A 57,671-nucleotide genomic window follows, 5' to 3' on the forward strand; every position below is an offset into this window, starting at 1 on the left:
TATTACCCCTACAAACTAAAAGAACCCTCTTTTTTCCCAAAATCTACCTAACCTCCTAAACAATCTACTTGAAAGTCAAAACCATTATACCAGAAATGGTAAGAAGCATACCCAAGATGTTTTTTATCGAAAGGCTCTCCATCCCTAACATAAGGCTTATAAGGACACCAAAAAGAGGAGATGTAAAAGCTATGGGGAGAACCTTCCCAATATTACCTGTCTTTAATGCAGTGTAAAACATCGCTATTCCCAATGCTCCAGCAAGAAGTCCTCCGCCAAAGGCAACAAGTAAAAATGGCTTTAAGCCAGCCCTAAATGCAGTTTGAATATTAGGCCAGGCAAGAAAAAGCAAAATTATGAGGGAAATAGATGTTCTCATAGCTGCACCCACAAATGGAGGGATATTTCCAAGAGCAAGCCCCTTCTTCTCAAAGAAGCTACCTATTCCCCAACAAGCTGCCGCAAGTAGAGCGAAAAGTTCAGCTTTCATCTTGCTCCCTCCTTCAAATTAAGCTAAAGCTCTCTTTAATTATATCAGATACCCTTTCTCAATTCCCAAAGATATGCGGTTTTAATTATATCTTTAATATCAGTAAACTCAGGGGCCCATCCCAAGACCTTTCTGGCTTTTGAGGCATCTGCAATGAGCACCGGAGGATCTCCAGGTCTTCTATCTCCTATTACAAACCTAACCTTACGCCCGGTAACTTCCTCAACAGCCCTTATAACCTCCTTAACTGAAAAACCCCTTCCTATACCCAAATTAAAAACATCGGAATTCCCACCGTTGAAAAGATACTCTAAAGCCAATATATGAGCCTTAGCTAAATCGCTAACGTGAATATAGTCTCTAATGCACGTTCCATCAGGTGTATTATAATCATCACCGAAAATCTCAAGATGCTCTACCTTACCTAATGCCACCTTCAAAGTTATTGGTATTAGACGCGTTTCACGTTCATGCCACTCTCCCAATTCCCCTTCAGGGTCAGCCCCAGCTGCATTGAAATACCTTAAGCTAACATATTTAAGACCATAAGCTAACTCAAAATCCTTTAAAGCATACTCTACGATTAATTTAGATCTACCATAGGGGTTTATCGGATCCGTAGGATGCTTTTCATCTATCGGTATCCTCAAGGGATTCCCATAAACTGCACAAGTTGAGGAAAAAATAAAATATTTAACGTTACTTTCTATCGCTTTTTTAAGCAAAATTAACGTATTATTAACATTATTTATGTAATATTTAATAGGCTCACTTACTGACTCGCCTACATCAGCAAAAGCAGAAAAATGCATAATAGCTTTTACCCTATAATTTTTAAAAATCAACCCAAGCAAAGCCTCATCGCCTATATCGCCAAGGATAAACTTCCCCCACTTAACAAAGCCTTCCCTTCCATTAACAAGGTTATCGACAACTATCGTCTTATATCCCTTTAGATTTAAAAGCTTATTCACATGAGAACCTATATATCCGGCTCCACCAGTAACAAGCACATATTCATCCATCTTAACCATCATCCCTTTCATTAATACTGATTTCGATTACCGCTATCCCTCAAATTCTGAATACCCGAATAGCTTCAAGTTAATATAAAATCTTTGACACCTTATAACCTCCAGTAAATAAACCCCTCTCTTTGAGCATCCTCTTTCTCAAAAACTCCTTTCACATCTATCAATATAGGTGGCTCCGTTAAAACTCCCTTCAGATAGCTTAAGCTGAGATTTTCTAAAAACTCCCTATGTTTCACTGCTAAAATCACAGCCTCATAGGGGCTAAAGCCTTCTATATCTTCTATTAAATCTATACCATATTCCTCCGAAACTTCTTCCTTCTTGGCAACCGGATCGTATACGAAAACCTTAATAGAGTAACTTCTTAACTCCTCAATCATATCAAAAACCTTGCTGTTTCTAATATCTGGCACGTTTTCCTTGAAGGTAATACCAAGAACAAGAGCTTTAGCATCTTTTACCGGCTTATTAGCGTTAATAATCAGCTTAACGATCTCATGAGCTATATATCTAGGGATGCTTTCATTAACTCTCCTTCCAGATAGAATCAGCTCAGGCATATGGCCAGCCTCTAAAGCCTTATAAGCTAGGTAATAGGGATCTACAGGAATACAATGTCCCCCAACTAGTCCTGGCTCAAATTTTATAAAGTTCCATTTCGTCTCCGCCGCTTTCAAAACCTCCCTAGTATCCAAGTTCAGCTTATGAAATATTAAAGCTAACTCATTTATCAAGGCTATGTTTATATCCCTTTGAATGTTCTCTATTACCTTTGCAGCTTCAGCCGTCCTTATACTACTAGCCTTATAAACGCCAGCCAAACAAACCTTAGAGTAAACTTGGGATATTAACTCTAAGGTTTCTTGAGTATCACCAGCTACAACTTTTATAACCTTATCCAAGCCATGATTTTTATCACCTGGGTTAACTCTCTCTGGGGAATATCCAACCCAAAAGTCTCGCTTCCAAACCATTTTGCTTTCCTTTTCCAATATAGGTATACATATCTCTTCTGTAGCCCCAGGAAATACCGTAGACTCATAGACAATCACGCTTCCCTTTTGCAAATTTTTACCAACGATGGTAGAGGCCCCTCTTAAAAAAGCTAGATCTGGGTTTTTCAACTTATCAACTGGGGTAGGTACAGCTACTATTATAAACTTACAACCCTTGATAATCTCAGGATCAGAGGAAAAAAATACCTTTGCCTTCCTTAACTCCTCCTCGCTTACCTCAAAAGAGCTATCAATACCCCTCTTTAACTCCTCTATCCTCTTCTTATTGATATCAAACCCTACTACATTAAAATGCCTCGAAAAGCTCACAGCTAAAGGTAGTCCCACATATCCAAGCCCAACCACACAAATCTTTTCACTTCCAGAAAGCAAATCCTCAATCTTTAACATCATAAGTAATCCCCCAAGATCTCCTGCCACTTTTTAGCTATTACCTTTATATCAAAATCCTTTGCCCTTTCCTTACCTTTCTGAGAATAACCCTTCCTTAAACCTTCATCAAGTAAAAGCTTCTTAACTACATCAACCCACATCCTCTCTTTATCATCCAAAGGCTCACTAGCACCCTTAAAACTACCATCAAAAACAGGCATCAAAACACCATAATCCGCAAACTCAGGAACCTCAGTCTGATACTCAAAATCCGTATCAGGTGCCAAAACCTCCCTAGGACCACTCCTACAATCAGAAGATATAACAGGAACACCACAAGCTAAAGCCTCAACCAAAACATTAGGAAGCCCTTCCCATAAAGAAGGAAAAAGAAAAAGAGCAGAGTTAGAAACAAACTTAAACGGATTCCTATGAAAACCTAAAAAGTAAACATCAAAGCCAGAAGAAAGCTCATCCCTATCCCAAAGATAGGTCCTTAAATTAAGCTCCTCAGAAAGCTTAACTAAATAACCCTTTAACTCCCCATCACCTAAAATAACAAGCTTAAGATCAGGAAAATCACACTTCAAAGCCTTAAATATCCTCAACAAATACCACTGACCCTTAGCTTTAGTAAGCCTTCCTACTGTTATAAGCACAGGATAACTAAAAATACCACAATGCTCACCCAAATCCTCCCTAACACCTAAAGAGATCTCATCAAAATAAATAGGATTGTAGATTACCTTAATTTTATAAGGATCGATATTATAATTCTTAACCATGTCCCACTTAACAGATTCAGATGCCGCTACCAAGACATCAGCCTTATTGTAAATAAGCTTAAAAGCCAATTTATACAGAGCCACAACAACCTTTTTTGTCAAGCCTTGTCCCCAAAAGGGGCTATTTAAAATATCCAAAGTATAATTAGAACGAAAAGAAACAAATATCCTTTCTTCTGGAAACTTTGTCAGTAAATTATACAAATTTGCTGGCTCAAGCAAGCTAATGGTCAAATTTGGCTTCAGCTTTTTCTTTATCTTTCTTATTCTGTATATTCTAAAGGGTAAATTGAGAAACTTCTTAAACAGGCTTTGAGAAGCTGGGCTATTTATGCAAAAAACCTTCTCCTCAGGCATAGGATAGTCTATTAGGTTTTCAAAGGTAATAAAGCCATCGAAACCTAACGCCTTAAACAAATTTACAGCAACTCGCTCTGCCCCACCCCTACCAAGATGAGGAATAAGAATAAGCTTAGTCATAAGATAATGCCTCCTTCACAATATATCTTAATCAACATATCCCTGAAAATATAAACAGGGTCCTTCATCCTTTAAAGCGGACACTAAATATAAAACCATGCAGATAGGGCTATATATTAAATTTCTCAATCTTTTAACAACCAATAGGCTTTCACTTAAAAAGCTGTTAGAGTCTTTCAACTTGCTTATCGACTCTAGATCAACTGCCTCAGCAATATGTTTATCAGCAACTAACTTTTCTTTTAAACACCTCTTCAACTTCGGCCCCAAAGAACCCAGAACAATAAAATCTATAAAGGGGCTGTAGTCTCTAAGCCTTCTATCCACAGATTTGACACTCAAATTGCCATATCCAAGATTAGCAAAACATCTAAGTAAGCTATTTTTACTAAACCATAAGAAATGATGAGGAGGCTTATCCCCAGTAAAATACTTTCTATCCATTTTAACAAACAACCTCTCCCTATTTGGGACGCTACCAGCTATCCAGCCTCCGGGTTTCAATAATTTCTTAACGGTCTCTAAGAACTCCCTAGGTCTATCTTGGTGCTCTAAAACCTCAAAGAAGGTTATTACATCAAACTTAAGCCCATCTTTATCAGCGAACTTCGCAAACTCCTCAAGACTCATAGCAAACGTATTCTCTAAACCCCATTTCTCTTTACAAACCTTTATAGATTTGCTATCGAAGTCTATACCCCAAACCTCATAACCAGCTCTCCTTGCCTCCTTTAAAAACACCCCATCACCACAACCTATATCAAGAAGCCTACCAGACTTCACTGGTATAAATTTGAAAAACATCTCGTGATTTTTTCCTATCTTCTCCCTTAAACCTATGTGAAAAGCGGCATAAGATTTCTCTACCTCCTGTTCGTAATAACACGGAATGATCTTCAAAGGCTCCCACCACTCAAGGTAACAGGAATCACAGCTATAAAGCTTATATTCCTGGTTATTAAAGGAGGAAACGTAAGTTTCAATGAAAGATTCATCGCTCCTTAAATTTCCACAGATAGGGCATTTAGGCATTCAAACACCTCCTCTCTTCAAACCTATATACCCTATTGAACAGAGAAAAAGATAAGAAAAAAATGTGCCTAGACAAATCCCAACAATCCCTAAGCCTAATTCTATCATAAAGAGATAGTTTAACACACCATTTAAAAGAACCCCTGAAAAAGCTATCATGACTAAGCCTCTCATCTTCCCTCTTATTTGAAAAACCCTGTAAACGATAGGCCACAAAAACATAAAAGGAAAGCTTAAAGAGTAAAACCTTAAAGCACTAGATGTTAAATCTATATCTACCTTTGAAAAAGCACCATAACCAAAAAGAAGCCTTACAATTAGCCCTGAAAAAGCAAAGAGGAAAATAGAGAGGGGAACAGTTATCAAAAGCAGTTTTTCTATATAGAAGTTAAGCTTTTCAAGGCTTCCCCTTGCCTCAGAAAGGCTCGTCATCGCAACATTTTCTATTTTCAAAATGCCCTTTAATCCGGTTAGTATAACAAGACCATAAGACAAGGCAGAAACGGACCTTTCCGGCAAGATAGAAGCAAAGGCTCTATCTACCATTATGTAAAGGTGAAATACACCGTAAAGTATGGAAAGCTGAAAAAAACACTTTAAGATGGTTTTTACTTTCTCATCTTTATAAAACCTTAGATGGAAAAACTCCCTACCTTTGAAGGTTATAAATAAGGTTCCAATTAACTGAGAAAGGGCAAGGCTTAAGGGCAAAACCCAATAATCCCTGAAAGCTAAAAGTCCGAAAAGAATCATCAAAAAAGAGGAAAGTGAGATTATAAATTCAGCCACAAAATAAGCTGTAAATCTTCTTAAGCTTCTTAAAACCGCTCCAAAATGTTGAAAAATAAAAGAGAAAAAGAGATAAGGAAGCAGAAGTAAATAAGAAACCTTAAGATAATTTAAAGCTTCCTCTTTAAAACCAAGGGGAATCTTTAATATAAGAGGCATAAGCAAAAAGGCAAAAACTGAGGAAAGTATCGCTAAAGTCAAAGCAAAGGCAAATAAAAAACCAGAAAGCCTTTTAAACTCCCCCATGTTTTCCTGTCTTGCTTTAACGAGGTTCGGAACACCAATAGACTCAAAAACATCAGAGAATATAATAAAAATGCCAAGTAAAGAGAGAGCCATAAAATAACCATCCGTTTTAGCACTGAAGCCAAGGAGAACGGCAATAGCTACATTTTTTAAATAACCTATTCCACGAGCTAAAAGATTTAAAAAAGAGGATCTTATGACCGCTTCTAATACCTTTTCTTCCCTTTCTAAATCCCACTTACGAAAGGATCTAATAGCTTCCTTTAAACTATCAAGCTCTAAAAGCCTGGTAATAGAAAACTTTTTTATAATTTTAAAAAACAAGTTATAAACGATTTTTATCTCCCACCCACAGGAGAAACCTTAACGGAAAAACCGAAGTTTCAGTGATGAAAATCGCATCGCTACAATTGTACATCATTAATTTCCTCCCAACTTGAGAAGGCCTCTTTCTTATAGATAAGCTTTCCATCACTAAAGACAAGAAGCGCAGGAAAGGCCTTTATATCCCATTTTGACACTAACCTGGAATATTTATATTTATCAAGGGGGATTATATCCTCATGAGGAAGATCCCTCTTGAGCATTCTGTTAACTTCATCAAGAGGATCAAACACGAAAATATACTTTTTGGTAGAAGAAATAACGCTTTCCTCTATATACTTTTGCTCCCTTATATACCTTTCCGCAGAAACAGCCGCAATGGCACCATCTCCAACCGCAGTCGCTATTTGTCTTAAACCTTTAGATCTCACATCACCTGCAGCAAATATACCTTCAACAGAAGTCTCCATCTCTTCGTTAGTTATTATAAAACCATATTCATCAAGCTTTAACAAGCCCTCCACTAAAGAGGTATTAGGCTTAAGCCCTATATAAACAAATATTCCAGATATGGGGAGTTCCTTAAGCTCACCAGTGGAGAGATTTTCCACAAGCAATCCCTTAACAAAGTTATCTCCCTTTATCTCCTTAACGACTGTGTTCCATAAAACCTCAATCTTGGGATTAGAAAAGAGCCTCTCCTGCAAAACTCTTTCGGCCCTAAGAGAATCCCTTCTATGAATCAAATAGACCTTTGATGCAAACTTCGTGAGATAAAGGGCCTCTTCAACAGCAGTGTTACCTCCTCCAACAACAGCAACTTTCTCATCTGTATAGAAGGCCCCATCACACACAGCACAATAAGAAACGCCCTTTCCCTTAAACTCCCTCTCTCCTTTAACACCAAGCTCTCTCGGAGATGTACCAGAGGCAATTATCAATGCCTGAGTTTCAACCTCTCCCCTTGAGGTTATAAGCTTTCTCTCATTCCAATTTATCCCTTTGACTTCCGCAAAGATTATCTTAGCACCAAAGCCTTCTGCTTGCTTTTTCATCTTTTCTATCAATTCCACTCCTTCTATACCTTCAGGAAAACCAGGATAGTTTTCAACATGGCTTGCAGTAGCTACAAGCCCACCTAACAAGCTTTTCTCAAACACTTCCACATCAAGTAAAGCTCTTGCAGCATAGATAGCTGAAGTCAAACCTGCTGGACCAGCGCCTATTATCGCCAAATCAGGCATACCGCTCACCTCCTTTTAAAAGGCTTACTCAACCGTAACACTCTTGGCAAGATTTCTAGGCTGGTCTATCTCTCTTCCTAAAATGTCAGCCACATAGTACGCAAAAAGCTGTAATGGTATAACATTAATTAGAGGATAAAATTCCTCAAGAACTTCCGGAACATATAGCACATCAGATACGTGGGACTTCATGTTTTCATCTCCCTCGGTAGCAATAGCTATGAGTTTCGCATGCCTCGCTTTGGCCTCCTGAATATTACTTAAAGTTTTAGCATAAAGCTTATCCTTTGGAACTATAACTAAAACCGGCATTAGCTCATCTATCAAAGCTATAGGTCCATGTTTCATCTCCCCAGCAGCATAAGCCTCAGCATGTATATAAGATATTTCCTTAAGCTTTAAGGCTCCCTCTAAAGCAATAGGATAATTTATCCCCCTTGCAAGATAAAGGAAGTTAGAATAATGATAATACTTTTGAGATAGCTCCTTAACCTGTGGAGATAACGCTAGGCAGGCCTCGACATGATAGGGAAGCTGCCAGAGCTCCCTTATGATAACTTCGCTCTCCCTCTCGCTTAAAGTCCCCCTAACCTGAGCAAATCTAAAGGCTAGAAGGTAAAGAGCTGAAAGTTGTGCAGTAAAGGCCTTTGTTGAGGCTACACCAATTTCCGGACCCGCCCTTAAATACATGGTCCTATGCGCTTCCCTCGTTATGGTGCTTCCCTGAACATTAGCTAATGCTAATGTGAAAGAACCTTTAGCCTTTGCCTCCCTGAGCCCAGCTAAGGTATCAGCTGTCTCACCCGATTGAGAAATGGCTATTGTCAAGCTGCCAGGAGGTATTATTGGATCCCTATATCTAAACTCGGAACCAATATCTACCTCTACCGGGATCCTAGCCCATCTTTCAAAAATGCATTTCCCCACCATACCAGCATGATAGGAAGTCCCACAAGCTACTATGAAAATCTTATTCAAGCTTTTTATGTAACTATCATCTAAATCAAGCTCACTTAAGTCTATACTGCTTTCCTTCAGCCTCCCCTTAAGAACATTCCTGACCACACTTCCCTGCTCATTTATCTCCTTTAGCATATAATGCTTATACCCTCCACGAGATACCATAGAGCTATCCCATTCCACAAAGTGAACCTGCTTTACCTTTCTCGCTCCACCTAAGTCGAAAACCCACCACCTTGATTCCTCTACAACTACCACTTCTCTATCCTCTAAGTAAACGACCTTTCTTGTGTAAGGAAGTATGGCAGGAACATCAGATGCAAGGAATGTCTCTCCCTCACCTATACCAAGAACTAAGGGGCTACCGTACCTTGCAGCTACAAGCTTCCTTGGCTCCTCGGTTGAAATTACAGCAATAGCATAGGAGCCATCAAGCCTCTTTAGAGCCTTAGCAACTGCTTCCTCTAAGTTATTTGAATAATACTTGCTTATCAGCTGAACTATTACCTCTGTATCTGTCTCCGAGGAAAAGCGAATCCCCTCTAACTGAAGCTCATGCTTTATTTCTTTGTAATTTTCGATTATTCCGTTATGAACTAAGGCAAATCTCCCTGTAACATCAACATGAGGATGAGCATTGACATCATTTGGACTTCCATGAGTAGCCCAACGGGTGTGACCTATACCGATGCTTCCCAGAAGGTCTTCCCCCTTAATAAGGTTTTCCAAATCTCTTATCTTTCCTGCGGTCTTAACCACCTTTATCCTTCCATCCGAAAGAAGAGCAACACCTGCGGAGTCATAACCTCTATACTCTAAGCGATATAATCCCTCAATAAGAATAGGTATTACATTTCTATAACCTATGTAACCTATTATCCCACACATTAATCCTCACCACTCCTTCATTATATTTTCGAGAAAGGCCTTAAACTCCCTTTTGAAATCATTATGCCTCAATGCAAGCTCAACCGTCGCTTTGATAAAGCTTTCTATGGTTCCACAATCGTATCTTTTGCCCTTATACTTGACACCATAAATTGGTTCCTCTTCAAGAAGCAATCTCATGGCATCGGTAAGCTGGATCTCTCCACCAGCACCAGGTTCAACTCGCTCTAAACAATTAAATATCTTAGGCGAAAGTATATATCTACCAATTATGGCAAGGTTAGATGGGGCCTCGTTTTTTTTAGGTTTCTCAACAAGATCAACAATCTTATAGATACCCCTCTCTATCTCCTCAACCTTAACCACACCATACCTTGACACCTCATCCCATGAGACCTCCTCAAGAGCGATAACGCTGCCGCCAAATCTTTCGTGAACATCTAACAAAAAAGATATGGCTGGTCTCTCCCCTATTATTACATCATCCGCTAAAAATATCGCGAAATATTCATGCTCAACAACAGGCTTAGCGCAGAGTATAGCATGACCGAGCCCCTTTGGCTCTCTCTGTCTTACAAACACAAAATCAGCCATCTCAGATATGGATACTATAAGATCAAGAAGATCATTCAATCCCTTTCCCCTTAGAGTAGATTCAAGCTCAAACGATCTATCAAAATAATCCTCTATAACCCTTTTGCCTTTAGCTGTAATAAGGATAAGTTGATTTATCCCAGCAGAAACAGCTTCCTCCACTGAATACTGAACAAGAGGTTTATCTACAAGAGGTAGCATCTCTTTAGGAATTACTTTTGTGGCGGGTAAAAACCTCGTTCCAAGACCAGCTACTGGGAAGACGGCCTTCTTTATGCTCATAAGCCCACCCCCTCTTTGAGGTTAACGTAAGACCTTCTCCGGTTCCCCCCAGCTATAATAAGTTACCTCATCCTCATAATGTGCAGTAGGCATCTCTATAAAAACCCTTAAGTTTTTTCTCGCTTCCTCTTTATCGCTACGCGAAAGGGAAGTATAGGATACTAAATAAGACTCATAAGGTGACCTTCTAAGGTGATAAGCTATAGGCATTTCCTTATCAATATAGAATATATTCCAAAATCGACCCCCAGTGTAGGCCATCAAGCTTTCCCAGGAAGGATCAGGCTCTTTATCGGAGATTATAAATAATCTAATCTGGTGCTTTCTCATAAAATATGCCATCTTACGCATTTCAGCCTCAGAAAGAACAGGTAGATTGCCACAATATAATAACACCCTTTCCCTATCTTTTTGAACCAATAGCCTTAAGACCCTATCTAATAAAGCCTTTGCATTAAATGGCTCTTTAGATTTCTCCCAAACCCATCTACTTATCGGAAGCTCAGAAGAGGAAAAAGCCCCAACAACAAAAGCCTCGTCAATAGCGAAAAGCCTTAGCTTAAGGACTTTTAAAACCTCCTCAATCTCCCTTTCAAAGGCAGGATCAGCTATAACGCCAATAGCTAAAGGCTTATCAATTTCCTTAATAGCGGAAGGCTCAATTATCCAATCTCCCTCAATAATGCGGACGAATAAGCCGATCTTTTCCAGAGGAAGAGGATACCAACCCTCTGAAACTTCGATCTCCACCTCTCTCTCAAGATTCTCTTTAATGTTAAGCTTTGCAATTCTTATCTCTATCTCACCTGTGTGAAGAGGGGTCTCCACCTTATAAAGAAGAAACCGATCAAAATCAACTAAAAATATATTTCCAAACCTATCGAGGCAAAGAGAGGAAAGCGCCGAAACCTTTGAAACGTTAACCTTTTCTACAACCTTATCTTTATCTATAAGAAAGAAACACTTTCTTTCCTCGTCAGCAACGATAACCCTATTTTTAAAATCTAAGGAAAGACCTCTTGAAAAAACGTCCTCTAGAAATCTTCCCTTAAGCAAACCATCCCATCCAAACTTAAACACGCATCTTTCGCTGCCATCAGAGACCCAAATGTCTCCCTTATCATCAACACAAAGAGCTAAAGGCTCCCATAAAACCCCTTCCCCTATGGTCCTTACAAGCTTCCCATCCAAGGTATATCTACATATGCGATGGTTACCCCAATCACATACATAAAGATAGCCATAGGGATCTATAGCTAATCCCTGCGGGTTAAGAAGCTCTCCCTCACCAAAAGAGTTAATTAACTTACCTGAAAGGTCAAAAATGAAAACCTTACTTTCTGAAAAGTCAGAAACATAGACGCGCCCATCTAAGGAAACTGCTATACCTGAGGGATTTTTTAGGCCTCCCCACGATCTAATAGGTATACCTTCCCTGGTAAGCACAAATATTTTGCCCCTTCCATAATCTGCTATATAAAGATTATCATCCGGACCTAAAGCCATGGCAGAAGCATTATAAACTGGGTTAATAAAGATGTTTCTAAGGCTTTCTAGAATTCCTTTATTTTCTCTTACCATATCAATGGGGTTAACCATAATATAGTTTTTAGGAAAGAGAAACTGCGGAATAGAAAGCCTTGGAAAAACCGTTTTATTAACTTTTTCAAGAGCTCTTATAAGACGCAAATCTGCAGGCTTAACCTCTAAATAAAGCTCAAACATCCTTTTAGCTTCCTCTAACGCCCCCTGTCTTAGATATATCAATCCCTTCCAATAATAAGGCTCAAGCGCATAAAGATCTGCCTTTATAGCCTGATCAAAGTTTTTTAAGGCCTCATCGTATTTCCCCAACCAAAAGGCTTCTAATCCATTCTTAAACTCCCCTAAGGCTCTTACTGGATCTCTCTTAATCCCTCGAGGGGGAGCAATCTGTTCAGGAGGAACTAAACCCGGTAAGGGAGGAGGAGTTTTAGTAGAAGCGTAAATCTCACTCTTAATAAGAAAAAGAAAGAAAAATAGAAAAAAAGAAAGGGCTATCCTTAATAAGCAGTGAGTTTTCATATTTAACGAAAGCTTTCCCTCCATAACTGTTTTCTAACCATAAGATCTATGATGAATCTAAATCGATCCCCTACATTAGGTTCATAAAAGATTATTAAGAGGTATAGAAAAAGAAGGAGGGTTATAACAAAAATTATGAATATTATCACATCCCTACGCATTACCCCTCCCTGCTAACCTTTCACCCTCTCTTCTCTCCTCAATATTTCCCTTCCTATCACAATTCCGGAAATAGAGGCCTGCATAAGCCCCCTAGTTATTCCAGCTCCATCTCCACCAGCAAATAGATTTTTAACCTCCGTCTCCAAGTTCGAAGAGAGCCTTAACTTTGAAGAGTAAAACTTTACCTCAACCCCATAAAGGAGGGTAAATGGAGAGAATACACCTGGTGCAATTTTGTCAAGTGCTTCAAGCATTTCTTTTATATCCTGAAGATATCTGAAGGGAAGGACAAAGCTTAAGTCTCCAGGGACAGCTTCCTTAAGGGAAGGCTCTATGGGACCCCTACTTATTCTGCTATAGGTAGATCTTCTACCGTTTAAAAGGTCACCAAGCCTCTGGACTATAACGGCCCCACTTAACATATTAGCGAGCCTCGCCACATGACTACCATAAAGATTGGGCTCATGGAAAGGCTCTGTAAAGGAGGTACTCACAAGAATTGCAAAATTTGTCTTATCCGTCTCTCTATTCCTATAGCTGTGACCATTAACGGATAAAACCCTTTCCTCTTCGTTCCACTCTACCACTACCTCACCGTGCGGACACATACAGAAGGTTCTAACCTTATCATCAAAAAACCTAGAATAGTAAATAAGCTTTGCCTCGTAAAAAACGCTAGTCAGTTCCTCCATCACAGCTGCAGGAAGCTCCACTCTAACTCCGATATCAACAGGGTTACGCTCAAGAGATAAACCAAGCTTTCGAGCTTGCTCCTCAAGCCAACTAGCACCCGACCTTCCAGGAGCTACAACCACATATCTACCTTGAATCTCATCTCCATTTGCAAGTCTAACTCCCCTAACCTTTTTAGACTCCTTATCTATCAGAATCTCCTCAACCTTTGAGTGATATTTTATTTCAACTTTATCTTTAAGAAAATCCTCCATCTTTAGCAAGGTTTCATAGCAGTTTTCTGTTCCTAGGTGTCTTATCTTCATTGGAACAAGCTTAAGCCCTGCCTTCTGGGCCTTAAATGTAAACTTAATTACATCATCAGGAGAAGGATCAAAGATACGCCCCCCGTTACCGAAACCTGAATAAATCTGATCAACATATTGCAATAATTCACTAGCAACTTCCTCTGAAAGGAGCTCTGTCAATCTTCCACCTGCATCCAAACTAAGAGTTAGCTTGCCATCGCTAAAAGCTCCTGCTCCTCCCCATCCAGAGACCAAGGCGCAAAAATGACAACGTCGACATGCCCCACCTTGCTCTCTCATGGGACAAAACCTTCTCTTAATAGAAGCTCCTCTTTCTAAAACAACAACTTCTAAATTAGACCTTTTAACAAGCTCTAAGGCGCAAAAAATACCTGTTGGACCAGCTCCCACTATGATAACATCATACATTTTTACCATCTCTCCCCATCGCTTCTAGAATTTTTAAGGCTATATAGAAAGATTCTCTTCCATCATTTATGGTACCTTTACCAGCTTTAACATTTTTAATAAAATTATGTATCTCCTTCTTTAACGGTTCCTCTGAGGAGAAAAGCTTTATATGCTCAGTGGTTCGCAAACCATCCAAGTCATAAACGAATAGCTCTCTCTGAGTGTAGTTTAAAACTATCCTCTTGTTTTCGTCAAGTATATCAAGCTCCCGAGTAGCTGTTGGGCTAACTCTACTTACTATAAAGTAGGCTCTGCAACCTCCTTTAAATCGAAGATAAGCAGAAGCCACATCCTCATGAGGTGAGACAACAGACATTCCAATACCTTTTATATCTTCAACCTCCTCACTTACTACTGATAGAACGATATCTATATCATGAACCATGAGGTCAAGAACAACCCCCACATCCAGATTCCTATTAACAAAAGGACAAAGCCTCTTAGCCACTATAAAAAACGGCTTCTCAATAAACTTGGGAAGATAAGAGACTATTGGGTTAAACCTTTCTACATAACCTACCTGAAAAACCACACCCTTTTCCTGAGAAATTTTAAATAGTTCATCAGCATGTTCTAGCTTCGTAGCTATCGGTTTTTCAAGGAGAACGTTTATCCCTCTAAGCAGGCAATCCTTAGCTATCTCATAATGCAAAGTAGTAGGAACGGCTATACTAACTGCATGAGGACTTTCCTTATCAAGCATCTCCCTATAGTCAGTATAGGCTTTACAACTATAAATATTGGCTATCTCTTCAGCCCTTTCTTCAAGAATATCAGCAACCGCAACAAGGTTCGACTCTTTTAACTCACTATATATCCTCGCATGATGCCTCCCTAAATACCCCACACCTATAACTGCGGCTTTTATTTCTCCCATCTTGTCCGGCACCCATTTATATTATCCCCAAAATCCTTCTCAAAGCCTCATCCTTAGTTTTAAGCTTTCCCATCCTTTGAAGATAAACTATCCTATCCTTTATAATCCCTATCTCCTTACCCTCCCTCAAGCCAGTTACAGCCATTATATCCTTTCCACTTAGGAGAGGTTTAACCCTGAGTACATCGTCAAGGTAATACCTGATCCTTTCTCCTATTTCAAAAAGCGATCTTCTTTCCTCATCAGAAACCTTTTTACCCCTCGTAGCTCTTAAATCAGCAATAGAGAGGAGAAGTAAGCTTAATGCATCCTCTCCTACTTTCATAAGCCAAGAAAGAAGCGACCTCTCCCAAGGTCTACCAGCCCCTTCTCTTTTCAAGAAAAATAAGGGCATCATATGATTATAGACTAGCTTGGATATGTAATCTATCTCTCTACTGCCCAAAAGAAGCGCTCGAGAGTATCCCCTTGCTATCTTGGATCCTATAAACTGATGCCCCTTAAACATTACCTCTCCATCTTTTACCCTGAAACAAAAAGGCTTTCCTACATCATGAAGTAGTGCAGCAATCCTAAGAAGATCCCTTCTCCTAAAGAATCCAACCTTTGACTCAAGATAGCTTCTATCTATCCATGAGGGAGGGGCGCAAAGAAGATCCTCCATAGCCTCAAGCGTTTTAATCGAGTGATTAAGAACATCAAGATGGTGATAATCTCCCTGCGGCATACCTCTCATAAGCTTAAAAGCTAAGAAAAACCTTTCAAGATAACCCAGATCTAACATATCTTTAACGGCTAGGTAAAAGTAGTCGCCGAGAAGCAGCTTTTTCCACTCTTCCGCAATCCTTTCCCTTGGGGAAGCTTTCCAGGGAGAAAAATTCAATATCTTTCTTTTAACTATCCTTCTAGTTCCCTCATGAATCTTAAATCCTAAAGAGGACCTAAATCTGAAAGCCCGCAGCAATCTTAAGGAGTCATAATCAAAAGCGTGAGGAGAAGCCACTTTTATCACGCCTTCCTCTATATCTCTAAGCCCATCCAATGGGTCAAAAATCCTCTCACTTTCTAAATTCAAAGCTATGGAGTTAATAGTGAAGTCTCTACTTAAAAGATCACCGATTAAAGTGTGACCGTTAAGCGGTGTGAAGTCAAATGTAAAAGGATATTTAAGAACCTTAAAAGTCTTCCTCTCCTTACCTAGTACTACGACTTTACCGCCTATCTCTGAGGCGAAACTTAAGGGAATAGAGTAAGAGCAAAAAACCACATCTATATCGCTAGAAAGCTTACCCATTAGAGCTTCTCTTATAGCTCCACCAACTATATAAGCCTTTCCGTTTTTTCTCAAACAGGAGCGCAGTGGCTCATACCAAAAGCTATTTCTGAAAAGCGCTATTAAGTCCCCTAATCTCAAGATTTCCCTCCAAAATGCTACCTATAAGATAAAGAGAGCCACAAAGGCAGATAACTTCTTCTTTAGAGTTTAATGCCTCATTAAAGGCTTGCAATGGAGACTCTACTCCAAAAATTGGAATCTTACTCATCTCCTCCAAAGACTGGGAAGCGCTTAATAGCTCCTTTACGCTTAAGGCCCTTCCTATACCAACGCTTGTAAAGATAACCTTACTCGCTATCCTAGAGAGCTCTTTCAGCATCTTGAGGTAGTTTTTATCTCTCATGGCACCGAAAACAAAACACACGCTTTTCCCCTTAAAAAGGAGTTCTAAAGAGGAAACCAAAGCATTCATTCCATGAGGATTGTGAGCTCCATCTAAAATAACAACCTTATCAGCATAATTAAAAACATCAAATCTTCCACGCCATCTTGCACTTCTTATTCCATCTCTGATGCTTTTTTCACTGACACTAATACCTAGGCTATTAAGTAAAATAGCGGATTCTATAGCTACGCTCGAGTTCAAAAACTGATATATACCTTTAAGGCCAAGTTTAATGTCTGGAAGGAAGTTAAAACTATCTTTGAAGTCCATAAGAGATTCTTCAAGAGAGAACCTTTTTATCTCGAAATCAAAGTCTCTTCCCTTCCTATAGAGCTTCGCTCTCTTCGCAAGAGAGACCTCTTCTACCACATTTACAGCTTCTTCCTTTTCCTCTCCGAATATAACGGTAACGCCCTCTTTTATTATCCCTGCCTTTTCTCTCGCTATCGAAGCAATGGTATTTCCCAAGTAATTTTCATGATCAAAGTCAATAGTAGTAATAACAGATTCTAAGGGGTGGACCACATTAACTGCATCAAGCCTGCCTCCTAACCCTATCTCAAGCACCGCAACATCCACCTTTGACTCATTAAAGTAAGAAAAAGCTATAGCAGTGATTATCTCATAAAAAGTAGGTATATCACTCATACTCTTCGCAATCGCTAAGATCTTCTGACCTATCCTGAGAAAGGCATCTTTATCTATCCAGTAGCCATCTATCATTATCCTTTCTCTTATATCACAAAGATGAGGGGAAATGTAAGACCCAACTTTATAACCTGCAATTTTAAGAATGTTAGAGAGCATGGCTACCACTGATCCTTTACCGTTTGTACCAGCTACGACTATGCTCCTTAAATTACGATGAGGATTCCCACATCTATCAAGAAGCTCTTCTACCCTATCAAGTCCCAATCGAATCTCTCCAGGTGGTCTAAGCGAGCTTAGCTCTTTAAGAAAGGATTCATAATTAAGCAAGCTGTTCAATGTGTCTTTCTATCCTCCTTTTTATATCTTGAAACTCCTCAAGTTTTGCCCTTTCCTTTTCCACAACGCTGTGAGGAGCCCTTTCCACAAAATCCCTATTGGAAAGCTTCATTTCAATCCTATTTATTTCCTCCATCACTTCTCCAAGCTTAAGCTTTAATCTCGCCATCTCTTTATCTACATCTATAAGCTCCCCAAGAGGCATAAAGATTTCTGCTTTATCTATAACTCCCACAGCACAACCCTTTGGACGCTCATAATCTTGAGCTATACGAAGCTCCGATAGCGAAGCCAATCGAATAATATACTTCTCATATTCTCTTACAAGGTTCTCATATTCCAAATCGCGAGGTTTTATTATGATCTTAACCTTATCTCCAGGCTTTATTTCCATCTCGGCTCTCAAGTTCCTTATAAGACGTATAGTATCCATTATATATCTCATCTTATTCTCCGCATCCTCATCTATAAAATTATCCTCAGGAATCGGCCAAGAAGAAACTACGATGCTCTCCTTTACACCAGGAAGATACTGCCATAGCTCCTCAGTTATAAAGGGCATGTAAGGATGAAGAAGCCTTAATATTACCGATGAAACCTTCCATAAAATGTATTTAACACTATCTTTTCTAAGCTTACTTTCAGAATCATTGTATAATGTGGCTTTTGATATCTCCACATACCAATCGCAAAACTCCCCCCATATAAACTCGTAGAGAGCTTTAGCAGATTCACCAACATAGTAACCGCTGAGCAAGTCTGTCACTTCCCTTATGATTTTCTGGGTACGGCTCAAAATCCACTTATCTGGAAGATCCAAGACCAATCTTTCCTCAAAAAGAGCCTGTGGCTCGAAGTCCTTTATGTTCATTAATATAAACCTTAAAGCGTTCCATATCTTGTTAGCGAAGTTCTTAGAGGATTCTATCTTGCTTTCAGAAAGCCTTATATCCCTACCCTGAACAGCAAGAGAAGCTAAAGTAAATCTTAAGGCATCAGCTCCATACTTTTCTATCATATCAAGCGGATCTATAACATTTCCAAAGGATTTGGACATCTTTTTGCCTTCCTCATCTCTAACTAACGCATGTATATATACATCGTAAAAAGGAACGTCCCCCATAAACTTTAACCCCATCATTATCATTCTTGCTACCCAGAAAAAGATTATGTCAAAACCTGTAACGAGAAGGTCAGTAGGATAATAGTATCTTAAATCTAAGGTTTTCTCTGGCCAACCTAAAGTAGAGAAAGGCCATAAAGCTGAACTAAACCATGTATCTAAAACGTCAGGATCCTGTACAAGATCTTTAGAATCGCACCTTTCACACCTCTCTGGAGGATCAACAAAGGCGTTCATGTGACCGCAACTTTGGCAGTACCAAACAGGAATTCTATGCCCCCACCAAAGCTGACGTGATATACACCAGTCCTTTATGTTCTCCATCCATTCATAGTAAACTTTTTTCCAAGTTTCAGGAATAAACCTAACTCTGCCCTCCTGAACAGCCCGTATAGCTGGTTCAGCTAAGGGCTTCATCTTAACAAACCACTGCTCGGAAAGGTAGGGCTCAACCACGGTCTTACATCTATAGCAATGTCCAACAGCATGAGAATATTCTTCCACTTTCTCAAGGAGCCCTTCTCTCTTTAAATCTTCAACAGCCCTTTTCCTACACTCAAACCTATCAAGCCCTTTATATCTTTCTCCAGCCTCTTCTGTCATTCTCCCATCAGGACTAATTACCTTTATAAAGCTTAAAGAATGCCTCTGAGCTACGAGAAAGTCGTTGGGATCATGAGCAGGCGTAATTTTAACAGCACCGGTTCCAAAAGAGGGATTCACCATGTTATCAGCAATTATAGGACCAATTCTATTCGTTAGAGGTATCCTAACCTCCTTACCAATAAAACTCTTGTACCTTTCATCATCAGGATGAACAGCCACAGCTACATCTCCAAGAATTGTCTCTGGACGGGTTGTCGCAACAGTTATATAATTACCAGGTTCTCCCACTATAGGATATTTAACATACCACAAATTCCCTTTAATTTCCTCATGCTCAACCTCTATATCCGAGAGAGCGGTTTCACAACGAGGACACCAATTTATTATATAACTTCCCCTATAGACAAGCCCCTCTCTAAAAAGCCTAACAAAAACTTCCCTTACAGCCCTTGATAACCCTTCATCTAAGGTAAACCTCTCCCTATCCCAGTCACAGGAAGCTCCTAGCCGCTTTAATTGATGAATTATCGTGCCACCATATTTCTCCTTCCATTCCCAAACCCTTTCAAGAAACTTCTCCCTACCTAAATCTTCTTTCTTTAAACCCTCTTTGGCAAGCGCCCTTTCCACAACGTTCTGTGTAGCTATACCAGCATGATCCGTCCCAGGAAGCCACATTGTATTAAAGCCCTGCATCCTTTTCCAACGAACAAATATATCTTGAATGGTATTATTTAAGGCATGTCCCATATGAAGAGAACCCGTAACATTTGGAGGAGGAATCACTACTGAAAACTTCTTCTTTGAAAAATCCACTACACTGTGAAAATAGCCCCTTTCTATCCAATAGGCATACCACTTTTCTTCCACTCTAGAGGAATCATAAGCCTTCGGGAGATCTAAATGCATTCTATTACTCTCCTCCCTTCCCAAAAAGCAATCTATTTATAAGAATCCATGCTTCTTTCTTGCCTTCACCAGTTAAAGCAGAAAATAAAACATAGTTTTCCTCTTCTACAGGGAAAAACCTTTTAGCAAATTTTAGCTGTTCCATAACCTCCGATTTAGAAAGCTTATCTACTTTAGTAAAAATAAAAGCTACCTTGTATCCTAGGCTTCCTATCCACTCATATAGCCTTAAATCGCTATCCATAGGAATGTGTCTTATATCTATGATCTGAAGGAATAACTTTAGGGCTTCCCTTCCTCTAACATATGCCTCAACGAGTTTAGCCCATCGCTTTCTTTCCTCTAATGGAACCTTAGCATATCCATATCCAGGCAAGTCTACAAGAATAAACCTGTTATCTATCAGATAGAAATTAATAGAGCGAGTCTTACCCGGTGTAGAGCTAACCTTCGCCAACCTCTGTCCAAGAAGAACATTTATAAAAGAAGATTTTCCAACGTTTGATCTCCCAGCTATCGCTACTTCAGGAAGACCAAAGTCTGAAGGAATATCTTCAGGCAGATAGGCACTGACCAAGAGCTTCCTCTCTTCTCTCATTTTTAATAAGAGCTATATCTAAAACCTCGTTCATTTTTTCAACGAAGCAGAAGCGAATCTTCTTTCTTATATCTGGAGCAATTTCCAAGGTATCTTTCTCATTATCCTTTGGAAGTATAACCACGTTTATACCAGCCCTGTGCGCTGCCAAGACCTTTTCCTTTATTCCTCCAACGGGTAGCACCTTACCCCTTAAAGTTATTTCACCAGTCATAGCTACATCCTTTCTTACAGGATAACCTGTCAAAACAGAAACCAAGGCAGTAAGCATCGCTACACCTGCAGAAGGCCCATCCTTAGGAATAGCTCCCTCAGGAACATGAATGTGAATATCCAGGTTCCTATAAAAATCATCCCTTATACTAAACTCTTTAGCATGACTCCTTATATAGCTAACGGCTGCCTGTGCCGACTCTTGCATTACATCTCCAAGATTACCGGTAAGCGTCAACTTACCCTTACCTTTCATCGTCACAGCCTCAACCAAAAGTATTTCCCCACCTACTTCAGTCCAAGCGAGCCCTGTAGCTATTCCTACCTCGTCCTTTTCCTCAGCAACTCCATATCTAAACTTAGGAGGACCGATATATAGATGCAAGTTTTGAGCAGTAACTTTATATTCTTTTTCAGATTTATCCTTGCTCTCAACTATCTTCCTTGCTATCTTTCTACAAATTGAAGCTATCTCTCTTTCTAAGTTTCTAACGCCTGCCTCCCTTGTATACTCTCTTATGATCTTTTGAATAGCTTGCTCGGTAATCTTAACCTTGTCTTCGCTTAAACCATGCCTTTCAAGCTGCTTCGGTATAAGGTGCTTTAAGGCTATCATTATCTTTTCTTCTTCCGTATAGCCAGGTATATGAACAACCTCCATCCTGTCTAAAAGAGGCCTCGGAATAGTATAAGTAACATTAGCCGTTGTTATAAACATGACCTCTGAAAGATCAAAGGGAACCTCAAGGAAGTGATCACTGAAAGAGTGATTCTGCTCAGGATCCAATACCTCAAGTAAAGCAGCAGCTGGATCTCCTCTAAAATCCACACCTATCTTGTCAACCTCATCAAGGAGAAACACAGGATTTTTAGTACCTGCTTGCCTTATCTTCTGTATGATTCTTCCCGGAAGAGCTCCTACATAGGTTCTCCTATGCCCTCTTATTTCAGCTTCGTCCCTAACACCGCCAAGAGAAATTCTAACAAACTTTCTATTTAAGGCTCTAGCTATAGAACGCGCTAAAGACGTTTTTCCAACTCCTGGGGGTCCAACAAAGCATAAGATCTGCCCCCTCATTTTTTTAGAGAGCTTTCTAACAGCTAAGTACTCCAAGATTCTCTCTTTTACCTTTTCGAGGCCATAATGGTCTTCATCAAGTATTTTAGCAGCTCTATTTATATCAAGCTTATCCTTAGTTCGTTTAGCCCAAGGAAGGGATACCAACCAATCAAGATACGTTCTGACGACTGTCGCCTCAGCTGTCATAGGAGGCATTTTCTCGAGACGTTTAAGCTCCTGCATAGCCTTTTCCTCAACCTGCGAAGGCATTTTTGCCTCTTTTATCTTCTTAGCATATTCCTCTATCTCTTCAGCAAACTCATCGGTTCTACCAAGCTCTTTCTGAATAGCCTTTAGCTGTTCTCTTAAGTAATATTCCTTTTGAGTTTGCTCCATCTGCTTTCTAACTTCCTCATGTATCTTCTTTTCAAGCTCAAGAACCTCAACCTCTCTAACAAGAAGGGATAAAAGCTTCTTAAGCCTATCTTCTGGAAGAATCGCTTCTAGTATCTGCTGCTTCTCTTGAAGCTTAATATGCATGTTAGCAGCAATAATGTCAGCTATCCTACCAGCATCGCTCATACTCATAATGGTAATCATTATCTCAGGCGGAACCTTAGGATGAAGCTTAACATATTTTTCAAATTCGGAAATCACATTTCTTAAAAGAGCCTCTACATTAGGAGAGTAAGGAACCTCTAAAGATATAGGAGTTACTCTCGCCTCAAAGAAATCATCGGTCCTTAAGATATTATCTATTCTAACCCTCTCCTTACCCTCAACAAGAACCTTAACGGTGTTATCAGGAAGCTTAACCATCTGATGAATGTGACAAAGCGTCCCTATACTGTAAAGATCCGACGGTTTAGGTTCCTCAACTTTCGGATCTTTCTGTGCTACTATAACTATTAACCTGTTACCAAGCATAGCAACCTCAAGAGCCCTTAAAGATTTAGGCCTTCCCACAAAAAGTGGAACAACTATATTTGGAAAAACTATAACGTCTCTTACAGCAAGAAGAGGCAAAATCTCTTGCATCTTTACTTGTGGCAAAAAACCATCCATCAATCTTTATCCCTCCTAAGCTAACCTTATAAGGGTATCGCTCACCTCTACACTCTTTCTCTTTGGAGGACCTTCCAATATCAAAGGAGAGGCTTTCTTCTCTACAGTTTCTTTAGTTATAATGCACTTCCTAACGTTTTCCGAAGAAGGAACTTCAAACATCACATCCAATAGAATATCCTCAATTATAGCCCTTAAACCGCGAGCCCCTGTTTTAAGCTCTAACGCCTTTTTTGCAATACTTCTTAAGGCATCCTCTTCGAACTCGAGATCCACACCATCAAGTTCAAATATCTTCTTGTACTGTTTAACAATGGCATTTTTAGGCTCAGTGAGAATCCTAACCAATGCTTCCTCATCTAAAGGATGCAAGGTAGCAATTATAGGTAACCTTCCTACGAATTCAGGTATCATACCAAACTTAAGAAGATCCTCAGGCATAACCCTCTCAAGAATTCTACCTATATCTGTTTCTTCTTCCTTTACAATATCTCTGCCAAAGCCTAAGCTCTTCTTACCGATTCTCCTTCCTATTATCTCCGTAAGACCCTCAAAAGCTCCACCACATATAAAAAGTATATTAGTAGTATTAACTGGTATAAACTCTTGATAAGGATGTTTCCTCCCTCCTCTTGGAGGAACATGAGCCACAGTCCCTTCAAGAATTTTAAGTAGAGCTTGTTGAACACCTTCCCCTGAAACATCCCTCGTTATAGAAGGACTATCCCCTTTCCTAGCTATCTTATCTATCTCATCTATATATACTATTCCTTTCTCCGCTCTCTTAACATCAAAATCCGCTGCTTGAAGCAACCTAAGAAGAATATCCTCTACATCTTCACCAACATATCCAGCTTCCGTCAACGTTGTAGCATCAGCTATAGCAAAGGGAACATTGAGCATCTTAGCTAAAGTTTGAGCAAGCAAGGTTTTCCCACAGCCTGTTGGTCCTATTAAAAGAATATTGCTTTTTTCTATGTTCATGCTAACTTGTTCACCACAATATATTCTCTTGTAATGATTATAAACTGCAACAGAAAGAATCTTTTTTGCCTTTTCCTGTCCCACAACATAATCATCTAGGAACTTCTTTATCTCCGCAGGCTTAGGCAAAGAAGATCTTATGGCTACTGGCCTGTCGTCTTCCATCTCCGCATCAAGGATCTGCTTGCAAAGCTCAACACATTCGTTACATATACTAACACCAGGACCCACTATTATCCTTTTAACCTCCGCTTGGCTCCTGCCACAAAAGGAGCAAACAAGCTTCTTTTTGTTTTTCTCACTATCCCCTTTAAAAGTTATCATTTAATCACTTCCTTCTTGTTATCACTTCATCTATTATGCCGTATTCTTTAGCATCTTCTGAAGTCATGTAGAAATCCCTATCAGTATCCCTCTCTATTCTCTCGAGACTTTGACCCGTATGCTTAACTAATATCTCATTTATTAATGCTCTGAGTCTCATTATCTCTTTAGCCTGTATATTTATGTCTGTTGCTTGTCCTTGAGCTCCACCAAGGGGCTGATGAAGCATAATACGCGCATGAGGTAATGCATAACGCTTTCCTTTCGTTCCAGCAGCCAAAAGAACAGCTGCCATACTCGCTGCTTGCCCTATACATATAGTACATATGTCAGCCTTTATATACTGCATAGTATCGTATATGGCAAGTCCAGCTGTAACAAGTCCGCCAGGACTATTTATATACACATATATATCCTTTTTGGGATCTTCCGCTTCAAGAAATAGAAGTTGAGCAACGACTATATTTGCCACGTTATCATCTATAGGTTCTCCAATAAATATAATCCTGTCCTTTAATAACCGAGAGTAAATATCATAAGCTCTTTCTCCCCTATGAGTCTGCTCTATCACTACTGGGATCAACATTTCCCCTTTTTTCACCTCTTCCCTTGATATACTCTATGATTCTATTAATAGCTTTCCTTCTTATTATATCACTCCTGAGAATCTCCACTCTCTCTTTATCTCCCCAAAAAGCTTTCACCTTCTCATAAGGAACATTATTTTCGCTAGCTATTCTTCGAAGTTCTTCTTCTAATTCTCCATCAGTTATAAATATTCCCTCCTTTTCAGCGACCGCATCAAGAACGAACTCCCTTTTTAATCTCCTCTCAGCACGCTCTCTATAATATTCGTTAATCTTATCCTCTGTTATTCCTATTCTCTTTAAAAACTCTTCCAAAGTCATACCATATTCCTTAGATCTTTCCGCATCTTTCTCCTTAAGATACTCCATTTCCTCAACAAGGGCCTCCTCAGGAACTTCCAACTGAGACAGCTCTACTAATTTATCTAAAACCCTTTCCCTAAAGTTGTTCTCAGCTTTTCTTTTAAGTTCTTCCTCAAGCGCCTTTCTTACGGCATCTTTAAACTCCTCCAAGCTTCCAAAACCCAAGGAGGACGCAAAGGAATCATCAAGCTCTGGTAGCTTCCTCTCCATTATATCCAATATTCTTATTGTAAACCTATCTCCTTTAATTTCAAGTTCCCTCTCATCACCAACATCTGATCCTTCAAGAGCGTCCTTGATTTCCTCGCTTATAAAAATTTGAACTTTTTTCCACTCCCCGCTTTCCTTATCTTTTAACTCCACATGAAGTATATCCCCTACCTTTGCCTTTCTATCTTTTACTTTCTCAAAGTTAGCAAAGCGTTCCTGATAATCCCTCAAAATTCTATTCACCATATCTTCGGTAACTTCTACCTTCTCTTCTTGGACATCTATATCATCATAATTACCCAGCTTAACCTCTGGTTTTAAAACAAGATCAACAGTAAAGATAAGAGATTTCCCTTCCTCAATCTGATTGAATGATAAACGAGGCCTTGCTATGGGATTAAGTCCAAGCTCTTTTAAGGCCTCTTCGTAAGCATGTGGAGCTAAATCTTGAATAGCCTCGTCATAAATAACCTTTTTACCATAAACAGCTTCAAAAACTTTCCTTGGAACCATACCTTTTCTAAAACCAGGAATATCAGCATTCCTAACAAGCTTTTTAAAAGCTCTATCTACAGCTTGAGAGAACGCTTCAGCCGGAATTTCAATCTTTACACGTGCATGATGCTTTTCCTTACCCAATATTTCAGCTTTCATAATTTTCCCTCCTCAGATAAAATTAAATATTAAAAGGATGCTTCTTAAAAAGAAGCATCCTTTCTCTTAAACCTAAAAAATACTCTCTTACTGGTGCGAGAGGCGGGATTTGAACCCGCACGGCTTTTCGCCACTGGATCCTAAGTCCAGCGCGTCTGCCAAGTTCCGCCACTCTCGCAAAATCTATCAGAAAGGAATAATAAAAGTCAATATGGTGGGTCGTGCAGGACTCGAACCTGCAACCCCCTGATTAAGAGTCAGGTGCTCTATCCTGTTAGAGCTAACGACCCACCCACCTAATTTAGAAGATGGGGTGAACGAGGGGACTCGAACCCCCAACCCCCAGGTCCACAGCCTGGTGCTCTAACCACTTGAGCTACGTTCACCATAAAAAAAATTTATCAAATATGGCGCGCCTGGGGAGACTCGAACTCCCAGCCTACGGATTAGAAGTCCGTTGCTCTATCCTGTTGAGCTACAGGCGCACCTTTCTTTCTGGAGCGGGAAACGGGATTCGAACCCGCGACCCTCGGCTTGGAAGGCCGATGCTCTAGCCACCTGAGCTATTCCCGCCCACTTAAAGAAAATGGTCGGGGCGAAAGGATTCGAACCTTCGGCCCCCTGCTCCCAAAGCAGGTGCGCTAACCAAACTGCGCCACGCCCCGCCGCTCTATATTCTATCATGGCAACTATACTTAGTCAATATATTGTTGAGCTCAGACAATCTAACATCTTTCCCAAGAGGAAATCTATACAAATACTATCCTTTAGTATAAAATTGAGCTATGACTGGCAAAGTTAAAAGCCCAATGTATGGACTCCTAGTGATCTTGGGAGCTATCATAACAGGTGGTACTCTAGGTTACACACTTATAGAAGGATGGACACTATTCGACTCACTATACATGACAGTTATAACTATAACAACTACAGGATATAAAGAGGTTGGAGAGCTATCTATAGCTGGAAAGGTTTTCTCCATGATACTTATGTTTCTCGGAATAGGAGTTTTCTTTTACACCCTTAATACAATCATTCCCATAGTTATAGAAAGAAGAGAAGAGAGGTGGAGAAATCTGTTAAAAAGGATGGAAAACCATTGCATAGTGTGCGGTTTTGGGAGAACAGGACACGAGATAGCAAAAAAGCTTCCTAAAGAAAACCTTGTAATAGTAGATAACGACATCAATAAGATAACTATAGCGAGAGAGCTTGGCTTAATCGCAATCCATGGAGACTCCACTGAAGAAGAAGTGCTTGAAATGGCCGGTGTAAACAAAGCTAAAACCCTTATAGCGTGTACTGATAAGGATTCCTCAAACGCCTTTACTATTATAATAGCTAAAGATCTAAACCCTAAAATCCATACCATAGCCGTCTTAAGAAATCCCTCTGGGAAAAGCAAGCTGAAAAGAGCTGGAGTAGATTTAATACTTTCACCATATGAAGATATAGCGAGAAAGGTGAGCATTGCCATACAAAACCCTGAACTAGCAGACTTTATAGAAATAGCAAGCAAAAAGGAAAGCTTAATTATTAGAAAGATAGAGTTACTGAAAACCCCGCTTATAGGAAAGAGCCTTGAAGAAATAGACCTGAGAAAGAAAACAGGCTGTACCGTAATAGCCATAGAAAGAAACGGAGATATCTTCTTGCCAAACCCTAAAACCTCTCTTAAAGAGGGAGATATAATTTACATTATTGGAAGCGAGGGAGAGCTCTGCAACCTTAGAGAAATACTTTCTGATTCTTTATAAACCCTTGCTTAATCTATCCAACCTATCCCTTAGTTCCCTATAAGATATATCTATCTCTCCGGCCTTATTCCATAGATTTCTGAGATGAGTATCATAAAATATCCTCCATTTCTCATCAAGCCTTTTAAAGCTATCAGCGAGTGCTTCTAGTTCCTCTTTTATTTTCTCCGCCCTTTCTGAAAGTCTTCTTGCTTGAACACCCGCCTTTATTAGTTCAACTTTATGCGATAGTGTCAGAGGAGAAACAACATGAACTCCCTTTTTTATAAATTCCCTAAGAAGATCAAAGGCCTCATTAATCAAGAACCAATATATTGACTCCGAAGGAATATAAACAAAAGCATAAGGAGCCGTTCCAAACTCCGGATTAATATAGTCTTTTTCTATCTTACTTAAATGCATTTTAACATCGTTCAAGAACCTTCTCTTATATTCCTCTTTATCCCTTAGATCAGTTACTTCCTTCATCCTGATATAATTATCAAGTGGGAATTTTGAGTCAATGCATATGATTCCCTCAGTAGATTTAATATAGGCATCCGGTATTTTACCAGCAAAAATCCTTTCTCTTATTCCAAACATATCTGGTGGAAGCTGATCAGATAGAATCCCCTCTAAAGCGATCTCTCCTAGGGATCCCCTCTCCTGAGGAACTCGTAGAGCCCTTTCAAAAAACTTAGATATTTCCTGAAGCTGTTTTAAATGAACGCCTATTTCCCCTATAGCTCTTTCAAACCCCGTATCACGCCAAAGCCTATAAAAAGCCTTCTCAAGCTCAGCTACTTTATCTTCTTTTTTAATCATAAGAAAGACCGCTAACATAACGATTTGAAGTATAACTATCGATATTAAAATATACTCCTGCTTCGTCATTCTCCACTCCAAAAGCTCTCGTATATATAAGAAGCTTCTTTTTGCATTATTCTTCTATGCTCATCTATCTCTTCTAAGTTAAGTTTAAGAACCTCAAAGGTATCAGAACAAAGTTTCCCCTCTAAAACCATCTCTTCCATTATATTTAATGCTGAAATAGGATCCATCGATTCTCTGTAAGGGCGATCTTCGGTCAAAGCAGTATATATATCTGCAAAGATCATTATTATAGAACCCAAAGGAATGTTTTCCTTCTTAATATGAAAAGGATATCCACTACCATCAATTTTTTCATGATGTAGAGCTCCCCATGCATTTATTAGTTCAAATCCCTCTATGCTTTCTAAAATTCTATAAGTGTAAAAGGGGTGTTTTTTAATTAAATTATACTCCTCCTCTGTAAGTTTTCTTGGAACTTCAAGAATGCTCAAAGGAACAGCCAGTTTACCAATATCGTGAAGATAACCTGCAACCCTAATCAAATTTTTCTCCAATATAGAGAACTTATAAAGCTCAGCAAGTTTTTCTGCAACAGCAGCTACTCCTGCTGAATGCGTAGCTGTAAATCTACTTCTAAAGTCTATTATATGAGAAAAGAGCTTCGCAAGATCGTTTAAAGTTTTATCATCAAGAAATATAGATGAAACGCCAATGTAACTATAAATGGTATTATTTAGATGCTTTGACGAAAGATCAAACCAAAAATACTCTTTATAAGAAAGTTCCATAAAAGCATCCACAGCCTCTGGATGAAAAACCTTTCCCCGTAAATCTTTAATCCTTTCTCTTATACTTTTAGCCTGCTGAAGAACATCCCCATCAGAGTGAAATAAGGTATCAATTCTGTCAGCCAAGTGGATTATGTGACTTTCTAAAGGAATTCTATCACCTTCGCTTTCCTGATTTTGGCCATAATCCCAGCTGTGGTGATGAAACTTAACTATCCTAGCTATATGGTAGAAAGGTTCAAACAGCTTCAATAATTTAAAACCATTTTTAGCATGGTGATAAATTCCAGGACTATAAATTGACTCAAACTTCAAGGCCTCAAGCCTCTCCTTAACGGATAAGGCCCCTATGTCATGCAAAGCTCCCGCCAAAAATATTGCTTCTCTATCTTGATAGGGCAAACCCATAACCTTAGCTATCTCGTAAGCTGAGTAAGCGACCCTTATATGATGATTAAAGACAGCCGGGCTCACAAGATCAACAGCGGTAGAAAGGGGAAATATGACCTTAAAAATAGGCAATTTAATACCGCCCTTAGGAACAAGATACACCCTTTTAACGCCTCCTTCACATCTTAATATTTTAAAACTACTTTATTTCCTAAAAACAATATGCTTTCACTTTCATGACTCTTTAATAAACTGATCTTTACCTGCTCCACAAATTGGGCAAAACCAATCCTCTGGAAGATCCTCGAAAGGCGTTCCAGGTTTCACACCTGAATCTGGATCCCCTAAGCGGGGATCATAAACATAATTACAGATTAAGCATCTATATTTATTTACTTTCTTAATCTCCCTTTCGATATAGTGAGGAGCAGTTTTAGGAATACCGCCTCTTTTAACCTCATGATAATAGTCATAAGTCATTGGCTCTCCCTCTTTAATGATCTCTGCCTCCAATAGCTTTCCTATGAAAAGAATATGACTCCCCATATCAATTTCCTTTTCAACACAAACTTCTACAAATGCTAAAGAGTTTTCTAACACTATAGGAGCTCCACTCTTACCTACAGTGTATTTAAAATTAACACTCGAAAATTTATCAATATTCCTACCAGACTTAAAACCGAAATGTCCTATAAATTTAAGCGGAGTTTCTTTAGAAAGTACAGAAGCAGAAAAAACCTTAGATTCCCTAACAAAATCACATGTAAGGTTAATTTTATTAAGACTAACCGCAAGCATAGGCGGCTCGTTTGTAACCTGAAATAACGTATTGGCTATTTGTCCATTCAACTTGTTTCCTTTAAAAGAACAAACAACATACATACCATAGCTTAACTTATAAAGAGCATTTAGATCCATGGTTTCACCTCCTCTCAAAGAGATTATACTGCAAAATCCTCACGCTTTATACCCCTCAAGATCTACGGAGACTCTATTAAAGCCTATCCTTTTGAATTCTTTAACTAAATCCACATATAAATCGGGATTTAAAGCCCTTTTTATTTCATCTTTACCGAACTCAACCCTACAAATATCTGGTTGATCTACCCTAACCCTAACTACCTTAAAGCCTAAGAGTTTAAGATAGGCTTCAGCTTCCTCTACTTTCCTTAAAATTTTAGAATCTATCGCCAAACCCCTGTAAAACCTAGTTGCAAGACAAGTTCCAGGAGGTTGATTCCAAAAAGGCAACTTAAAGTACTTAGAAAGTTCCCTTATCTCTTCCTTAGTTAGCTTAGCTAACTTTAACGGAGAAACTACTTTAAGCTCCTCAAGAGCCTTCAATCCAGGCCTATCCTCACTAAGGTCAGAAAAGTTCGTTCCATCTAAAACTATCAAATTTTTATCCTTTGCCCAATCCAAGAAAAGCTCATACATCGCTTTTTTACAGTAATAACACCTTAACGCAGAGTTATTAGATAGCTCGCTTAAGGAAAGCAAATTAAGTTTTAAACTAACAAGCTTTACTCCCAAAAGCTCAGCATGCTTTCTTACCCTAATTCTCGCTTCTTCAGTTAGGAAGGGAGTATCTGCAAAGAGAGCATAAACCTCATCACAAAACCTCTTTGCAGAAAAAGCCAGAAAAGAGCTATCAATCCCTCCTGACAAAGCGACAGCAACTTTATTGAAACCCCTCAATATCTCTCCAAGATGAAGAAACTTCACAAATTTAAGTATGCCTCTTAAAGCCTTTCCCCTATGACTTACAGCAAGCTTTTCCTCCCTAGACAACTCAGCAAAGGTCTTACCTAAAGGAGTATAAAAAAATATGGGATCATAACCGAAACCAGAACTACCTCTAGGAAAGGTTGTAATGGTTCCCTCTACCTTTCCTTGAGAAACAAACCTCTCCCCCGTAGGAAGAGCTAAAACCATAACACATCTAAACCTAGCAGTTCTATCTTCAAAAGGGACCCCCTCAAGAGCCTTAAGAAGCTTGCTTATCCTTTCCTGATCATCCCTACCATAGCGCGAAGAGTACACGCCTGGAGCGCCATTTAAGGCATCTACCTCTAAAGCGCTATCCTCAACAATAACGGGGAGACTTAAAAAACGAGAGTAGACTTTACCTTTAAGAAGAGCGTTTCCCCTTATCGTCTTGGCACTTTCCTTCACCTCAGGAACTTCACTAAAATCGCTAAGAGAAAGAATTTCTATTTCTTCGTTTATTTCCCTTTCAAGAAACGCCTTTATCTCCTTAAACTTCCCCTCATTTGTAGTAGCTATAACTATCTTCATAGCTTTAACCTGTTTATTTCCCTCCTAAGTTCTCTCACAGAATTAACCACTATAACGTTTTCCATACATCTTAGTCTCAGTATGTTTTCTTCATCAACGTTACGTCTTTTAAGAACTATCTCTTTACCAGAAGGTGAAAGAGAAATAAGCCCCTCATCAACATCAGTAGGTAATACTACAGACGGAACTCCTGCTTTTCCAGATTGAGCAAATATATTAGTTATAAGCGTATCGGCTATCCCATACGCCATTTTTGCCACTGTATTAGAAGTAGCAGGAGCTATAACCAAAAGCGAATAGACACCCCTATAAAACAAACCACATGAAGGAGAGCTTGAAGTTCTATCAAGAATAAGATTATTTTCCTTGAGACAATCCCAAAATCTATACATTTTTAAAACTTCCTCACCTGCTTTAGATATAAAGATATCAACCTTATTTTTAGGAAAAGAAAGGATCATCTCTATACATTCTTTTAGAAAGGCCCCTGCTCCAGTTATCCCCCATGCAATTTTCTTCTCATTCATCGACATCTATATACCCCCATCTCAAAGGTTGATCTTGAATATACCTCTTTCTAAGCAAAATTGCGAGCTTAGCCCTATAAGACCTGTGAGCTAACATCACCTTCTCGTAAGAAAGCAAAATAGCTAATCACCTCTTTTAACCTATAAAGATCTTCTACATAGTTAACATTTAAAAAAGTATATGGAGGAAAGTCTTCTGCATTAATAAATTTCACAAAATGGGACCTCCTTATAACCGCTTGAAGGCTCCTTATGCCACTTCTAAAAGACTCCTTTAAAAGTTCTAAAAACTCAATCCTATATAAAGCAAATAGGGGCTCTACCCATCCATTATGCCATCGAGGAACCAATGCAAAAAAATCTTCAGAAGAACTGCCTAGAAGAAAATTCACACTCTCCCGAGAAATAAGAGGCATATCACCAGCAACAGCAAGAAACTCCCTTATTCCCATTTTAGAGAGCTCTTCAAAGAGATATATAAAAGAAGGTATTATCCACTCTTTCTTATCCTCAAGGATAGGAAAAGAACAATTAAAATTGACTTTGCTAAAAACCAAGATATCAAGACCTGCACTTCTCAGAGAATCTAAAATAAGATCTATCAACCGAAAACCCGGTTTTACTTCCACAAAATGCTTATTTGGAAACCTTTTTGAATTCCCTACAAATACTACCGCTAGCAAAGATTTTCCTTATTTAGCTCCAAATTGTTCGCAAGCATCGAAAACATATTTGATATAAGTGAAAGCTGGCCCTCCACCCATAAGACCAGCAACGAAAGCAGATTCTAATATCTCTTGTTTCGTTGCGCCTGCCTCTATGGCGTTTTTAACATGTATAGCTATACAAAATTGGCAACGAGCTGCAACAGCTAAAGCCACAGATATAAGTTCCTTAACTTTTGTTGAAAGAGCCCCCTCCTTTTCTGACTCCTTAACAAGCCCCATAAAAGCCTTAGCGTAGTTCGGATCCACCTGCTGAATCTTCTTAAACATATCAACAAACTGATCATAATACTTCTTCATATCCTCTGTAAGGTTAGCCACACAGATCCACCTCCTCTTTGACTTCTAAAAGAATTATATCATAGTAATAATGAAATTTTTATCTTTTAAGAATCTCAACTTCTTCAGAAGTTAGCTCCCTCCAATCACCCTCCCTAAGGCCATCTAAAAAAACCGGCCCTATTCTAATCCTTCTAATTTTAACAGGGTTAACCCCGAGAGCATAGCACATATTTTTAACTTGGTGAAACATCCCCTCACAAATGGTAAGAGAAATAAGATCACTAGACACCCTAATTAGCCTTCCAGGTCTGCAAGAAGTTCCATCTCTTAATATCAACCCCTTCTCGACCAACTCTTCCGCATTTTCGGGAAGGCTTCCCTCTACCCAAACGTGATATTCCTTTTCCACCTTATTCCTAGGGCTTATAACACGATGAATAAACTGACCATCGTTAGACAAAAGCAAAAGTCCCTCCACATCCTTATCGAGTCTTCCTGCTATAGATAACCTCTTCCTAAGAGGGTGCTTCAAAATTTCAAGAACGGAACCCTCGTTACCAAGAGTAACACTGAGAAATCCCGCTGGCTTAAACATAGCAATATACACCATTTGAGGCGGACCTATAATAACCCCATCTAAAGAAACTTCGTCATCTTCCTGAACCTTAAAAGAGGGATCTCGTATTTCCCTTCCGTTAACTAGAACCTTTCCCTTTCTTATAAGATTCCTAACTTCACTCCTACTAAACTCGCTAGAGGAGGAAATATACCTATCCAGTCTAAACTTCTTCATAGATACCAGGAACACCCCCTACCTAATCCGTATTAAGAAAAACTCTTAAAATTATACCACTGTGATAAAATAAATGATATAAGGAGGGATAACACATGATGGTAAAACTTAAATGCTATTTCAAAAATGGGGGAGAGAAGGAGGTTACCCTTAGCTGGAACAGTTGCGTAGCAGCAGGTTATACAGGAAGAAACAGAAAAGCTGTAATAGCCCATATAGAGGAGCTTAAAAAATTAGGGGTTCCAGCACCCGAGAAAGTTCCAGCAACTTATTGGATAGAACCCTATAGGGTAACAACAGAAGGAGAGATATATGTAATAGGGGAGAAAAGCTCAGGAGAGGTAGAGTTCTTCCTAGCTAAGGATGAAGAGGGGGAATTATATGTAACCGTTGGTAGCGATCACACTGATAGAGAACTCGAAAGAATATCAGTTTCAAAAGCCAAACAAATTTGTTCCAAAGTAATAGCGCCAACTTGTTGGAAACTAAAAGAGATAAGAGAACACTGGGATGAGCTAATCTTAAAAATGGAGGTTAAAAATAATGAAAACGAAGATTTTCTCCTTTATCAAGAAGGAAAGGTCTCAAACATCCTAACGCCTGAGGAACTTGTAAAGTTAGCCTATGAAGAAAAACCATATTATCTAGATAATCCTTCTATTTTCAGTGGAACTATACCTATACTTACTAAAGAGGTTCTATTTTCAAGAATTTATAAAATGAGCCTTGAAGATCCAATTCTTGGTAGGGAGATAAAACACTCTTACAAAGTAATAAGTTTACCTGACAAAATTTAATCTACCCTCCTTGCCAAGAAGAGAGCAAGCTCCGGAAACCTTATCAATATAGCTATCATTATCAACATCATAAAGACGAAGGGAACGCTTCCTATTATCACATCAGAAATGGTCCCTTCCCTTCTTATCCCTTGAACTACGTACAGATTAAGCCCTACGGGAGGAGTTATAAGAGCCATTTCTATCAAAATTATAAGCAATACACCAAACCATATCGGATCATAACCGCAATCTACTATCACAGGAAAAACTATTGGTATAGTTAATACCATCATCGAAAGAGTTTCTATAAAAAATCCCATAACTATATAAATGGCTATTATAACGAGTAAAGTTTGAAAAGGAGAAAGCCCAAGATTAGACATAAGATCACGAAGAGTATCAGTTAAGCCCAAAGAAACAAGGACAAAGTTCAAGAAGGTAGCTGCAACGAGAATAAACATTATCATCCCTGTTGCACTTACAGTTCCCTCAAAAGACTCTTTAAGCATCCTAAGAGAAAGTCTTTTCCTGCGCCAAGCGAAAATCAGAGCTCCAATAACACCCATTGCCGCAGATTCCGTAGGGGTAGCAAACCCTGCATATATAGAACCAACCACAATTAAAAATATCACAAGTGTAGGGAAAAAGTCTTTAAGGCTTTTAATTCTATCCTCCCAACTTACATTTTCGGAAGTTCTCCTCCCTGCAAGATCAGGTTTCACTAAGCAAGCTAAAAGTATAAATATACTAAAGAGAATAGCCAGTACTATACCTGGAATTATACCGGCAACAAACAATCGAGGAATTGAGGTGTTTGTTAAAAAACCATAAACTATCATGTTTATAGAAGGTGGAATTAGTATACCAAGGGTTCCACCAGCAGCTATAGAGCCAGCAAACAAAGCCTCATTATAGCCATATTTTTTAGCTTGAGGAAGAGCAAGGGTTCCTATAGTTGCAGCTGTAGCTACACTTGATCCAGATGTTGCTGCAAAAAGCGCTGAGGCAAAAACGTTTGCATGCATCAAACCCCCAGGTAACCAGGAAAGCCATTTATCAGCAGCTTTGTAAGTATCCTCAGCTATTCCAGATTTTAAGAGAATCTGTCCTAATAGTATAAAAAGAGGTATAGCAAACAAAACGAAATCAGTGCTTCCTATCCATGCTACTTCCCCCATAGCAGAATGAAGAGGAAATGGAGAGAAAAGCTTTCCCAAAATTAAACCCAATACCCCCATAGTTGCACCTACGGGGATACTCAACATCAATAGAAGTAAGAGAACTGCAAGCAAAGTTAGGGTTATCGTCACTTTACCTTTCCCTCCTTTAAATCTTCTATCTCCTCTTCCAAAGTTGTAGAGCCAGCCAATTTATAGGCTTCTGCCAAGTTACCCTTAGAGAGGTTATACAAGGTTAATCCCAAAAACACAGCTAAAACAAACGAAAAGAAAAGAAGGCCAAAAAACCAAAGAGATTGAGGAATCCATAAAGGAGTTTGAAGAGGGGTATTAGACAGTGATTTTCTTATCCAGGATGTCTTAAGTACACCAAAAGAGTAATAAGCTAAAGGAAAAACAAAAGCTATAAGAGCTAAGAGGGAAAATACATCTAATACGGATCTGAATTTAAGCGAGGTTTTAAGATAGATAACATCTATCCTAATATGATTCTTGTTAAGAAAAGCATAAACAAACCCCCACCCACTCATTATAGCCAAAACATAACCTGAGAACTCATCTCCACCTCGTATGGAAACAGCAAAGATCTTCCTCATTAAAACATCTACACATATATAGAAAGCCATAAATAGAACCAAGGCCCCGCATAACCAAATACTTACCCTACATAATCTTTCAATAGATGAAAGAAAACCTTTCAACTTTCATCTACCTCCAACTTAAAAAAGGGGATATGGCCTTTTAAAAGGCCATATCCCCTTTTAAAAAATCACTATTTCTTAATTTCCGCCTTAAGGCCGATCACTTTACCTATGCTCTCATTCCAACGCTTAACAGCATCCTCACCAGCTTGCTTTGCCCACGCGGGAAGAACATGCTCCAAAAGAAGCTTACGAGCAAGCTCTATGTCAGTAGGCGTAACTTCGATAAGCTGCATCGAGTTAGGCTTTCCATACTGACAATCTCCCTTACCAGTAAGGCAGTTTATACCCTGGCGAGTTTGATCATCCGCGTCATCCCAAGCAGGATTCTCATACTTTTCCTTCATAAGGCTTTCGATAGTCTTGCGTTCCTCAGGAGAGAAAGAATTCCAAACATCAAGCCTCATAACAGTCATAACATAATCCCAACCACCTATGGGCAAAGGATAAAGATACTTAGAAACCTCTCCCCAGCCGGCACTGTATCCAGAAAGGCTTCCTGTAACAGCACAGTCAACCACCCCTCTTTGAAGAGCGGTAGCTACTTCACTAAAAGTTATAGTTACGCCTGTTGCGCCAAGGGCCTCAACAAATTGCGATGTGGTCCAGCCACTGGCACGAACCTTTTTACCTTTAAGATCAGCTAAACCTTTTATTTCAATCTTGGAGAAAAGCACTTGCGCAGGATAGGGAACGACGGCTAAAAGCTTAGCGTTAAAAGTCTTTTCAAGAACACCAGCCATAACCGGCTTATAGGCTTCAACTACCTTGCGAGCTGTTCCAATATCAGGAGCAATAGCCGGAAGATCTAAACCTGCTAACTCAGGAGCATCAGAAACTACATAGTCAACAACTGTAGAAACCACATCAAATACGCCTTTATCCATGGCACGAAGTACTTCCGCCCCCGAAAGCTTTACCTGTTCGAGAGTAGTTAAAACCGGCTTCAACTTACCCCCAAAAGCCTGAGGCAGAACTTCCGTCCACAATGGACGTTCAAACTTCTTGTGTAAAGCTAGATTGCCCCAGCTTCCTACCACCCTTACAGTTTTTTCCTGAGATATAATGGGTAAGGCTAATCCTAAAAGAACCATAACTACTACCGCTGTAACTAGTAAAGACCTCCTCATATGCTCCACCCCCTTTATTAAAAAGAGATGATATCTTATTCTAAAGTAAAAACTCTTTAGAATCAACTACTTTAAAAAGATTTTAAAATTCTAACCATAGCAAACTTTTTATTCTTTAGAAAACCTTAATAATGAAACTTAAAGATAACTATATAGTTCTATCTTCACTGAGAAACAGAATAATAACAGCGCTTGGGCGAAATTATCTTTCCCTCATCTTTAAGCTTTTTGATTATTTCTGATATCTCCTTACTGTCAATACCTGTTAACTTAGCCACATCACCAGGCCTTAAAGGCTTACCTGCCTTTTTAAAAGCCTCGAGAACTATTTTTTCTTTTTCTTCCATTGGAAACACCTCCTTAAATAAACTTAACTATTTCCTCCAAGGGTAACCTTGGTCTCGGAACAGGCTCCTCAGCAGGATAGCCAAGAGTCATAAGTTGAACAACTTCTGCCTCTTTTGGAAGGCCAAGCACCTCTTTAACCTTATCCTGATCAAAGGAACCTATCCAACAGGTCCCAAGCCCCTCTTCTACTGCTTGAAGGTGAATGTGTGTCAAAGCTATAGCTATATCAATATAGTGAGCTGGAACCTTACATTTCATAATATAATTATTTTCAGTTGTATAAGCTACGATTATTACAGGAGCTGAAAACATGAAAGGCTGATGGGGAGAGGCATTTTGAATAAGTTTTTCCTTTAATTCCTTATTTTTAATCACTATAAACCTCCACTCCTGCCTATTCCTAGCTGAGGGAGCAAGCCTAGCAGCTTCAAAAATCTTCTTGAGTTTTTCCTCTTCCACATCTTTGGGAAGATAACTTCTGATGCTCCTTCTTTTCGATATAGCAGTAAACACATCCATTCCCCATCCCTCCCTTAAAAAGCTCGGAATACATTTCGCTCCTTATTAAGCAAACACACCCTAACTTTAGCAGAACAATACTTTTGAAGAAGCTCAGCAAGCTCATCTCTCGCTTTAACTATAACTTCCTCTGGAGTTAAACCAATACCATCAAGATTTATAACTACTCTTTTGGTTTCTCCTGTTATTTTGCTGAAGTCACCGTTTCGCCAGTTCCACCTTCTACACATAACATACAAGCTATCATCATCAAAGTAAATTACTTCGCCAGGTTCTGGATTTTCCTCTTTACCACCCCCTATAGGTACAAACTTCTCTTTACCCTCAGCAAAAGACAATCGAAGATTCCCCTTTATTTTGTCCACATCATCTCCACCACATGGAATCAAATATTTTAGAGAAATATAGTTAAATAAGGCAACTACGCTATTTACAAAAGGAATATCTCCCCCCTTTTGAATCCTCTTTAATAAGGATTTTATAGAAGGAGGATAACGATTCGGATTAGAACCAAACTTCTTATAAGCCTCATCCCAGGCTCTGACATAATCATGCTCTATCCAATTTCCGTCACGCCTAAGCTCTAAAGCCTCTCTTAAAAGCAGCTCTATTTCCGAATGCCACAACCCGTTTTCCATAAAGTCCACTAAAACAACTCCCCTTTTGAAATCTGGGAAAACACCAAATATCTTAGGATCTATTATAATATTTTTAGTTCCCACCGAACCACCTCCTTTTATTAGTATTATACTCTTAAACCTTTCAAATCTTCACCCCATTTGATATAATTCAATAAAACCCCTATAAAATGCCTAAACGAGAGGTGAAGGTAATGGATTATAAAGATACTTTAAATCTTCCCAAAACAAAATTTCCAATGAAGGCTGACCTTCCCCAAAGGGAGCCAGAAATACTCAACTTTTGGGAAAGGGAAAATATCAACAAAAAGGCAAGAGAAAAAAGAAGGGGAGCTCCGAAGTTCGTTCTACATGATGGACCTCCTTATGCTAATGGCCCAATACACATAGGAACAGCATTCAACAAGGTTCTAAAGGATTTTATAGTGAGATATAAATTCATGCGGGGATTTGACGCCCCTTATGTACCAGGATGGGACACACATGGACTACCCATAGAGTATCAAGTTTTAAAGACAAATAACCTTAAAAAGGATGAAATTGAACCGGCAAAGCTCAGAGATATGTGCAGGGAATATGCTCTTAAATTTGTCAATATTCAAAAAGAAGAGTTTAGGAGGCTTGGTGTAAGGGGACATTGGGAAAGCTATTACATAACTTTAGACCCAAGGTACGAGGCAAAGCAAATAGAAATTCTTGGAAAAATAGCTTCTAAAGGATATCTCTATAGATGGAAGAAACCCGTTTTCTGGTGCGCCTCCTGTGAAACAGCCTTAGCTGCAGCAGAAGTAGAATACTGGGATGAGAGCTCCCATTCTATATACGTAAAATTTAAAGATACGGGGGACCTTAGGAAGTTTTTTAACAACATAACAGATAAACCGATAAGCGTTCTCATATGGACTACAACGCCTTGGACACTACCAGCTAATTTAGCCATAGCACTTCATCCTGAATATGACTATGCATTAGTAGAGGGAAAAAGCGAGGCCTTTATCATAGCTTTAAAGACAAAAAGCAGGATTGAAGAGTTAATTAAGGAAGAATTAAAGATATTAAGTAGTGTAAAGGGGAAAATGCTAGAAAACCTTAAAGTAATCCACCCCTTTTTGGAAAGAGAGGTACCATTGCTTTTAGCAGAATTTGTAACTCTCGAAGAAGGTACCGGCTGTGTCCACTCCGCACCAGGACACGGTCCTGAAGACTATGAAATGGGTGTAAGATATGGTCTTGAACCATTTTCGCCACTAGATAATAAGGGAAGGTTCACTGCAGATATACCCATACTTGAGGGGCTAAGGTATGATGAAGCAGATTACAAAATAATAGAGATAATGAAAGAAAATAACAATCTATTACACGCTGACAAAATAAGTCACTCGTATCCTCACTGCTGGAGGTGTAAAAACCCAGTTATATTCAGAGCAACTCCACAATGGTTTATAAACGTGAGTGCCTTCAGGGAAATAGCACTTAAATCAATAGACGAAGTAGAATGGATACCCGATTGGGGTAAGAATAGGATATATAACATGGTAAAAGAAAGATCCGATTGGTGTCTTTCAAGACAAAGAGTATGGGGAGTCCCAATACCAGCCTTTTACTGCAAAAGCTGTGGCAAAGAAATAATTACTGAAAAAACTATAGAAAAAGTAAAAGAGCTCTTTTTAAAAGAGGGATCAAATGCCTGGTTCTCAAAAAGCTCTGAAGATATTTTGGGCAAAGACTTCAAGTGCCCTCATTGCGGAAACTCTAAAGGTTTTGATAAGGAAACGGATACCATGGATGTATGGTTTGATTCTGGAGTAAGTCATTTCGCTGTTTTAGAAGACAACACAGACTTAAAATGGCCCGCAGATATGTATCTTGAGGGCTCAGATCAACACAGGGGATGGTTCCAGACATCTCTTTTAACATCGGTTGCAGTAAAAGGAAGAGCACCCTATGAATCGGTATTAACTCATGGATTTATTGTAGACGGTGAAGGAAGAAAGATGTCTAAATCTCTTGGAAATGTAATTTACCCACAGGAAGTCATAGAAAAATACGGAGCAGATCTGTTAAGACTTTGGGTTGCTTCAGCAGATTATAGGGTGGACGTCAGAATATCAAATAAGATTCTAGAACAGCTAGTTGAAGCCTATCGAAAGATAAGAAATACAGCAAGATTCATTCTTGGCAATTTATACGACTTCTGTCCCTCTAAGGACTCCGTACCATACGAAGAGTTACCAGAAATAGACAAATGGGCATTGCATAGACTTCAACAACTTATAAAGAGAGTAACTTGGGGATATGACCACTATGAGTTTCACCTTCCTTATCACTATATACATGATTTTTGCGTACTCGACATGAGCTCTTTCTATCTTGACATATTAAAAGATAGACTATATGTAATGCCCCCAGATTCTAAGGAAAGGAGAAGCGCTCAAACTGTTCTTTTCCAAATAATATTAGCCTTAGCAAAGCTTTTAGCCCCTCTTCTTACATTTACCGCAGAAGAAATATGGCAAAACCTTCCTGAACCGGAAACAAGAGATAAAAGCGTCCACTTAAGCGATTGGCCTACAGTAGAGGAAAAATACATAAACGAGGATTTAGAAAAAAGATGGGATAAGATAATAAAGATAAGAAAAGCAGTAAATAAAGCTATAGAGTTAGCTAGACAAAAGGACCTCATAGGATCCTCTCTTGAGGCCAAGGTAAGAATCTTTATACCTGAAGAAGAAATAAGAAACCATTTCTCAGAAAAAGAGCTTACAGACATATTCATAGTTTCCCAAGTGGAAGTCTATAGTAAAAACTTGAACGACTTCGATTATAAAGATGAAGAAGATCTCGGAACCGAAGTGAAAATATTAAAGGCCGATGGAAATAAGTGCGAAAGGTGCTGGCAGTACCACATAGATACAGGGAAAGACCTATCCTATCCAAACACCTGTCCGAGATGCGCCTCAGTGTTAAAGAAGCTGGGCTATTCATCACCTGTATCGGAATAGATAGACTATCCAAAATATGGGCTTTAGAAAATCTATGGGGAGGAGAGGGTAAAACCCTTCTTCTCCCTTTCTTTAGGCTTAAACTTACCTTTAATGAAGGCTCTCTGTGGGGATTGAAGGTTTTCGAAAATAACCTTTGGTGGATAGTCATAACTGCAATACTAATAGGAGGATTATATTTCTTTCATATTAATAAAACGGGATTTAAAATAGGAAGAAGCTTAATAGTTAGTGGAGCCATAGGAAACCTTATCGATAGATTAAGCTACGGTAAAGTCATAGATTTCATTAGTATTTATAAATGGCCGATCTTCAATTTAGCTGATGCTTTTATGACAATAGGATTAATATTTTTATTTATGATCTTCTTTATAAATAGAGATGATAATAATTAAAGTTAACCTTGAAGAGGCGGGTAAACGATTAGACAAGTTTCTTGCAGAAAAGCTACTCGAGTTCTCCAGATCCTTTATAAAGGATCTCATAGAAGAGGGCAAGGTAAAAGTTAATGAAAAGAAAAGCGAACCAAGTTACAAGATAAAAGCCGGTGATGAAATTAAAATAGAGGAGTTTTCCCCTCCACAGAAGGAACTAAAGCCCCAAGACATAGCTCTAAAAACGGTTTATGAAGATGAGGATATACTGATCATAGACAAACCCGCTGGCATGGCAGTTCACCCAGCGCCAGGATGTGAAGAAAACACGGTAGTCAACGCATTACTCAACAGATACAAGGATTTACCAGCCTCTTCTCCAGAAAGGCCAGGTATAATCCATCGGCTTGATAAAGACACTTCGGGATTAATGATAATAGCTAAAAGCCCGTTAGCATATAATAAGCTCTCCAAAGACTTTGCTGAAAGGAAAATAGATAAAAAATATCTAGCCTTACTTGTCGGAAACCTACCTATTGATGAGGGTGTAATAGACCTACCCATAGGAAGGGATCCTTTTGATAGAAAAAAGATGAAAGTAACCCTTGGGGGAAGAGAAGCCATAACCTTATTCAAGGTTCTTAAAAGATACAAAAATTTCACTTTAGTGGAAGTTAAGATTAAAACAGGAAGAACCCACCAAATAAGAGTTCACTTCTCCTATGAAGGATATCCTGTTGCAGGGGACGAAATATATGGACAAGGAAAGATTTCTGGATTAGAAAGACAATTCTTACACGCATACTATCTATCCTTCAATCACCCTAGAACAATGAAAACCCTTATATTTAGGTCACCCTTACCTAAAGACCTTAGAGATTTTCTCCGCTCCTTGGTCTTACCCAAATAGTTTTTTGATTCTTAATTAAAACAGCTCCTTTCTTACCAGAAGGATGCCTTTTAACATACTTGACCAACGTATAGTCGACAGGGACTTTTGTATTCATCTTAGCTTTACTATAATAAGCAGCTAAAGAAGCAGCAATCTCTAAAACATCTTGAGGAACATCAGATCGTGAGAAATTTTTTATTATAACATGACTACCCGGTGAGCCTTTAACATGAAGCCAAACATCCTCTCCCGAAGCTATCTTAAAGGTTAAAATCTCATTTGAAGAGCTCCCCTTACCAACTAATATAGTCCAGCCATTATATTTAAACTCCCTAAAAGGGCTGCTTACCTCAGAAGGTTTCTTCCTTTCAACCGATAAACTTAGTGTTTTTACCCCCTCGAGCTTAGAAAGCTCTTCCTCAACCTTCTTAAGTTCCTCCTCCGCCTTCTCTATCCCTCTTTTAAGCTTTGAAGCCTCTTTAAAGTACCTCTGAGCATTCATTGCAGGCGTCAAAGAAGGATCAAGTTCCACTTCTTCAATTTCACCCGTATATGGATTAACCATATTGACTCTTGAAGCCTTGTCAGGTATAGATGAAAGATTAGTAAATATCATTTCACCGATAATCTCAAACCTTCTTACCTCATCCCTTCTCGATAAGAATTTATTTAGATTTTCTCTCTTCTTAAGAAGATATCTACGTCTATCTTCTATTTCCTTAGCTCTCCTTTGCTCCTCTTCCCTTAAAAGATCAACCTCAGCCTTCTCTTTTAAAAAGGACTCTATTAACTCTGAAAGGCTATTAAAATATTTTCTACCTATGGCCCCTTCCATATCGTAGTCAAAAATCCAATAATCAAGGGGATGTCCTTCAGGGGAAAGAAAGAGGGTTGGCTTATAGTTTCCCTTCTGTAATCTGTCTAACCATTCATTCCATCCTATCTCTACATTAGGGAAAGAGTTTAAGAAGCTTATAAGATTTCTGCTTAACCCCTGATAAGATCTCGTTTTAAAAGCATTTTCATTAAACTCATTTAAATGAAGAGGATTTACTCCCACGGAAGGAGGAGACAAATAAAAGTTAGCCTCATATGAGACTTTATTCCAACTGCCTATTACTCTTCTACCTTCTCCAACTAAAATAGCATTTAACTTCTTTGGAATAAACTCTACAAATAAACGCTTCCTTTCAACAAGTCTACCAGGATAAACTACCTCAAAGTCTAAGATAATGACCCTATCAAACTCATTCTGATATATACTAACTAAAGTGCTCCCTACAAGATGTTTTCTCAAGAGCAAAACGAAAGGAGACTCTATCTCATCGGAAGGCACAAAAGGGTCTTTACTAATGAAGGCAGAAAAACTCCTTTCATGCAAAATGAAAATAAAATGCTCTTCTTTCCCAACTTCGAAAGAAAAACCTTCCCTATTTCCTTTTACCCCTTTAATAACTTTTCCCAAAAGAGAAGATTTCGCCTCTTTTACAAGAAGATAAATTAAGCTACTATCAAAGGCCATACCCTAGGAAAGATACATTATTCAACTACCTTAGCAATCATAGAAGTCTTCAAATCTCTTTCCGTTTTTATATTTCCTTTACCCTTGCTTTTTGCAAGATATAAGGCTTCATCAGCTCTTAAAAGAAGCTCTCTTGGCGTATCTTTCTTGCTAGCCTCAGCTAAACCAGCACTTAAAGTAACCCTTATCTGATTCCCTTTACTAGTAGGGAACAAAACTTTCTCCACATTTGAAAGGATTCTCTCCATAACTGCAAAAGCATCCTCTAGCTTTCTACCTGGCATAAGAATACAGAACTCATCTCCTCCATATCGATAAAGCAGATCTCCATTAGATAGTCCGCTTTTAACGACTTCAGTTACCTTTCTTAAAACGTCATCACCAAATACATGCCCATATTTATCATTTATTTCCTTGAAATTATCTATGTCAAATATAACTACACTAAATGGGGTACCTTCTACCTTCTTTTTCTTTATATTCAGAACAACCATTGTCTCCAAACTACCTCTGTTAAGAGCCCCAGTTAAACGATCAGTCAAAGCTTCTGTTTGTACTTTCTTAAGCTCTTGTTTCAAATCCTTTATCTGTCTCTTAGAATCCTCAAGCTCCTTGTTGAGATCATCTATCTTCTTTCTAGCTCTTACAACCTCCTCAAGCAATCCCTTAACTAAAGAAGATATATCTCTTTTCTCAACAGCTTCTTTAACCCCATCAGAAAAAATCTCAATCGTAGAATCAAAATCTTTTCCCATCCCATGCAGGTTTTCAGCATGATTGGCAAGCTCTTCAGCTACAGCATAAAGCTTAGCCGAGGTCTCAGCTAAGACCGTCTCTTTATCACTTGTCCCTAAGTTAAGTCCCCATTCCTTGATGAAGTTCTCCCATGTCAGTGGAATATTACTTTCCTTAAATTTTTCCACTATTTTATAACACCTTTCATAATTCTCTGGGGTTAAAGGAATATAGTATCTTTTATCCGTGGCAAAAATTAAAGCTGTACGTGCAATCTCACTTATTCTTTCCAGTTCTTTTTTCCTTTTTTCCAACTCATTACTATCAAGTAAAGAAACCATTAAGCTTTCCTACCTCTCCTTTTTTCTCTCCCAAAGCTCATATAATCTCTCACCAAGAGAAGTTATATAATCCCTTCTCTCTAACCCGTTTAGCCAGTTTTCAGGAATAGCCCCAGCCCCATTAAAAGCTCCACTTATAGCGCCGGTTAATGCTGCTATAGTATCAGTATCTCCACCAGCCATAACAGCATTAACCACACTTCCAAGAAAACTATCTGGTGAAAACGCGAAACAATAAAGCGCACTTGGAACGCTTTCAACTACATATACGCTTGTCCCCAGAAGAGGAAGAGCATCCATAGGAGGAAAGTCCTCTTGCAAGTAGCTATGAGCCTTCTTAAGCTTATTTGCAATTTCAGAATTACCCACATAATCCGCAACTTCCATTAGGAACGTATCAGGATTAAGAGTTCCACTAGATGCACGAGCTATAGCATAAGCTATAGCTTGGGCTCCCTTTATAGCTTCTATATTTTTATGAGTTATTTCAACAGCAAGCTTAACTTTTTCCTTTAACTTATTAAAATCATCCTTATAAAGAAGAGCAAGAGGAACTACCCTAACAGCCCCCCCATTACTTGCAGCCATATCTCCACCAATTCCACTCTCCCTCCACGAAATTCCTTTAAGGAGTTTCTCTATAGCCTCCTTCGTTACCTTACCTACTCCTCTTGTATCACCTTTTTTATACCATTCTACAAGCTTTTTAGCTGTGTCTTCAGGATCTATATCTCCTTTATCTATAATGCTTTCCGCCTGAGCAATAGCAAGCATAGTATCATCAGTAAATTGCCCTGCTTTCAAACCAGCGCGTGAAAGAAAACTCTTTCTATCCCATTTTTTCCTAATATCCCTCGAATTCCATCCTTCAAAGGGCATACCCAGAGCATCACCTACAGCAAGCCCGAGAAGCGCTCCTACAAACTTATCTTTCACTAAACAACCCCCCTCTTCTTAGGAGAACCTTTCCCTTAACTCATCGATATCTCTAGTTACTCCCAAAAGAACCATCAACTTAACCCTTGCTTTCAACCCATTAAGCTTCCCAGCCGGTATGATGCCTCTCTTGACAAGATCCAAGCTACCACCACTATATCCATATATCGGAATTACATCAGAACCTGGGCACCTACTTGCAAGAACTATAAAAAGACCATTCTCTAAGGCTTTCTCTAAAAATGGAACCAAAGAAGGAGGAACATTACCCACTCCCATACCTTCTAAAACTATCCCTTTATAATTGGCGGAAATTAAAAGATCTATAATATCTGGATCCATAGAGAAGCAAACCTTTATCAAAGCAACCCTTTCTTCTACTTCATCAATCTCATAAAATTCCCTCTTAAGAAGCTTTCTTCTAAACTCTACTCCATTAGGTGTTAAACTTCCTAAAAAGCCGTAAGGGAAAGAAGAAAAGGCGTCTATTCCGAAAGATTTTAGCTTTATAACTTCAGAAGCAGCATGAATTTCATCATTCATGACCACCAAAACGCCTTGTCCTATAGCATCAAAGCAAGAAGCAACTTTTATAGCGTTATATAGGTTCCTTAAAGCATCGCTACCAGGAAAGCTTAAAGGATACATCGCCCCAGTAAAAACCACAGGAACAGCACCACCGTAAAGAAGATCCACCATATAAGATGTTTCCTCAAGGGCATCAGTCCCATGGGTCACAACTATACCATCATAGCTCTTTGAAAGCTCTCTTATTAAACGAACCAATTCCATTACATCCCTTGTAGTTAAATAACCTGATGGAAGCAACTTCCACTCCTTAACTTCTATCTCCGAAACATTTGAAGGAAGAACAGGTAGCTTGCTAACAAGATCCGCACCTTTAAGGCGAGGCATCAGCCCACTGTTTCCAGACTCATCCATTGAAATAGTCCCACCTGTAGTTATAATAGCAATCCTATTTTCCCCGATTTTAAAACACCTCCCCCTTAAAAGATTTTAACATAAAAGTTGCCACCAAATGATTCACAGGAAACTTATAACTTCTTTAATTATTGTTAATTTGCTCCATGAAATTAAAACTTCCCTATTCCCTACTCAGCAACCCAAGGCTTTCCTTAAGTATCTCATAGGCTTTTTCAAGCTCATCCCTCGATATAATAAGAGGTGGTTGAATTCTTATAACGTTTCCATAAACACCCCCAACCCCAACAAGAAGCCCCCTCTCCCTACAAAGCCTCCTAAGAGCTTCAGCTTCTTCAGAAGCGGGAGCTTTATCCTTACCCTTAACAAGCTCTATCCCTATCATTAACCCTTTACCTCTTATGTCACCTATAAGTTTAAATAGCTCTTTAAGCTCCGCAAGCTTACCTAAAAACCAGTTACCTTTTTCCTCAACTTGCTTAGGAAGATCCTCGCGAAGCATAAATTCAATATTTGCTAAGGCAGCTGCACATGAAACAGGATTTCCTCCGAAGGTACTCAAGTGATCACCAGGTCTAAAAGCATTTGCAAGCTCCTCTTTAGCTATAAATGCCCCCAGAGGAAAACCATCAGCAATTCCCTTAGCCAGAGTCATACCATCAGGTTCAACACCATAATGCTCTATGGCAAACATCTTACCAGTTCTACCAAAGCCGCTTTGAACTTCATCAACTATAAAGAGTATCCCATACTTGTCAAGTATAGACTTTACTTCTTTAAAATACTCAGTTGGAGGAACTATAATACCCCCTTCACCTAGGAGAGGTTCGGCAAAAAATGCAGCAACGCTTCCACTCGTATTAAATCTAATCACATCTTCAAGGAACTTAGCACATCTCAAATCACAACTAGGATAGCTTAAGCCAAAGGAACATCGATAACAGTAAGGCGCAGGCGAAAAAGTTGTTCCAGAAAGATATGGCCCACCATTTCTTTTTCTCCCCATATTACCAGTTATGCTTAAGGTCCCAACAGTTCTTCCATGGAAAGAATACTGAAGGGCAATAAACTCATACTTACCTGTAAATTGCTTAGATGCTCTCATCGCAGCCTCATTTGCTTCCGCTCCACTATTAGAGAAGAAGGTTTTCTTTAACTTACCAGGTGTAATTTGAGCAAGCTTCTCGGCTAGATCAGCCACAGGCTTTATATAGTAAACATAAGTACAGGCATGTATTAACTTTTCTATTTGCTCTTTGGCCGCTTTTACAACTTCATCATTACAATGGCCTGCATTAACAACAGCTATACCAGCGAAGCAGTCAATATACTCCTTTCCACTTTCATCATAAATTATTGCACCTTTAGCTCTTTCTATAACTACAGGTTCTATAGCTTTAACCATACTCGTATTTACATATTCTCTATACTTCTCTACCGTATTCATATCCTATCCCTCTCCCTCCCTTAAAAAATCCAATATGCTTAAAGCATATATCTTAGCTGTATCAAGAAGGTCTTCTATAATAACATACTCATCCACCTGATGAGGAATCTCCCTTTCTCCCGCTCCTATCACTACTACAGGGATGTTTTTCCAAGCCCTTAAGAAAGTCCCATCGGTAGCTCCAGGAACACCGTTATAAATAGGCTCTTTCCCCTTAACCTTTCGGTAAGCTCTATGAACTGCCTTAACTATGGGATCATCCTTAGGGGTACTGACGCAAGGTCTTCTCTCTAAAACCTCAAGCTCATAATTAAAATCCGTAATCTCAAGTTTTATACTATCTAAGCAAGCTTTGATTCTCTCTATTAAATCAATATCATCCTGCCCCGGAATAGTCCTTATATCATATCCTATCAAACAATCCTCAGGTATAACATTAAGCTGACCTTTACCATTAGAAGGGGACATAACAACCGTAGGCGTTATACTCGGATAACCAAGATACTCATGAGCCTTCAGTCTTTCCTTCTCCTCTGCTTCAAGATCTCTAATCTTCAAGATTGCTTTAGCCATACCTATATTTGGATTTATACCAGCATAAGGCATACAACCATGAGCCATTTTCCCCTTAACTCTAAGAATAACCCTTAAAGCTCCTTTTATATCCAGGCAAATTTGATTATCAACAGGTTCACAAATTATAGCACCATCTACATCATCGGCCCAACCGCGCTTTATAAAATCCTTTATCCCAATCATAAGGCCTTCCTCATCCACCGGAATGCATAGTATAACCTTCCCTGAGAATTTTATTTCAGAGTCCTTCAAAGCTTTAGCAGCAATTATAGCTGCAGCTAAATTCCCTTTTGTATCGCACGAACCCCTACCATAGATCTTCCCATCAACTATTTCTCCACTAAAAGGATGGCATTTCCATCTATTTACATCACCTGGAGTAACTACATCAGTATGTCCCTCAAGAAGAATAGTCTTGCCCCCTGAAGCGCCCCTAAGAATGGCAACCACATTAGGCCTCTTAGGGGCAACTTCCTCTATATAAACATCAAAACCTATACCTTTAAGCCTTTCATACAAAAATTTAGCCACTCTTTCTTCATTAGCATTCTCATCAGAAGGATCATAAACGCTTGAAATCCTTATAAGCTCTTGAGTTAAGGATATTAACTCTTCCTCTTTTATAAAGCTTAATATCTTTTTTTCCTCATTGTCCAGCTTAAATCACTCCCAGAACTTTCTTATAGTTTCCTCTTTTGGAGGCCTTGTCAAAATAGAAACAAAAACAAAAGCTAAAAGCCCGAGTAGAAGCGTTAAAACTATAGGATGAGTCCCAAAAGGTCTTTTCCAATACTGGCTCAAAAGAATGAAACTCATGACTCCAACAATTATAGAAGCTATAGCACCAGGAGCATTAGCTCTCTTCCAGTAAAGGCCCAATATTATTAACCAGAAGAAAGTTGCCTCAAGCCCTCCAAAAGCATAAAGATTTATCCAAATTATTAAAGAAGGAGGTTTTATAGCAAAGAGAATAACAATAAAGCTAACTAAAGCCGTTATAACCATGCTAAGCCTAGAGATCTTCTTCGGATCAACTTCAGGATTTATATAGTTAAGGTAAAGATCTTTAACTATAGCGCTTGACACAAGAATAAGCTGGGAGTCAACGGTAGACATTATGGCAGCAAGAGGCGCAGCTAAAAGAAGACCTGCCAACCATGGAGGAAGGAGATTAAGAGCAAGAAGGGGAATAACTGCATCGCTACCAAGCCCCTTAGGTATTTCAGGAATTATAACCCTTGCAATAACCCCTGTAAGATGAAGCGAAAGCATCAGAAAGCCCAAAACAAATGTTCCTACAACCATTGCCACATGCATCGATCTTGAATCTTTATAAGCCATGGCTCTTAAAGCATTCTGTGGCAAACCTATTATACCTATGCAGACCAGTATCCAGAAAGAGGATATCCAAGGAACTGTAATAAAGTTTTTAACCCCGAAGGGGGTTAACATCTCTGGGTTAATCTTAGAAAGCGCTTGCATAGCATTAAAGGCTCCACCTGCCCTATTAAAGGCCATAACCATTAAAATAGCTATTCCAATAAACATAACTATTCCCTGGAGAACATCAGTTAAAACTACAGCCCTAAAGCCACCGTACGTAACATAAAGCAAGACTACAAGACCAAAAAGAAAAAGCCCCCATACATAAGGTAAACCAGTTAGAGTTTGAAAAAGCTTTGCTCCTCCTACAAACTGTGCCACAACAGCAACCATAAGAAAGATAACCGCACTTAAAGATGCCAACCAAACTAAAACTGGATTATTATCATACCTTTCCCTCAAAACATCTATAAGCGTTACAGCTTTCACTCTTCTCGATATTATCGCAAACCTTTTGCCTAAAATTCCTAATGTGACAAAGGCAGCAGGAAGCTGAGTCATAGCAAGCAAAACCCATCCAAGCCCTTGAGAGTAAGCTGTTCCAGGACCTCCCAAGTAACTCGAGGCACTTACATAAGTTGCAACTAAGGTCATCGCAACAACAAAGCCACTAAAGTTAGCTTTACCTAAAAAGTATTCACTTAAAAAATCCTTTTCTTCCTTCAGCTTCTTAGTACTATAAAAACCTATGTATAGAACTACCACAAGATAAGCTATAAGAGGTATCCATATCTGAATTAAAACCTCCCTTGTAAGATTCACTTCTTAACACCTCCTTTCTCCTCAGGCTCGAGAGGAATTTCTTTGAAAAATAAAGGAATAACAAGCGCTACTAAGACACTGAATATTATAAAGCTCGCTATACAGCTCCAGAAAAACCAGGCAGGAAAACCCATAACATAAGAATAATCCTTAGGGGACTTTGAACCCAAACCGTAGGCAAAAAGAAACCACCATAAAATGTTGGCTATGAAAAGCACAAGAACTACTATCGTTTCTTTCCGCATTTGAGAACGTCGAGGATCTTCCCTAAAACCGCTTCCCGTCATAACTATCCCCCCTTTTTTAAAGATCTTATACTCTATTATAAAGCTATTAGATCCATACATCAAGATTCAAAAATTAGCACTTATTCACAACCATCCTAATCGAACCTTTGAATACTTCTGACTTGATATACAACTTAACTTCCTGTATCATTTTAGTTAAAAGGAGGATTTTACAATGAGAAAAGCAATGCTTTCTAATTTATCTCTTATATTAATTGTTGTGGTTTTAGTAAGCACGCCAGTTACTCTCATATTCATTTTTAATTCTGTAAAAGAGACCGTTTACTCTGCTGAAAAAAACCTGATCAGTAACACGCTTGATACATTAATCTCTTTTATAGATGCTCAGATCAATAGCCTATACCAGGAGAAAAACCTCCGCTTTTTCGAGAGTCATAAAAAGCTTATAAATTTAACTAACACCATAGCTGATCTTATAGAAGAGAAAAACTCAAAAGAAATAATAGAAAAAATAGCCTTAATGAATGATGTTACTCTTCTAATATATGAAGGAGAAATACCATTTATATTTGGAAGAAAAATAATTATTCCATCGGAAGCTTTAAGAAGGGGTCTGTTTAGGCTAAGCCACTATGAGCATTTATTTTTGTGCTTAAATGATCCCGAGCATCCACTACTAGTATATTTTAGAAAGCTTTTAGATAAGGACAGAACAATTATAATAATAGATTCCCTAAAGCCATTGATGGAATACTTTGAAAAGAGATTTCATCAAAACCTTAGTAGTATTAGAGAAAAAGTAATAAACTTAAAAATAGAAGAAAAGGGATATGTAGTTGTGATCTCAGGAGACAGCGAAAGCTTCGTTATACACCCAAACCCAAAATTTGATGGAAAACCAGTTCCTTTAGAACCACAGAGAAATAGAAACTTAATGAAACTTATTAAAGACTCTATAGATCAAAATACAGGTTTATTTAACTACCTATGGTATTCAGATGAAGAAGGTAAGGTAGTACCGAAAATAGCACTGGTAAAATATTATAAGCCCCTTAACTGGTATATAGCAGGAACTATATACGAGGAAGATCTAAGAAAAAGAATTGAAATATTAAATATATTAGCCGCAACATTGGTAGGAATAGGATCCACAGTTGCATTAATCATTTCTTTTATATTAACTAAAAAGCTTAGAGAAAACATTAAAAACCTAAAGTTGACCTGGGAAACAGTTAACGTTGGAATAGTTATGTGTCAAAACAATACTTGGGAGGTAAAAGAAATAAACGATCATCTTAAAAACACATTAGAAAGACGCAGAGAAGAAATATTAGGAAAACCAATAATCAACTTTGTTCACCAAGAAGATAAAAAACACTTCTTAGAACATTTAAAAAAGGCCTCAAATGGACTATTTGAAAGCTTACAAGCAAGACTCTTAAAAGGCGAAGGAGAGATAGTTCATGCTATAATAAGATCGTCACTAATTAAAGAGAAAAATTTAATCCTGCTTTCTGTAACTGACATAACTAAGGTAGTAGAGCTTCAGAAAGAGTTGGAAAGAGCTAATGAAATTCTCCAAAAACTATCCTCAAGAGACCACTTAACAGGTGCCTTTAATAGAAGAAGCTTAGAAATTAATCTTAAAGAAGAGCTTGAAAAAAGTAAAGAAGAAGGAGAACCCTTATCCATAATTATGCTTGATATAGACCGTTTTAAGAAAATCAACGATATTTACGGTCACATTATAGGAGACTTTGTATTAAAAAGCTTAACAAAGCTCTTAACCTTAAAGATACGTTTGGAAGATAGCATATACAGATATGGGGGAGAAGAGTTTATAATTCTACTTTTGAGAACTTATAAAGCTGAAGGAATAAAAGTCGCAGAAAGACTCAGGTCAGAGATAGAAAATCACGATTTCAACTATAGAGTTAAAGGAGAAACCATGCTTAAGATAAAACTTACCTGTAGCTTTGGTGTTTCAGCCTTTCCAGAAGATGGCTCTACCCCCGAGGAGCTCATTTCAAAAGCTGATGAAGCGCTTTATAGAGCAAAAAGGAATGGAAGGAACAGAGTTGAAGAAGCTTAAAGTAAAGGAGGTAATAAGTTGAAAAAAACCCCTCTTTATGAAAAACACCTTGAGTTAAAGGCAAAAATGATAGAATTTGGTGGTTGGGAGATGCCATTACAATATAGCAGCATCTTAGAAGAACATTTATCGGTGAGAAATAACGTGGGAATGTTTGATATAAGTCATATGGGTGAAATTGAAATATATGGAGACAAAGCTAAAGAAAGCATCTTAAGATTAACTCCAGTTCATGAGAAAAAGCTTATTCCTGGAAAAGCATCCTACTCCTTTTTACTGAACGAAAAGGGAGGTATTATAGACGATCTTATAATTTACACGTTTTCCTCAGAAAGATTTATATTAGTAGTTAATGCAGGAAACCTCGAAAAAGACCTTAACTGGATAAAAGAACAGGTTTATCCTAAAACAGAAGTCAAAAACCTCTCTGATGATATATCAGCATTATCCATTCAAGGCCCAGCTTCAGAAGAAATATTTAAAATTTTATTTAGATCCGATCTATCAGATCTAAAATATTACTCCTTTGAGAAAGATTTAAGATACAACAACGTAGAATTTCTTTTCGTCTCAAGAACAGGATATACGGGAGAGCTTGGATTTGAGATATACGCTCGTCCTGAGGAAATACTGAAGCTATGGGATATCTTACTTAGATTGAATGTAAAACCGTGCGGTTTAGGGGCAAGAGATGGTCTAAGGCTTGAGGCAGGAATGCCCCTTTACGGACATGAGCTTAATGAAAACATAACACCTTTAGAAGCCAACCTCGAGAGGTTTGTAGATATAGAGAGGAGCTTCATAGGAAGAGAAGCCTTGATCCAAAGAGAGAGAGAAAAACATCTCATAGGTTTTAAAATGCTTGACAAAGGCGTACCAAGAGAAGGACAAAAAATCTTCATTCTTAAAAACAAGGAAGAAGTAGGGTATGTAACAAGCGGTGGGTACTCCCCTTGTCTTAACGAGTATATAGGGATGGGCTATGTAAAGTTATATGATAAAGAAACCGAGCTAGGCATAGACATTCGAGATAAAATAAAAAGAGCAGTTATAACTGCTCTTCCATTTTACAAGAGGAGGTGATTTTAATTGATCCCTAAGGAGCTAAAATACACAAAAGAGCATGAGTGGATAAGAATAGAAAATGGTGTAGGAACAGTGGGAATAACTCATTATGCTCAAGAGCAACTTGGGGATATAGTCTTTGTTGAGCTTCCATCTACTGGAAGAGACGTGGGAAAAATGGAGACAGTAGCTGTAGTAGAATCGGTGAAGGCAGCTTCGGATATATATACACCTGTAAGCGGAAAGATAATAGAGGTAAACGAGGAGCTAAATAGTTCTCCTAACCTTATAAACGAGGATCCATATGGAAAGGGATGGATATTTAAGATAAAATTATCAGATCCAAGAGAAATTAAAGAGCTTCTTTCAGCAGAAGAATATGAAAAACTTATAACGGAGGGTTGAAATCATGCCCTTTATTCCTCACACTCAAGAAGATGAAAGAGAGATTTTAGATTCTCTTGGAATAAAAAATAAAGAAGAGCTTTTCTCCCATATCCCCCAAGAAATTAGACTCAATAGACCGCTCCATCTTCCTCAGCCTCTTTCAGAAGTCGAAATAGAAAAAGAGATCCAAAAAATCGCTTCTGTAAATAAAGGAGTAAATGGCTACATTTCCTTTTTAGGAGGTGGAAGCTATAATCACTGGATTCCCTCTACAGTAGAATCTATACTATCAAGGGGAGAGATATTTTCTCCCTATACTCCTTACCAACCAGAAGCAAGTCAAGGAACACTTACAATACTTTTTGAATTCCAAACTATGATGTGCGAATTGTTCGAAATGGAAGTGTCAAATGCCTCCGTTTACGATGGAGCATCAGCTCTTGCAGAAGCATGCCTCATGGCTCTAAGAATTACAAAAAAGGAGGAGGTCATATTATCATCTGCAATACACCCTGAGTATAGAACAGTTGTAAAAACGTATCTCCAGAGCGCAGGGTTTAGGGTAAAAGAAACACCCTTTAAAAAGAATGGGAAAACAGACCTTGAGACCTTAGAAAGAAATATATCTAATGACACAGCGGCTTTTGCTATACAAAATCCTAACTTCTTCGGAGTTATAGAAGACCTCGAAGGATTAAAGAAACTGCGAGAAAGTAAAGATATCTTACTTATAAGTTGCATAGTTGAACCTATTTCCCTTGGAGTTCTTAAACCTCCTGGAAGTTACAAATCAGATATAGCTGTTGG

The 57,671-nt window shown here is 38.7% G+C and carries 52 protein-coding genes and 6 tRNA genes (1 of these 58 running past the window's edge); 9 read left to right on the forward strand and 49 right to left on the reverse strand.

The annotated features are described in order from the left end of the window. Positions 1–64: 64 nt before the first annotated feature. The 27 genes from NZ900_07240 to NZ900_07370 all read right to left on the reverse strand — a co-directional run bounded on the left by NZ900_07240 (position 65) and on the right by NZ900_07370 (position 27,159). Positions 65–490 carry an EamA family transporter gene (locus NZ900_07240; protein ID MCS7233882.1) on the reverse strand — a complete coding sequence of 142 codons (426 nt, stop codon included), beginning with the start codon at positions 488–490 and terminating at the stop codon, positions 65–67. A gap of 44 nt (positions 491–534) precedes the next feature. After that, positions 535–1,515 (reverse strand): UDP-glucose 4-epimerase GalE, encoded by a 981-nt coding sequence (galE, locus tag NZ900_07245; protein MCS7233883.1) that lies wholly within the window; start codon positions 1,513–1,515, stop codon positions 535–537. Positions 1,516–1,616: 101 nt separating this feature from the next. After that, positions 1,617–2,930, reverse strand: coding sequence for a nucleotide sugar dehydrogenase (locus NZ900_07250; GenBank protein ID MCS7233884.1), 1,314 nt, complete (start codon positions 2,928–2,930; stop codon positions 1,617–1,619). After that, positions 2,930–4,177: a glycosyltransferase gene (locus tag NZ900_07255; protein MCS7233885.1), complete on the reverse strand. Its 1,248-nt coding sequence runs from the start codon at positions 4,175–4,177 to the stop codon at positions 2,930–2,932. The genes NZ900_07250 and NZ900_07255 overlap by 1 nt, the downstream gene beginning before the upstream one ends. A gap of 27 nt (positions 4,178–4,204) precedes the next feature. Next, complete coding sequence (locus tag NZ900_07260; protein ID MCS7233886.1) at positions 4,205–5,209, reverse strand: class I SAM-dependent methyltransferase; 1,005 nt, start codon at positions 5,207–5,209, stop codon at positions 4,205–4,207. Next, on the reverse strand, positions 5,210–6,568 hold the full coding sequence (locus tag NZ900_07265) for a polysaccharide biosynthesis C-terminal domain-containing protein (GenBank protein ID MCS7233887.1): 1,359 nt from the start codon (positions 6,566–6,568) through the stop codon (positions 5,210–5,212). Positions 6,569–6,648: 80 nt separating this feature from the next. Further along, on the reverse strand, positions 6,649–7,812 hold the full coding sequence (gene trxB, locus NZ900_07270) for a thioredoxin-disulfide reductase (GenBank protein MCS7233888.1): 1,164 nt from the start codon (positions 7,810–7,812) through the stop codon (positions 6,649–6,651). A gap of 24 nt (positions 7,813–7,836) precedes the next feature. Further along, positions 7,837–9,660 carry a glutamine--fructose-6-phosphate transaminase (isomerizing) gene (gene glmS, locus NZ900_07275; protein MCS7233889.1) on the reverse strand — a complete coding sequence of 608 codons (1,824 nt, stop codon included), beginning with the start codon at positions 9,658–9,660 and terminating at the stop codon, positions 7,837–7,839. A gap of 6 nt (positions 9,661–9,666) precedes the next feature. Continuing rightward, positions 9,667–10,536: a UTP--glucose-1-phosphate uridylyltransferase GalU gene (gene galU / locus NZ900_07280; protein ID MCS7233890.1), complete on the reverse strand. Its 870-nt coding sequence runs from the start codon at positions 10,534–10,536 to the stop codon at positions 9,667–9,669. Positions 10,537–10,557: 21 nt separating this feature from the next. After that, a complete protein-coding gene (locus NZ900_07285; GenBank protein MCS7233891.1) occupies positions 10,558–12,624 on the reverse strand; it encodes an SMP-30/gluconolactonase/LRE family protein in 2,067 nt (688 codons plus the stop codon). Further along, positions 12,603–12,761 (reverse strand): hypothetical protein, encoded by a 159-nt coding sequence (locus NZ900_07290; GenBank protein MCS7233892.1) that lies wholly within the window; start codon positions 12,759–12,761, stop codon positions 12,603–12,605. Before NZ900_07290 ends, NZ900_07285 begins: the two co-directional genes overlap by 22 nt. A 12-nt stretch (positions 12,762–12,773) precedes the next feature. Continuing rightward, positions 12,774–14,180, reverse strand: coding sequence for an NAD(P)/FAD-dependent oxidoreductase (locus tag NZ900_07295; GenBank protein ID MCS7233893.1), 1,407 nt, complete (start codon positions 14,178–14,180; stop codon positions 12,774–12,776). Further along, positions 14,164–15,090, reverse strand: a complete 927-nt coding sequence (locus NZ900_07300) for a Gfo/Idh/MocA family oxidoreductase (GenBank protein MCS7233894.1) — start codon at positions 15,088–15,090, stop codon at positions 14,164–14,166. Before NZ900_07300 ends, NZ900_07295 begins: the two co-directional genes overlap by 17 nt. Positions 15,091–15,106: 16 nt before the next feature. Further along, on the reverse strand, positions 15,107–16,504 hold the full coding sequence (locus NZ900_07305; protein MCS7233895.1) for an HD domain-containing protein: 1,398 nt from the start codon (positions 16,502–16,504) through the stop codon (positions 15,107–15,109). Next, positions 16,467–17,798, reverse strand: a complete 1,332-nt coding sequence (locus NZ900_07310; protein MCS7233896.1) for a bifunctional folylpolyglutamate synthase/dihydrofolate synthase — start codon at positions 17,796–17,798, stop codon at positions 16,467–16,469. The genes NZ900_07305 and NZ900_07310 overlap by 38 nt, the downstream gene beginning before the upstream one ends. Next, positions 17,782–20,436 carry a valine--tRNA ligase gene (locus NZ900_07315; protein MCS7233897.1) on the reverse strand — a complete coding sequence of 885 codons (2,655 nt, stop codon included), beginning with the start codon at positions 20,434–20,436 and terminating at the stop codon, positions 17,782–17,784. Before NZ900_07315 ends, NZ900_07310 begins: the two co-directional genes overlap by 17 nt. A gap of 4 nt (positions 20,437–20,440) precedes the next feature. Further along, complete coding sequence (gene yihA / locus NZ900_07320; protein MCS7233898.1) at positions 20,441–21,013, reverse strand: ribosome biogenesis GTP-binding protein YihA/YsxC; 573 nt, start codon at positions 21,011–21,013, stop codon at positions 20,441–20,443. Beyond that, positions 20,991–23,372 carry an endopeptidase La gene (gene lon / locus NZ900_07325; protein ID MCS7233899.1) on the reverse strand — a complete coding sequence of 794 codons (2,382 nt, stop codon included), beginning with the start codon at positions 23,370–23,372 and terminating at the stop codon, positions 20,991–20,993. The genes yihA and lon overlap by 23 nt, the downstream gene beginning before the upstream one ends. A gap of 15 nt (positions 23,373–23,387) precedes the next feature. Continuing rightward, a complete protein-coding gene (gene clpX / locus NZ900_07330; protein ID MCS7233900.1) occupies positions 23,388–24,680 on the reverse strand; it encodes an ATP-dependent Clp protease ATP-binding subunit ClpX in 1,293 nt (430 codons plus the stop codon). Between the two features lie 4 nt (positions 24,681–24,684). Then, positions 24,685–25,266, reverse strand: a complete 582-nt coding sequence (clpP, locus tag NZ900_07335) for an ATP-dependent Clp endopeptidase proteolytic subunit ClpP (protein MCS7233901.1) — start codon at positions 25,264–25,266, stop codon at positions 24,685–24,687. Then, positions 25,232–26,494: a trigger factor gene (gene tig / locus NZ900_07340; GenBank protein MCS7233902.1), complete on the reverse strand. Its 1,263-nt coding sequence runs from the start codon at positions 26,492–26,494 to the stop codon at positions 25,232–25,234. Before tig ends, clpP begins: the two co-directional genes overlap by 35 nt. Positions 26,495–26,585: 91 nt before the next feature. Continuing rightward, positions 26,586–26,672 (reverse strand) — tRNA-Leu (locus NZ900_07345). Positions 26,673–26,706: 34 nt separating this feature from the next. Further along, positions 26,707–26,784 (reverse strand) — tRNA-Lys (locus tag NZ900_07350). A 19-nt stretch (positions 26,785–26,803) separates the two neighbouring features. Next, positions 26,804–26,880, reverse strand: a tRNA-His gene (locus NZ900_07355). Between the two features lie 22 nt (positions 26,881–26,902). After that, positions 26,903–26,979, reverse strand: a tRNA-Arg gene (locus NZ900_07360). Positions 26,980–26,990: 11 nt separating this feature from the next. Next, a tRNA-Gly gene (locus NZ900_07365) sits at positions 26,991–27,067 on the reverse strand. A gap of 14 nt (positions 27,068–27,081) precedes the next feature. Beyond that, positions 27,082–27,159: transfer RNA gene (locus NZ900_07370), tRNA-Pro, on the reverse strand. A 120-nt stretch (positions 27,160–27,279) separates the two neighbouring features. Here NZ900_07370 and NZ900_07375 point away from each other — a divergent pair. Further along, positions 27,280–28,251, forward strand: a complete 972-nt coding sequence (locus NZ900_07375) for a potassium channel protein (protein MCS7233903.1) — start codon at positions 27,280–27,282, stop codon at positions 28,249–28,251. On the opposite strand, the gene NZ900_07380 is transcribed toward NZ900_07375, so the two are convergent. The 8 genes from NZ900_07380 to NZ900_07415 all read right to left on the reverse strand — a co-directional run bounded on the left by NZ900_07380 (position 28,246) and on the right by NZ900_07415 (position 34,867). Then, positions 28,246–29,124 carry a DNA recombination protein RmuC gene (locus NZ900_07380; GenBank protein ID MCS7233904.1) on the reverse strand — a complete coding sequence of 293 codons (879 nt, stop codon included), beginning with the start codon at positions 29,122–29,124 and terminating at the stop codon, positions 28,246–28,248. The two genes, NZ900_07375 and NZ900_07380, sit on opposite strands and share 6 nt — an antisense overlap. After that, the gene (locus NZ900_07385; protein MCS7233905.1) at positions 29,121–30,404 is read right to left on the reverse strand and encodes an HD domain-containing protein; all 1,284 of its coding nucleotides are present in this window, start codon (positions 30,402–30,404) and stop codon (positions 29,121–29,123) included. The genes NZ900_07380 and NZ900_07385 overlap by 4 nt, the downstream gene beginning before the upstream one ends. A gap of 72 nt (positions 30,405–30,476) precedes the next feature. After that, positions 30,477–31,160, reverse strand: a complete 684-nt coding sequence (locus tag NZ900_07390) for a rubredoxin (protein ID MCS7233906.1) — start codon at positions 31,158–31,160, stop codon at positions 30,477–30,479. A 39-nt stretch (positions 31,161–31,199) separates the two neighbouring features. Beyond that, positions 31,200–32,540 carry an ATP-dependent sacrificial sulfur transferase LarE gene (larE, locus tag NZ900_07395; protein ID MCS7233907.1) on the reverse strand — a complete coding sequence of 447 codons (1,341 nt, stop codon included), beginning with the start codon at positions 32,538–32,540 and terminating at the stop codon, positions 31,200–31,202. Then, positions 32,537–33,073, reverse strand: a complete 537-nt coding sequence (locus NZ900_07400) for a flavoprotein (protein MCS7233908.1) — start codon at positions 33,071–33,073, stop codon at positions 32,537–32,539. The genes larE and NZ900_07400 overlap by 4 nt, the downstream gene beginning before the upstream one ends. A 68-nt stretch (positions 33,074–33,141) precedes the next feature. Further along, positions 33,142–33,750 carry a molybdenum cofactor guanylyltransferase gene (locus tag NZ900_07405; GenBank protein MCS7233909.1) on the reverse strand — a complete coding sequence of 203 codons (609 nt, stop codon included), beginning with the start codon at positions 33,748–33,750 and terminating at the stop codon, positions 33,142–33,144. Between the two features lie 9 nt (positions 33,751–33,759). Beyond that, complete coding sequence (locus tag NZ900_07410) at positions 33,760–34,113, reverse strand: carboxymuconolactone decarboxylase family protein (GenBank protein ID MCS7233910.1); 354 nt, start codon at positions 34,111–34,113, stop codon at positions 33,760–33,762. A 58-nt stretch (positions 34,114–34,171) separates the two neighbouring features. Next, positions 34,172–34,867: a pseudouridine synthase gene (locus NZ900_07415; protein MCS7233911.1), complete on the reverse strand. Its 696-nt coding sequence runs from the start codon at positions 34,865–34,867 to the stop codon at positions 34,172–34,174. A gap of 95 nt (positions 34,868–34,962) precedes the next feature. Here NZ900_07415 and NZ900_07420 point away from each other — a divergent pair, with 95 nt between their 5' ends. Beyond that, the gene (locus NZ900_07420) at positions 34,963–35,664 is read left to right on the forward strand and encodes a DUF2848 domain-containing protein (protein MCS7233912.1); all 702 of its coding nucleotides are present in this window, start codon (positions 34,963–34,965) and stop codon (positions 35,662–35,664) included. On the opposite strand, the gene NZ900_07425 is transcribed toward NZ900_07420, so the two are convergent. From NZ900_07425 to NZ900_07450, 6 genes are all read right to left on the reverse strand, one after another. Continuing rightward, positions 35,661–36,950 (reverse strand): TRAP transporter large permease, encoded by a 1,290-nt coding sequence (locus NZ900_07425; GenBank protein MCS7233913.1) that lies wholly within the window; start codon positions 36,948–36,950, stop codon positions 35,661–35,663. The two genes, NZ900_07420 and NZ900_07425, sit on opposite strands and share 4 nt — an antisense overlap. A gap of 2 nt (positions 36,951–36,952) precedes the next feature. Continuing rightward, positions 36,953–37,525 (reverse strand): TRAP transporter small permease, encoded by a 573-nt coding sequence (locus NZ900_07430; protein MCS7233914.1) that lies wholly within the window; start codon positions 37,523–37,525, stop codon positions 36,953–36,955. A 71-nt stretch (positions 37,526–37,596) separates the two neighbouring features. Continuing rightward, complete coding sequence (locus NZ900_07435) at positions 37,597–38,655, reverse strand: TRAP transporter substrate-binding protein (GenBank protein MCS7233915.1); 1,059 nt, start codon at positions 38,653–38,655, stop codon at positions 37,597–37,599. 164 nt (positions 38,656–38,819) lie between these two features. Further along, complete coding sequence (locus tag NZ900_07440) at positions 38,820–39,002, reverse strand: MarR family transcriptional regulator (protein MCS7233916.1); 183 nt, start codon at positions 39,000–39,002, stop codon at positions 38,820–38,822. 13 nt (positions 39,003–39,015) lie between these two features. After that, positions 39,016–39,522: a nitroreductase family protein gene (locus NZ900_07445; protein MCS7233917.1), complete on the reverse strand. Its 507-nt coding sequence runs from the start codon at positions 39,520–39,522 to the stop codon at positions 39,016–39,018. A gap of 14 nt (positions 39,523–39,536) precedes the next feature. Continuing rightward, positions 39,537–40,244 carry a phenylalanine--tRNA ligase beta subunit-related protein gene (locus NZ900_07450; GenBank protein MCS7233918.1) on the reverse strand — a complete coding sequence of 236 codons (708 nt, stop codon included), beginning with the start codon at positions 40,242–40,244 and terminating at the stop codon, positions 39,537–39,539. 110 nt (positions 40,245–40,354) lie between these two features. Between NZ900_07450 and ileS the strand changes: the two genes are divergently transcribed. The 3 genes from ileS to NZ900_07465 are packed head-to-tail and all read left to right on the forward strand — an operon-like array spanning position 40,355 to position 44,446. Beyond that, complete coding sequence (ileS, locus tag NZ900_07455) at positions 40,355–43,162, forward strand: isoleucine--tRNA ligase (protein ID MCS7233919.1); 2,808 nt, start codon at positions 40,355–40,357, stop codon at positions 43,160–43,162. Further along, on the forward strand, positions 43,111–43,557 hold the full coding sequence (lspA, locus tag NZ900_07460) for a signal peptidase II (GenBank protein MCS7233920.1): 447 nt from the start codon (positions 43,111–43,113) through the stop codon (positions 43,555–43,557). The genes ileS and lspA overlap by 52 nt, the downstream gene beginning before the upstream one ends. Then, positions 43,544–44,446, forward strand: coding sequence for an RluA family pseudouridine synthase (locus tag NZ900_07465; protein ID MCS7233921.1), 903 nt, complete (start codon positions 43,544–43,546; stop codon positions 44,444–44,446). Before lspA ends, NZ900_07465 begins: the two co-directional genes overlap by 14 nt. Here the strand turns inward: NZ900_07465 and NZ900_07470 are convergent. The 8 genes from NZ900_07470 to NZ900_07505 form a co-directional block, all read right to left on the reverse strand. After that, on the reverse strand, positions 44,409–45,950 hold the full coding sequence (locus NZ900_07470) for an NFACT family protein (protein ID MCS7233922.1): 1,542 nt from the start codon (positions 45,948–45,950) through the stop codon (positions 44,409–44,411). The two genes, NZ900_07465 and NZ900_07470, sit on opposite strands and share 38 nt — an antisense overlap. 17 nt (positions 45,951–45,967) lie before the next feature. Beyond that, positions 45,968–47,026 carry a diguanylate cyclase gene (locus NZ900_07475; protein MCS7233923.1) on the reverse strand — a complete coding sequence of 353 codons (1,059 nt, stop codon included), beginning with the start codon at positions 47,024–47,026 and terminating at the stop codon, positions 45,968–45,970. Between the two features lie 9 nt (positions 47,027–47,035). Beyond that, positions 47,036–47,962 carry an ADP-ribosylglycohydrolase family protein gene (locus tag NZ900_07480; GenBank protein MCS7233924.1) on the reverse strand — a complete coding sequence of 309 codons (927 nt, stop codon included), beginning with the start codon at positions 47,960–47,962 and terminating at the stop codon, positions 47,036–47,038. 18 nt (positions 47,963–47,980) lie between these two features. Continuing rightward, complete coding sequence (locus tag NZ900_07485) at positions 47,981–48,928, reverse strand: asparaginase (protein MCS7233925.1); 948 nt, start codon at positions 48,926–48,928, stop codon at positions 47,981–47,983. Positions 48,929–49,067: 139 nt separating this feature from the next. Then, positions 49,068–50,351 (reverse strand): aspartate aminotransferase family protein, encoded by a 1,284-nt coding sequence (locus tag NZ900_07490; protein MCS7233926.1) that lies wholly within the window; start codon positions 50,349–50,351, stop codon positions 49,068–49,070. 3 nt (positions 50,352–50,354) lie between these two features. Further along, positions 50,355–51,584 carry a M20 family metallopeptidase gene (locus tag NZ900_07495; protein ID MCS7233927.1) on the reverse strand — a complete coding sequence of 410 codons (1,230 nt, stop codon included), beginning with the start codon at positions 51,582–51,584 and terminating at the stop codon, positions 50,355–50,357. Positions 51,585–51,590: 6 nt separating this feature from the next. Beyond that, entirely contained in the window at positions 51,591–53,072 is a 1,482-nt protein-coding gene (panF, locus tag NZ900_07500) for a sodium/pantothenate symporter (protein MCS7233928.1), read from the reverse strand. After that, positions 53,069–53,359 (reverse strand): YhdT family protein, encoded by a 291-nt coding sequence (locus tag NZ900_07505; protein ID MCS7233929.1) that lies wholly within the window; start codon positions 53,357–53,359, stop codon positions 53,069–53,071. Before NZ900_07505 ends, panF begins: the two co-directional genes overlap by 4 nt. A gap of 175 nt (positions 53,360–53,534) precedes the next feature. Here NZ900_07505 and NZ900_07510 point away from each other — a divergent pair, with 175 nt between their 5' ends. The 4 genes in view from NZ900_07510 to gcvPA are tightly spaced (at most 18 nt apart) and all read left to right on the forward strand, a layout consistent with a single transcriptional unit that may run on beyond the window. Next, positions 53,535–55,412 carry a diguanylate cyclase gene (locus NZ900_07510; GenBank protein ID MCS7233930.1) on the forward strand — a complete coding sequence of 626 codons (1,878 nt, stop codon included), beginning with the start codon at positions 53,535–53,537 and terminating at the stop codon, positions 55,410–55,412. A gap of 18 nt (positions 55,413–55,430) precedes the next feature. Next, positions 55,431–56,495 (forward strand): glycine cleavage system aminomethyltransferase GcvT, encoded by a 1,065-nt coding sequence (gene gcvT / locus NZ900_07515; protein MCS7233931.1) that lies wholly within the window; start codon positions 55,431–55,433, stop codon positions 56,493–56,495. A gap of 6 nt (positions 56,496–56,501) precedes the next feature. Continuing rightward, positions 56,502–56,882 carry a glycine cleavage system protein GcvH gene (gcvH, locus tag NZ900_07520; protein ID MCS7233932.1) on the forward strand — a complete coding sequence of 127 codons (381 nt, stop codon included), beginning with the start codon at positions 56,502–56,504 and terminating at the stop codon, positions 56,880–56,882. Between the two features lie 4 nt (positions 56,883–56,886). Further along, positions 56,887–57,671 carry the 5' portion of an aminomethyl-transferring glycine dehydrogenase subunit GcvPA gene (gene gcvPA, locus NZ900_07525; protein ID MCS7233933.1) on the forward strand. 562 nt of this gene lie beyond the right edge of the window, so only the first 785 of its 1,347 coding nucleotides appear in the window; the start codon lies at positions 56,887–56,889; its stop codon lies off the right edge, out of view.

The organism is Synergistota bacterium, from assembly GCA_025060595.1.
Lineage (GTDB): Bacteria > Synergistota > GBS-1 > GBS-1 > GBS-1 > 42-11.

Bases quoted from the DNA above. Each gene is read 5' to 3' on its own strand.
- NZ900_07240 (MCS7233882.1), bottom strand. From the start codon at position 490: ATGAAAGCTGAACTTTTCGCTCTACTTGCGGCAGCTTGTTGGGGAATA.
- galE (MCS7233883.1), bottom strand. From the start codon at position 1,515: ATGGATGAATATGTGCTTGTTACTGGTGGAGCCGGATATATAGGTTCT.
- NZ900_07250 (MCS7233884.1), bottom strand. From the start codon at position 2,930: ATGTTAAAGATTGAGGATTTGCTTTCTGGAAGTGAAAAGATTTGTGTG.
- NZ900_07255 (MCS7233885.1), bottom strand. From the start codon at position 4,177: ATGACTAAGCTTATTCTTATTCCTCATCTTGGTAGGGGTGGGGCAGAG.
- NZ900_07260 (MCS7233886.1), bottom strand. From the start codon at position 5,209: ATGCCTAAATGCCCTATCTGTGGAAATTTAAGGAGCGATGAATCTTTC.
- trxB (MCS7233888.1), bottom strand. From the start codon at position 7,812: ATGCCTGATTTGGCGATAATAGGCGCTGGTCCAGCAGGTTTGACTTCA.
- glmS (MCS7233889.1), bottom strand. From the start codon at position 9,660: ATGTGTGGGATAATAGGTTACATAGGTTATAGAAATGTAATACCTATT.
- galU (MCS7233890.1), bottom strand. From the start codon at position 10,536: ATGAGCATAAAGAAGGCCGTCTTCCCAGTAGCTGGTCTTGGAACGAGG.
- NZ900_07285 (MCS7233891.1), bottom strand. From the start codon at position 12,624: ATGGAGGGAAAGCTTTCGTTAAATATGAAAACTCACTGCTTATTAAGG.
- NZ900_07290 (MCS7233892.1), bottom strand. From the start codon at position 12,761: ATGCGTAGGGATGTGATAATATTCATAATTTTTGTTATAACCCTCCTT.
- NZ900_07295 (MCS7233893.1), bottom strand. From the start codon at position 14,180: ATGGTAAAAATGTATGATGTTATCATAGTGGGAGCTGGTCCAACAGGT.
- NZ900_07300 (MCS7233894.1), bottom strand. From the start codon at position 15,090: ATGGGAGAAATAAAAGCCGCAGTTATAGGTGTGGGGTATTTAGGGAGG.
- NZ900_07315 (MCS7233897.1), bottom strand. From the start codon at position 20,436: ATGCATTTAGATCTCCCGAAGGCTTATGATTCCTCTAGAGTGGAAGAA.
- lon (MCS7233899.1), bottom strand. From the start codon at position 23,372: ATGGATGGTTTTTTGCCACAAGTAAAGATGCAAGAGATTTTGCCTCTT.
- clpX (MCS7233900.1), bottom strand. From the start codon at position 24,680: ATGATAACTTTTAAAGGGGATAGTGAGAAAAACAAAAAGAAGCTTGTT.
- clpP (MCS7233901.1), bottom strand. From the start codon at position 25,266: ATGTTGATCCCAGTAGTGATAGAGCAGACTCATAGGGGAGAAAGAGCT.
- tig (MCS7233902.1), bottom strand. From the start codon at position 26,494: ATGAAAGCTGAAATATTGGGTAAGGAAAAGCATCATGCACGTGTAAAG.
- NZ900_07375 (MCS7233903.1), top strand. From the start codon at position 27,280: ATGACTGGCAAAGTTAAAAGCCCAATGTATGGACTCCTAGTGATCTTG.
- NZ900_07380 (MCS7233904.1), bottom strand. From the start codon at position 29,124: ATGACGAAGCAGGAGTATATTTTAATATCGATAGTTATACTTCAAATC.
- NZ900_07390 (MCS7233906.1), bottom strand. From the start codon at position 31,160: ATGGATCTAAATGCTCTTTATAAGTTAAGCTATGGTATGTATGTTGTT.
- larE (MCS7233907.1), bottom strand. From the start codon at position 32,540: ATGAAGATAGTTATAGCTACTACAAATGAGGGGAAGTTTAAGGAGATA.
- NZ900_07400 (MCS7233908.1), bottom strand. From the start codon at position 33,073: ATGTCGATGAATGAGAAGAAAATTGCATGGGGGATAACTGGAGCAGGG.
- NZ900_07415 (MCS7233911.1), bottom strand. From the start codon at position 34,867: ATGAAGAAGTTTAGACTGGATAGGTATATTTCCTCCTCTAGCGAGTTT.
- NZ900_07420 (MCS7233912.1), top strand. From the start codon at position 34,963: ATGATGGTAAAACTTAAATGCTATTTCAAAAATGGGGGAGAGAAGGAG.
- NZ900_07435 (MCS7233915.1), bottom strand. From the start codon at position 38,655: ATGAGGAGGTCTTTACTAGTTACAGCGGTAGTAGTTATGGTTCTTTTA.
- NZ900_07440 (MCS7233916.1), bottom strand. From the start codon at position 39,002: ATGGAAGAAAAAGAAAAAATAGTTCTCGAGGCTTTTAAAAAGGCAGGT.
- NZ900_07445 (MCS7233917.1), bottom strand. From the start codon at position 39,522: ATGGATGTGTTTACTGCTATATCGAAAAGAAGGAGCATCAGAAGTTAT.
- ileS (MCS7233919.1), top strand. From the start codon at position 40,355: ATGGATTATAAAGATACTTTAAATCTTCCCAAAACAAAATTTCCAATG.
- lspA (MCS7233920.1), top strand. From the start codon at position 43,111: ATGCGCCTCAGTGTTAAAGAAGCTGGGCTATTCATCACCTGTATCGGA.
- NZ900_07465 (MCS7233921.1), top strand. From the start codon at position 43,544: ATGATAATAATTAAAGTTAACCTTGAAGAGGCGGGTAAACGATTAGAC.
- NZ900_07470 (MCS7233922.1), bottom strand. From the start codon at position 45,950: ATGGCCTTTGATAGTAGCTTAATTTATCTTCTTGTAAAAGAGGCGAAA.
- NZ900_07475 (MCS7233923.1), bottom strand. From the start codon at position 47,026: ATGGTTTCTTTACTTGATAGTAATGAGTTGGAAAAAAGGAAAAAAGAA.
- NZ900_07490 (MCS7233926.1), bottom strand. From the start codon at position 50,351: ATGAATACGGTAGAGAAGTATAGAGAATATGTAAATACGAGTATGGTT.
- NZ900_07505 (MCS7233929.1), bottom strand. From the start codon at position 53,359: ATGACGGGAAGCGGTTTTAGGGAAGATCCTCGACGTTCTCAAATGCGG.
- NZ900_07510 (MCS7233930.1), top strand. From the start codon at position 53,535: ATGAGAAAAGCAATGCTTTCTAATTTATCTCTTATATTAATTGTTGTG.